Source organism: Ruegeria sp. CDSC025 (assembly GCF_059610805.1).
In genome coordinates, this window is the sequence record NZ_JBXWOJ010000005.1 from 165660 (window position 1) to 222623 (window position 56964).

Consider the following 56964-nt stretch of genomic DNA (forward strand, 5'->3'; position numbering starts at 1 on the left):
TCGAAGCAGGTCTGAACGCCTATGACATTCAGGCGCCAATCGCCGTGATTCATGCGGCTGGCGGTATCGTCACAGACTGGCAAGGCGGCCCCGCCCATAATGGCGGTCGGGCTCTGGCGGCGGCAAACCCGGATATTCACGCAGCTGCGCTGGAAATTCTGCGCAACTTCTGAAAATTGTTGCGGCGACCCGGCGAGCGGATTAACCTTGAGCCGGCTGGTTCTTGTGCCCGTTTTCCGCCAGCTTTTGCACTCCATGCATGAAACGGGCGATGCAAGGAGAGCAAGATGACTGGTATCCTCATCAAAAATGCAGACACGATCCTGACCATGGATGACCAGCGCCGAGAGCTTTCGGGCGCGGATATTCTGATCCGAGATGGACAGATCGAACAGATCGGCCACGGGTTGCAGGCAACCGCAGAGATCCATAATGCAAGCGGATGTGTGGTTACGCCCGGCCTCGTGAACACGCACCACCATCTGTACCAGACCCTGACCCGCGCCGTGCCTGGCGGGCAGGATGCGCTTTTGTTCGGATGGCTGAAAACGCTCTATCCGATCTGGTCGCGATTTGGCCCCGAAGAGATGTTCGTATCCGCCCAGATCGGTTTAGCCGAGCTGGCTCTGTCGGGATGTACGCTCAGTTCTGATCACCTGTATCTATACCCCAACGGCGCGCGTCTGGATGACACCATTGCTGCGGCGGCTGAGGTCGGCCTGCGGTTCCACCCAACGCGCGGCGCGATGAGTATTGGCGAAAGCGATGGCGGCCTGCCACCGGATGCTCTGGTCGAAGCCGAAGCAGCTATTCTCGAAGACATGATGCGTGTGGTCGACGCCTTTCATGACCCGTCAGAGGGTGCAATGTGTCGGGTCGGGCTGGCACCTTGCTCGCCGTTCTCTGTCAGTCGCGACTTGATGCGAGACACGGCCAATCTGGCCCGTGACAAAGGCGTAATGCTCCACACCCATCTGGCCGAAAATGACGAGGATATCGCCTATTCTCAGGAACAATTCGGGTGCCGTCCTGGTCAATATGCCGAGGATTTGGGATGGACCGGATCAGATGTTTGGCACGCCCATTGCGTGAAACTGGACGGGGCAGAGATTGATCTGTTTGCCCGGTCCCGGACTGGCGTGGCCCACTGTCCCTGTTCGAACTGCCGGTTGGGCTCGGGGATAGCACCGGTAAGGTCGATGCGAGATAGTGGCGTGCCTGTGGGTCTTGGCGTCGATGGGTCGGCCAGCAATGACAGCGGCAATCTGATCCTCGAGGCGCGGCAGGCTATGTTGTTGCAGCGAGTCGCAAGCGGTGCCGATGCCATGTCCTCTCGCGAGGCGCTTGAAATTGCCACGCGGGGTGGGGCGGATGTCTTGAACCGACCTGATTGCGGCCGTCTGGCTATCGGTAAGCGTGCCGATATAGCCATTTGGGATACGCGCGGCATCGAAAGCGCGGGCAGTTGGGATCCGGCAGCCCTGTTGCTTGCCGGTCCGACGAGGGTAAAGCACCTGTTTGTCGAAGGCCGTCAGATCGTGCGGGACGGGCAGATCGCAACGCTGGATCTGCCCCGGGTGATTGAACGGCAGAACCGATTGGCCCTTGCCTTGCAATCCTAGGTCCTGACAGGTTGACCTGCGATCCAAACCTCGGCAATCGCCCTGTCATCGCCCATCATGATGGTGGGAAAGATGGCCTCCCACAAATCATCGGCGCAGGCCTCGCGTTGCGCGATGGCCGGGGTTGAGGCGAGATTGAGCACGATCAGGTCGGCCTCCATTCCCGGGGCGATATTGCCGATGCTGTCATCCAGCCTCAGCGTTCGGGCCGACCCTACGGTGCCAAGCCACAGCAGTTGCGCGGCGTGCAGCGGGGTTCCGCGCAGCTGTCCGATCTCATAGGCCGATGCCATCGTGCGCAGCATCGAGAAACTTGAACCGCCACCAGTATCCGTTGCCAGACCAACCCGGTGTCCGTCGCGCATCAACCCTGCCATGTCGAACAGTCCTGACCCGATAAAGGTGTTTGAGGTCGGACAATGGATCAACGCAGCGTCGACCTCACGCAGTCGGTCGCGTTCACGTGCCTCAAGGTGGATGACGTGGCCATACAGGCCGTTGGGGCCCAGCAGGCCGAACTTTTCATAGGTGTCCAGATAATCGCGGGCGTCGGGAAACAGCTCGCGTACCCAGGCAATTTCATCAGTCTGTTCGCTGAGATGGGTTTGCATCAGGCAATGGGGATGCTCTGCCCATAATGCGCCCATGGCCTCTAGCTGTTCGGGTGTGGAGGTGGGTGAGAAACGCGGCGTAATCGCATAGGACAGGCGGTCGATCCCGTGCCATTTCTCAAGCAAGGCCTGGGACTGGTCATAGGCGGTTTGGGCCGTATCCCTCAGACCATCGGGCGCGTTACGGTCCATGCAGGTTTTGCCCGCAACCACCCGTTGACCGCGTTGTTTGGCCGCAAGGAAAAAGGCATCAACACTCTCGGGATGGATGGTGCAATAGCTGCACATCGTGGTGGTGCCATGTGCCGCTGTCAGGTCCAGATACCGGTTGGCAATCTCAGAGGCATAGGCTGCATCGCCGAATTTCATCTCTTCGGGGAAGGTATAGGTGTTCAGCCAGTCGATCAGGCGTTTGCCCCAACTGGCGATCATGGCGGTCTGCGGATAATGCACATGCGCATCAACAAATCCTGCAAGGATCACGTGCTGACCATGATCCACGACTTTTGCCTCGGGGTGGGCGTTGTTCAGACTGTCGGCATCCGATACGCTGGAAATCCGACCGTTTTCGATCAGAACCGCTTCGCTGATTTTGACAGCCTCGGTCGGTTCGCCCTCGAACGGGGTGCCAGTGAAACTCAGGACACGCCCTTTCAGCAGCGTTTTTTGCGCCATACTCATTCATCTCCGCCTGTCTGGGACTGCGAAACAGCATAGGGGCAGGAAAGTTGTCGGTAAATCGGCGCATTGTCATTGTTTTCCGGTAGCTGCTTCTTCTATTTAGGGGCCAATGGGCGAACAGAGCGGGGGCAGATATGACAACAGGTATTAACGAACCCGTAAGTGAGCCGACTTCTGATGATGACGCTTATGCACTGGATCGTCGAACGGTAGCATCCATTCTGTATGCAGTTGATGTTGATGACCGCGATAAGCTGGTCGAATTGATGGACCCGCTGCACGCTGCCGACATCGCCGACCTTCTGGAACAGATCAACCCCTATGACCGCACCCGGTTGATCCGTCTGTATGACAAAGAGTTCGACGGCGATATTCTGTCTGAACTGGACGAAGGTGTCAGGGAAGAAGTTATTGAAGTCCTGCGTCCCGATGTTCTGGCGGATGCCGTACGCGACATGGAAAGCGACGATGTCGTCGATCTGCTGGAAGACCTTGAAGAGCCGCAGCAAGAAGCCATCCTGGGTGCGCTGGAGGATTCCGAACGGATCGCGGCCGAACAGGCGTTATCCTACCCGGAAAACTCGGCCGGACGGCTTATGCAACGCGAAGTCGTCATGGCGCCCGAGCATTGGACAGTTGGGCAGGCCATTGACTTTATGCGTGCCAATGACGGACTGCCAGAACAATTCTACCATTTGGTTCTTGTTGATCCGCGGTTGAAGCCAACAGCACAGGTAACACTGGGCAAACTCATGGCCACCCGGCGCGAGGTGCCTCTGCACGAAATTGCCGAAGAAGAGTTCTATACCATTCCCGTCGATCAGGATGAAGAGGACGTGGCCTATGCGTTCAATCAGTACCACCTGATCTCGGCCCCAGTGGTGGATGGTGACGGACGGCTTGTTGGTGTGATCACCATTGATGACGCGATGGTGGTGCTGGATGAGGAATACGAAGAGGATATGTTGCGCCTAGCCGGTGTCAGCAACGAAAGCTCGCTGTCCGACAGTGTGGCCGCGACCAGCAGGCGACGCCTGCCGTGGTTGGCGGTCAACCTGTGTACTTCGATCTGCGCCTCGCTGGTGATTTCCCAATTCGAGGCGGCGATTGATCAGTTGGTGGCATTGGCCATTCTGATGCCGATTGTGGCCTCGATGGGGGGCAATGCGGGGACACAATCGCTGACCGTCGCAGTGCGAGCCCTGGCAACGCGCGACCTGACAGGTGCGAACGTGATGCGGGTGATCCGACGGGAACTGCTGGTGGGCATGTTGAACGGGCTGTGTTTTGCCACCGTTCTGGGCGTGGTGGGAATGTATTGGTTCGGCTCGCCGTTGCTGGGTGTCGTGATTGGCTCCGCTCTGGTCGTGAACATGGTGATCGCAGGCTTTGCAGGTACGGTAGTACCGGTCGTGCTAGACCGGATGGGTATTGACCCGGCGCTGGCGTCAGGAACCTTTGTGACGACAACGACGGATGTCATGGGATTCTTTATCTTTCTTGGGCTTGCCAGCGTGGTGCTATTGTGACCGATCTGACCGAAATCAAAGCTGCCGCGCGCAAGGCGGCCTTTGCCCGGCGCAAATCTGCGTTTGATGCAAATCCGCCCGGTGCCGCCGGGCGACTGTCTGAAATTCTGGCCGGGCACCGCGGAGTACCCCTGTCGGGTTATATGCCCATCCGGACCGAGAGTGACCCGCTGCCCGCCATGGCCGAGGCGTCCGCTTACGGCCCGGTGGGCGTACCGGTTATTCAGGCGGCCGGACAGCCGCTGAAATTCTCTCGTTGGACGCCCGAAGGCAGGCTGAAGGATGGCCCGTTTGGCGCCAAAGTGCCCGAGGTCGATGACTATTTCGATCCCGAAATTCTGATCGTTCCGCTGGTGGCATTCGATGCAAATGGGGGGCGTCTGGGTTATGGGGGCGGGTTCTATGACCGGACATTGGAAGGGCTGCGCGTGAAACGCCCGACTCTGGCCATCGGTTTTGCCTTCGATGCGCAAGAAGCAGACGGGCTGCCGCTGGAATCGACGGATCAGCCGCTTGATATGGTAGTAACCGAAAGCCGAGTGTTGACCTTTTAACGAAGGTATCAGCCCTGGTTTTTAGCGCGAAAATATTCCCAGGCATTTTTTTCGGTGCCATCAGGCAATATGCACACGCCGGTCTGGCCATTCTCTCCGTCCCGAATTTCATACCTCCCACCGCTGTCGATGCAATAGATGGCCGAGGGATTTGGCAGCTGTGGGTTTGAGTTGACTGCTTGCCCTTCCGAGCAGGCAGCAAGCGTGGCACAGACACCAAAGGTCAGACCGATCCGAAACATAAAGAATCTCCTAAATAAAGAGTTTTGCCGTTCATTGGGTCAGCTTAACGGCTTGTACTTGCGAATTGCCACACTTAGACGGTTTCTATGAGGATACTTTTTCTGGGTGACGTTATGGGCCGCGCTGGACGCGCGGCTGTTCAGCAACATCTGCCACGTCTGCGCGACGAATGGCGGCTGGATTTCGTGGTGATCAATGGTGAGAACGCCTCGAACGGAATGGGTTTGACCGGGGATCATGCCAAGCTGCTGTTAGATGCAGGGGCGGATTGCCTGACGCTGGGCGACCACGCTTTCGACCAGAAGGACATGTTGCAATTCATCGAGAGCGAACCGCGCATTGTGCGCCCCGTTAACTTTGCTAAGGGTGCTCCGGGACGCGGGCACCGTCTGTATACCGCGCCGGGCGGGCGCAAGGTTCTGGTTGTACAGGTGCTGGGGCAGGTCTTTATGAAGCGGCCCTTCGATGATCCGTTTTCGGCGATCGAGCCAATTCTGAAGTCGCACCCGCGCGGCGGTCAGGCCCAGGCGATCATCGTTGACATGCATTGCGAAGCCACATCCGAGAAGATGGCGATGGGGCATTATTGCGACAAGCGCGCCAGCCTCGTGGTTGGAACCCATACGCATGTTCCAACCGCGGATGCTCAGATACTTCCGGGGGGAACAGCCTATCTGACCGATGCCGGGATGTGTGGGGATTACGATTCTGTCATTGGTATGGAAAAGCTAGAACCGATGCGTCGGTTCATCACCGGGATGCCCAAGGCGCGGTTCACGCCTGCAAATGGCGAAGCAACGCTAAGCGGTGTGTTCGTGGAAACCGATGATCGCAATGGTCAGGCAAAATCCGTGCAAATGGTGCGCGTTGGGGGTCGCTTGCAACAAGCCGGGCCGCAATAGCGCGACGTTGGGCTTGCCCTGCTGCCCGCAATACGGGAAACTGCCCGACGGGCGCGCAAGCTGGGCCAGGGTTCGGACTAAATACCACGAATGCAATTTCTTCAACTGACAGAAACGGGCAGCGCGATCGTGGCGCTATTGGTTGTCGCAGGCATGTTTGTCATGTTCCTGCGCGAGGCTTACCCGACCGAAGTTGTCGCCATCGCGGGCGTTGCCCTGATGCTGGTGACCGGTATCCTGCCCTATCAAAGCGCGTTGGCAGTTCTGTCCAATCCTGCGCCATGGACGATTGCGGCGATGTTCATCGTCATGGGGGCTCTGGTCAGAACCGGGGCATTGGATTCCTTTACCGCAACTGCGCAGAAACAGGCACAAGTTAACCCGCGTATCGCGATTGCCATGCTGATGGGGTTTGTGGTTCTGGCCTCGGCGGTGGTGTCAAACACACCCGTGGTCGTCGTGATGATCCCGGTTTTTGTACAGATTGCCCGCACGTTGAACGTGCCGGCCTCGAAACTGCTGATCCCGCTCAGCTATGCTGCCATCATGGGGGGGACGCTGACACTGATCGGCACCTCGACCAACCTGCTTGTGGATGGTGTCGCGCGATCTCAGGGTCTGGCTGCATTCACGATTTTCGAAGTCACGCCCTTGGGCATCGCAGTGGTGATCTACGGCATGATCTATCTGCGCTTTGTTGCGCCGCGCCTGCTGCCTGAACGCGATAGCATGGCCTCGCTTCTCAGTGACCGGTCCAAGATGAAATTCTTCACCGAGGCCGTCATCCCGCCTGACAGCAACCTGATCGGGCGCGAAGTGACAGGAGTGCAACTGTTCAAGCGTCCCGGCGTACGCCTGATTGACGTAGTCCGCGGGGACGAGTCTTTGCGGCGCAACCTCAAAGGGGTGACGCTTGAGGTTGGGGATCGCGTGGTCCTGCGGACCGAGATGACCGAGTTGCTGAGCCTGCAAAGCAACAAAGAGTTAAAGCGTGTTGATCAGGTTTCTGCGGTCGAGACCAAAACGGTCGAAGTGCTGATCACACCGGGGTGCCGTATGGTTGGGCGAACGCTGGGCGTGATGCGCCTGCGCCGCCGCTATGGTGTCTACGTTCTGGCGGTACATCGGCGGAACCAGAATATCGGTCGTCAACTAGACGACCTCGTGGTGCGGGTCGGGGATACTCTGCTGTTGGAGGGATCGCCTGCCGATATCCAGAAGCTTGCCGCTGATATGGATATGGTCGACGTGACACAGCCCTCGGCGCGTGCGTTCCGCCGCAATCACGCTCCGGTGGCGATTGGCGCACTTATCGGGATCGTCGTATTGGCTGCATTGGGTGTGGCGCCAATTCTGTTGCTCTCCATTCTTGCGGTCGCTCTGGTTCTGGTCACCCGCTGCATAGACGCGGATGAGGCGTTTTCCTTTATCGAGGGGCGGCTTCTGGCGCTGATATTCTCGATGCTGGCCATCGGGGCCGCGCTTGATAAGTCTGGGGCGGTTTCCCTGATCGTCGATGCAATCGCACCTGGGCTAAGTGCGCTGCCACCGTTCCTGATCGTTTGGGCCATCTATGTTTTGACCTCGGTGCTTACCGAACTCGTCTCCAACAACGCCGTTGCGGTAGTGGTCACGCCGATCGCAATCGGGTTGGCACAGGCCGTCGGCGTAGACCCAAGGCCGCTGGTAGTTGCGGTGATGTTGGCGGCATCTGCATCCTTTGCGACACCAATCGGATATCAGACCAACATGATGGTCTATGGTCCGGGGGGATATCGGTTTGTCGATTTCATGAAGGTTGGCATCCCCTTGAACCTGACGGTAGGGCTGCTTGCTTCGTTGCTTATTCCGATCATCTGGCCGTTGTAACACCGGCGCGAACCCGCCGGTTTTGCGCTGACGGTCTTGTAAAGGCTGATCCAGACACAATCTTTTCCTCTAGAACTTGGACGAAAGGACGGGATTATGCCTTTTCCAAAATTTGGTCAGTTGATCGTAATGGGTGCGATTATGGTGGCGCTGATTGGCAGCGATGTATCGGCTGGTTCGGTGACCGGTACCGCCTCCTACCGCGAACGGATTGCCGTGCCTGAAGACGCGACGCTTTATATCGAGCTGCAGGATATATCGCTTGCGGATGCGCCAGCGGTAACGCTGGCTGCGCAGCGCTACGTGCTGAGCGGGGTGCCTGCCGAGTTTGAACTGACCTATGATGATGCTCTGATCCGTGACGGGATGACCTATGCGGTGCGGGGGGCAATATATCGTGGGTCACAACTGCTGTTTACGACCGACACGGTGTATCCGGTCCTGACCAATGGTGCGCCGGATACGGCCGACATTTTGTTGGTCAAGACGGACGGCCCCACGTCGGCGGGGCTGGAAAACACAAGCTGGACGGCGATTGGTGTGGAGGGGGCCGTGCTGAACAGCGAACGCGCCCCGCAGCTTGAGTTTGCGCAAGGCGGTGCCTTTAGCGGCTCAGGCGGTTGCAACCGGTTCACCGGGCAGGCCGAGATTTCGGGCACTTCGCTGACGTTTCCAGACAATATTGCGGCCACTTTGATGGCCTGCCCACCCGAGATGGAGCAGGTCGAGGATCAGTTCTTTGCCGCGCTGCAAAACGTGGTGTCCTATGCGGTGGCGGGCGATAGCCTTGCGCTGCTGGACAGCGCAGGCGACCCGGTTCTGAAATTCATACGCACGCATTAATCAGGCCACAGCGCGCGACCGTCCTGCGTTGCGCCCGGAAAAGATGCAGCCGCCCAGAAATGTGCCTTCCAGTGCGTTGTATCCGTGATAGCCGCCGCCGCCGAAACCGGCGACCTCTCCTGCGGCGAACAACCCGGGAACGACCTGACCGTTTGCACCGATCATCTGACTGTCGAGGTTGGTCTGCAAACCGCCCAGCGTTTTGCGCGTCAGCATGTGAAGTTTGACCGCGATTAGCGGCCCATTCGCAGGATCAAGGAACTTGTGTGGTTTGGCGGTGCGGATCAACCTGTCACCCCGATAGTTGCGGGCCGCCAGAATCGCCGCCATCTGCGCGTCCTTGGTAAAAGGGTTGTCGACCTGTGAGTCCCGCGCTTCGATCTGGGCGCGCAAATGCGCCTCTTTGATCAGATCGCCACCCAGTTGGTTCATGCCGCTGACCAGTTCGGTCAGAGTGTTGGCAACGATGAAATCTTCCCCGTGTTGTTTGAAGGCCTCGACCGGCGCGGTGGCTTGCGATCCTGACAAAATGCGCTGACGGATAACCTCTTTCCAGCTGCCCGAGGTGAAATCCGGGTTCTGTTCCGACCCGGAGAGCGCAAATTCCTTTTTGATCACCTTTTGGGTCAGCACAAACCAGCTGTATTCATAACCGGTTTTCAGGATCTCTTTCAACGTGCCCAACGTGTCGAACCCCGGCAAACAAGGGGGCAACAGACGATTGCCGCGCGCGTCAAACCACATAGAGCTTGGGCCGGGCAGGATACGAATTCCGTGCGATGGCCAGATCGGGTTCCAGTTTTTGACGCCCTCGGTGTAATGCCACATCCGGTCGCCGTTGATCACATGCCCACCGGCCTTTTCGCTGATAGGGATCATCCGACCGTCAACGTGGAACGGCACGCCCGCGATCATGTCTTTGGGTGGTTCGCCCAGGCGGTCGCGCGGCCAGTTCTTGCGCACCATTTCGAAATTGCCACCAATACCGCCCGAACTGACGATGACCGAAGGAGCATAGACCTCGAATTCCCCGACCTCTTCCCGGTTGGTCTTGGCGCCATGCGCGGCTGCGTCCTCAGCCAAGACCTCTCCCGAGACGCCTTTGGCACAGCCGTTTTGCATAATGATATGGCTGACTTGGTGGCGGAACTTCAGCTGGATCAGGCCTGTGCAGACATGTTCGCGCACGCGACGGATGAAATGTTCCAGAATACCAGGGCCGGTGCCCCATGTGATGTGGAACCGAGGTACCGAATTGCCATGTCCATCGGCATAAGAACCGCCACGTTCGGCCCATCCAACCACAGGAAACCATCGCAGCCCCATATCGTGCAGCCAGGGCCGCATTTCACCGGCGGCGAATTCGACATAAGCCTCGGCCCATTTGCGGGGCCAAGCGTCTTCTTCGCGGTCAAACTGCGCGCTGCCCTGCCAGTCACGCAAGGCCAGTTCGTGGCTGTCCCTGATGCCCATCCGGCGCTGTTCCGGCGTGTCGACCATGAACAATCCACCGAGGCTCCAGAACGCCTGACCGCCGAGGAAATGACCGGGTTCCTGATCCAGTATGATCACCTTTTTTCCGCGGTCGCCTAGCTCGGCCGCGGCCGCAAGCCCAGCCAGCCCAGCCCCAACGACAATGGCATCTGCGGTGTTATTGGACATGTTTTTTCCTCTCAGCTGCGGCGCAGCCAGGCGATAAATGGCAGGGCGACGACATACATCAAGATACCATAGACGGCCGATGGCAGAGCAAGAGGGCTTAGCCCGTTTTCCGTGCTGGTAATCAGCGCTGCCAATGTGATGCCAAGAGTCGAGTTTTGAATGCCAGTTTCGATCGAGATTGTCTTGCTCTCGTTCCATGACAGGTTCACGGCGCGGGCCAGTCCCAGCCCGATCAGCAGCAGCGCAATGTTCAGGGTGATCAGCGCCGACCCCATCAGCCCCAAATTTTCGACGAACATTTCCCAGTTCCCGGCCAGCGCGGCGAGAACGATCAGGACGAAAAGAATCGAAGCCAGTTTGGACAATGGGGCATCGACACGTTCTGCGAATCCTTTTGCGAAATGCCGTATACTGACGCCGATGGCAACGGGCAGGGTGGTGATCAGGAACATCGCTATGGCCAGCCCGGTGATCGAAACCTCGGGTGCGTCCTCGCCCATGAAGTGATTGATCGACCATGCGGCCAATACGGGTACCGTCACCATCGACAGCAAGCTGATGATGGCTGTCAGGCTGACGGAAAGAGCGACATCACCCTTGGCCAGTTTAGTCAGGATATTGCTGGTAACACCGCCGGGGCAAAAGCTGAGGAGCATAACACCGACTGCTATTTCCGGTGGCAGTGCAAAGAGTTTGACCATCGTAAATGCCGCAATGGGAAGCAAGATCACCTGGCAGAACGCCCCTATCGCAAAAGGGTATCTTCTGCTGACAACCCGGCGGAAATCGGCGATCTCAAGCCCGACACCCAAGGACAGCATGATTATGGCCAACGATAGTGGCAGGCCGACATTAATAAGCAGATCCAACTACAACTCCTCCCAAAGCCGTTCGGACCAGCGTAAGCGAGGGTCAAAGCCGCAGGCAACCGCGCCGTAGGGTCAGCCGTAGCGTTGGGCGAACCTGCGCAGGATTTCACCGGGCAGAGTGACATTGGCGGCGTGGCAAATGTCGATCAGACGCTGCGCATCTTCGGGCGGGAAATAGCCGTGGTGTTTGTAGATTGTGATACGTTCTTCAAAGTCGCGGGCATCAGCCTCGGGGTGGAACTGTGTGGCATAGACATTCTGGCCCCAGCGGATCATCTGGAACGGGCAAGGGTCCGAGGCAAGCAGATGCACGCACCCTTCTGGCAGGGATTGCACAGCCTCTTTATGGCCCACAAAAGCATCAAAACTCTGACCCAGCCCCGAGATCAGTGGATCGGTCGCACCGTCCTCTGTCACGTGGCAGGTTGAGGGGCCGACGGGCTCTCCGAACTGGTCCTTGCTGACATCGCCACCCAGATGCGCGGTAAGAATACCCAGCCCATAGCAGCACCCCATGAACGGATGATCGCGCGCGGTGATCTGCGGCATCAGACCCATGATGGCGGCTTCGGTGCGGGCATCCGTCGGCGATTTTGTCGCCGGATCGTCGCTGACACAGCCGGGGCCGCCGCCGACGATCACTCCGGCATAGTCGGTCACGTCCAAGCCGTCGGGCAGGTCTTCACAATCCAACCGGATGCGATGGGTCTGTTCAGAACTCAGGCCGGTCTTGTCCAAAATCGAGGCATATTCGGCATCGGACGCATCGGTTTCCGGGCGTAACTGCAGGATCAGAAATTGTTTCATGGAACGGCTCTTACCCGTCACAGCGGCCAGAACACAAGGATGGCGGGTATCGAAACCGCAATGATCAGGATTTCCAGCGGCAGGCCCATGCGCCAGTAGTCTCCGAACCGATAGCCACCCGGACCCAGAACCAGCGTGTTGTTCTTATGCCCGATAGGCGTCAGGAACGCAGCCGAGGCTGCAACGGCGACCGTCATCAGAAACGGGTCGGGGGAAACCTCAAGCGTGCGGGCCATCTGAATGCCGACCGGGGCCGCCACAATCGCCGTGGCGGTGTTGTTCAACACGTCCGACAGGGTCATGGTGACCACCATCAGAACGGTCAGAATAGCCCATGCAGGCAGGCCGTCAGTTAACTGGATCAGCGCATTGGCGATCAGTTCGGTGCCGCCCGAGGTTTCCAGTGCGCTGCCCAGGGGGATCATCGAGCCCAGCAAAACGACCACCGGCCATTCGATGTGAGTATAGAGATCTGCGATTGGCATGATCTTGGTCAGCACATAGGCAACCACAACCAGCCCCAATGCGACCGGCAGGTAGATCAGCCCAACACTGGCTGCCAGTACCGCGGTGGCAAACAGGCCAATCGCAAGCCAGGCCTTTTCATTGGCGGTGACGTTCAGACCGCGTTGGGCCAGCGGTAGGCATCCCAGCCATTCAGTCAGATCGGCGCTGCGATCACGCGGGCACAGCAACAACAGGATGTCGCCAGCCTCAACCTCGGTTTTGCGGACCTGTTCGGTGATGCTGCGGCCCTGGCGCGAAATGCCCATCAAAACGGTGCTCTGCCGCCATGCCAACCCCAACCCCTGAGCCGTACGCCCGGTGATGCGGGCGTTTTCGGTCACGACAACCTCGACGACTTCCAGCCCGTCGCCTTCAGCGGTCAGAAGCTCCTGTCGACGTGTGTCCGAAAAATCCAGCTTCAGCGCCGCGCGGAATTCATCCAGCGCCTCGGGGCGGGCTTCAAGCACCAGCGCGTCACCCTGATTCAGGGTTGCATGGGCCGACCGGCCATAGCGGCGCTTGCCGTCACGGATCATGCCGATGATGGCGACGTCGGATTTCTCGGCATCTTCATAAAGCTCGCTGACCCGTTTGCCGATCAACGGCGATTCCGGTGGGACGGTCAGTTCTGCGATATATTCGGCCAGCGCCTCAGAGGTTTCGGTTTGCGGTCCCCGGTTCGGGATCAATCGCCAGCCCACCAGTGAGACAAAGGCTAGCCCGGTAATCGCAGCAATGCCACCCACAGGGGCGAAATCGAACATACGAAAGGGCTCGCCCAGAGTTTCTGCGCGGATTGAGGCGATGATGATGTTCGGTGGCGTGCCAATCAGGGTCGCCATCCCTCCCAGAATTGTTGCAAAGCTGAGCGGCATTAGGGTCAGGCCGACGGCTCGTCCGGCTTTTCGTGCGGTCTGAATGTCGACCGGCATCAACAGGGCCAAGGCAGCGACGTTATTCATGAAGGCGGACAGAACCGCCCCGATACCGCCCATCAAGGCGATATGGGCCCCAAGGCCGCGTGACGCGTCAACCAAGGATCGCGTGATCAGGAATACCGCACCGGACCGGACCAGTCCGGCCGAAACGACCAGAACCAGCGCGACGATGATGGTCGCCGAGTGACCAAAACCGGCAAAAGCGTCATCGACGGGTACTACACCCAACACCACTCCGATCAGAAGCGCGGAAAACGCGACAAGATCATAGCGAAACCGCCCCCAAAGCAGCATTCCGAATACAGTGGCAAAGAGAGCGAAAAGTATGATCTGATCTGTCGTCATACCGCCAACATACTCGCAGAAGAAGTCGTCGCAAGCCGGTCTCTTGATCCCATGGCCCGCAAACGTCTATATGGGCGCCAAATACGCAATCACTATCACGAGGACGCACCATGGCAGGCCACTCCAAATGGGCCAATATCCAGCACCGCAAGGGACGTCAGGACGCCGCGCGGTCCAAACTGTTTTCCAAGCTGTCAAAAGAGATCACTGTTGCCGCTAAGATGGGCGACCCCGACCCCGACAAGAACCCGCGTCTGCGTTTGGCGGTGAAAGAGGCCAAGTCAAACTCGGTCCCCAAAGACGTGATCGACCGGGCGATCAAGAAATCGCAGGCAGGCGACGGCGACGAATACGAAGAAATCCGGTATGAAGGCTATGGCCCCAACGGCGTGGCCGTCATCGTCGAGACGATGACCGACAACCGGAACCGGACCGCATCGACCGTGCGCTCGACCTTTTCCAAGAATGGCGGCAATCTTGGCGAGACCGGTTCCGTCGGCTTTATGTTCGAACGCAAGGGTGAAGTGGTCTATCCGGAAACGGTTGGTGATGCCGACACCGTGTTCGAAGCGGCCATTGAGGCAGGCGCGGAAGATGTTGAAAGCTCGGACGAAGGTCATATCATCTGGTGCGCCGACACCGATCTGAACGACGTCTCGAACGCGCTCGAGGCCGCGCTGGGTGAAACGGAATCCACCAAACTGGTTTGGAAGCCAAGCACCACGACCGAGCTGGGGCTTGAGGATATGCAAAAGCTGATGAAGCTGGTCGATGCGCTGGAAGATGATGATGATGTTCAGCGCGTCACAACCAATTTCGAAGCCTCGGATGAGGTGATGGCGCAGCTTTGATCTGCCCCGCATCTTGAGATTTGGAAACCCGGCCGTCAGGCCGGGTTTTTTGTTGGTTGGAGGATAGGGCTATTGGCCGATCAGGTTCGAACCCATAGGCTGGGTCGAATAGCTGAAGCAGTGAGTCAAAGAGCAGATGACCGAACCTCAATTTGATTTGGCCAAACGCAATGTGCCTGTTTTGACCGGGCAGAGTATTCTGTCCCAGGTCGCCTGGACCCTTGGCAGCCCGTCCATTGTCTTGCCATTTCTTGCGGTTTCGCTGGAACTCCCGATGTTCATCGCCGGCGCGCTGGTTTCAATCCGCATGGTCGGCAGCATGATCGCCGACGTGTTTCTGGCCCAAGTCATTGCGCTGCGCGAACAGAAGAAACGCAGCATCGCGATGACCGAAGTATTGATCGGGGCCTGCCTTGTCATGGCTCTGGCGGCGGCCGCGACGGGCAGTCTCGTGTTCACGGCTACAGCCTTTATCGCCGCATTTTTTTTGATCGGTCTCGTGGGTGAGATCCAGACATTGCTGCTTACTGACCTGCTGGGCGCGCACGTTCAGTCCAGGTCACGGATGATCATGCGATATCTGCAGTTAGGCGCCGGCGGATTGGGCGCAATCGGTCTTGTTCTGTTGGTCCATCAAATCACGCTGGGCAACCCTCCGTTTGCGCGCCATTCGGTTGTGATCGGAGTTGCAGTGGTGTTTTTTCTGTTGTCTGGCCTATCAATCCTGGCGATGTCCGAAGTTCCGCATCAGAAAATTTCCACAGCGCCTGAGGACGAAAGCAAAAGACATTGGTCCGAGTATTTCACCGATATTCTGGCGATGTTCAACCAGACCTGGTTCCGGCGCTATATGGTCATGCGCCTTCCGATTGTGGTTGTCAGTCTATCGGTTCCGTTCTTTGCCCTGATGGCGGCCGAGGCACATCACAGTTCGGCCAAAGGTCTTACCGCAATGATCATTTCGTCGGCCTCTGGATATCTGGTCTCTGCGCCTTTGTGGCAGTTTGTTAACCTGAAATCCCACCGGGCGGTCATGGTATCCGGAACTCTGATGGTGGCCTTGACCGGAGCAGGGCTGCTGACGGTCCATTACCTCCATATCGGTCATCAGGTGCACACTCATGCGGTTGCCCTGTTTGTGGTGACCGTGGCGGTAACAGGCATCAGCAGTGCCCGAAAGTTGTATTTTCTGGATATCGCCCCGTTTGATCAGCGGGTCAAAGGGGCGGCAGCGGTGAAAAGCATCTCGCGGATTGTTGCGGTCATCGTGTCGGCGGCGCTGGCTGGGCTGGCGCATATGCACGAGGTCTCTGCGGCGGTTTTGATCGTTGTCTTGGTCAGCCTGATCGCAGCTTTTGCCTGTTACCGGGTGGTGACGCCAATTCCTAAAGCGCCCGAGCCATCCTGATCGGCCAATCCTGTCTATCGTTGAATAAGCGCGTCGACAGCCGCGCGCTTTACAGCGGCGGTCAGCGGCGAAAGGGCCGAGGATAAGACACGCCCGACCTGCCAGGTCAGCGGAACATCAAGGGGCGTGTCTGGTATCAAGGGGCACAACAGGCCATCTGCCAAAGGCTTTTGTACCAACTCAATCGGGTTCATTCCCCACCCGATGCCGGCGATCGCTGCATCCACAAACCCGTGTGAGGATGGCAGGAAATGCGATGGCGGGGAAATGTGGTGCCCGAACTCTCTGGCAAACCAGGCTTTCTGAAGACCGTCCTTTTGATTGAAGGTCAGGCACGGTGCCATGGCAAGGCTGCTTTTGGTTACACCGTCCCGGAACCATTTATGCATAAAACCTGGGCTGGCCGTTGGAATATACCTGAAATCCCCAAGTGGATGGGCATCGCAGCCAGAGACCGGTTGCCCTCCGGTGGTAACAGCCGCGCTGACCTCACCGCGGCGCAACCAATCGGCCGAATGGTCCTGATCATCAATTACCAGATCGAACAGCAACTCATCTGTTTGGGCCATCGCAGCGATGAACCATGTGGCCAAACTGTCTGCAGGAATTGCAATGCGCACCTGGGTGGGGCCAGAGGTTCCCTCCAACGCAAGTTCACGGGCCAGCTGTGCCTCAAGCAGCCCGATATCCTCGGCGTATCTGGCAATGCGCAAGCCGGCGGGTGTCGCTGTGCAGGGCGCACCACGAGTGATCAGAGCGGCGCCTATCCGATCCTCTAATGACTTGATCCGCTGCGATATCGCCGAAGGCGTCACCGACAGCTCTGTGGCGGCGGCGTCAAAGCTTCCGTGGCGTAGAATGGCCGAAAGTGCGGCAAGGTGATTGGGATCCAGCAACATTAGCAGAGCTTAACCAGGTGTAACTTCTTTAATTTGATAAATCGACTGACTGGCTCTAGTCAATCAAATCGAACACAGGAGGTTTCATGTCCGCATCTCTGATTTCCGGATTCGCTCTAGGCTTTAGTCTGATTTTGGCCATTGGTGCGCAGAACGCCTTTGTCCTGCGTCAAGGGCTGCGCCGCGAACATGTTTTTGCCCTATGCCTGACCTGCGCCGTATCGGATGCCATTCTGATTGCGGCAGGGGTTGCCGGGTTCGGAACGCTTGCTCAGACTGCTCCTTGGTTCGAGCCGGTCATGCGCTATGGCGGGGCTGTGTTTCTGACCTGGTACGGGTTGCGCAGCCTGCTATCGGCCTGGCACGGCGGGTCTTCCATGGATGTCAGTGAAGGGACACGTTCAAGTCTGAGGTCTGTCCTGCTGACCGTGCTGGCATTCACCTGGTTGAATCCGCATGTCTATCTGGACACGGTGGTTCTGATCGGGTCGATATCTGCACAATATGATGACCGGTTGGCCTTTGCTATTGGAGCGATGCTGTCCAGCTTTGTCTTCTTCTTCTCGTTGGGCTACGGGGCAAGGATTCTGTCGCCGGTCTTTGCCCGCCCAAGGGCATGGCAGGTGCTGGATGTTGTTATCGGTTTTGTCATGCTGGCGATTGCGGCCAAGCTGGTGGCGATCTGAGGTCTTGTTCCCACCTGTGTTTCGGTGTTGAACCGTTAACATGACAACTCAACCTAACACCTATCGGCCATTGGCGGGAATGTTCTGGATGTTTTCCGCCGGTCTGTCCTTTGTTGTCATGACTGCGCTCGTCAAATCTCTGGGCACCTCCATGGACCCGATACAGGCCGCATTTCTGCGCTTTGTCTTTGGGTTGGTGTTCCTACTGCCAGCGTTACGGCTGATCGTTACGACACCTCTGACACGTAGGCATCTGACACTGTTCGGCATCCGCGGGGTGGTTCACGCCATTGCCGTGATGCTGTGGTTCTTTTCCATGACCCGAATTCCGTTGGCCGAAGTCACGGCCATGAACTACATGACGCCGGTCTATGTCACATTGGGTGCTGTGCTGTTTCTAGGCGAGAAGCTAGCCTTCCGCCGGATTGCCGCCATTGGTGTCGCATTGATCGGTGTAGCAATTATTCTCCGACCTGGGTTTCGGGATATCTCGGTTGGTCACGTGACCATGTTGGGCACTTCGTTGACGCTTGGTGCATCCTACCTGCTGGCCAAGATGCTGGTGCGAGATCTGCCGCCCTCGGTCGTGGTTGCACATATGTCCATATGGGTGACGATGGCGCTGATACCTTTCGCCATTGCCGTGTGGTCCCCTCCAAGTCTCCATGATTTGGGTGTGCTGTTTCTGGTTGCCTGTTTTGCCACACTTGGACACTATCTGATGACCTTGGCCCTGCAGGCTGCCCCCGTTGCAGTGACGCAGCCCGTCACATTCTTACAGCTGATCTGGGCCACGCTGGTTGGGGCGTTGGTTTTCCACGAAAGCGTAGATTTGTGGGTGGTCGCGGGGGGCACGCTGATTCTGTTGGCAGTCAGTTTTATTGCCTGGCGCGAGGCCGTGTTGAACCGCAGCAGCCTGACGACCCCCAGTATTGCACCTAAACTTTAGCCGGTTTCTGCCGAAAAAACGTTATTAATTGACGAGTCAATAAAAATCTCCTAGCGTTTTTCTATCAAAAGCAGTTGAGGGGTACGGATGCCGAAACTCGGAATGGAGCCAATCCGCCGTGATGCGATCGTTAAGGCAACGATTGCTGAGCTCGGGTCGAAAAAATCCCTCGATGTAACCGTCAGCCAGATCGCTAAGCGGGCTGGCATGTCCAGCGCGCTGGCACATCACTATTTCGGCGGTAAAGATCAGATTTTTCTGGCAGCGATGCGCCGCATCCTGTCGGATTTCGGGGCAGAGGTCCGGTCAGAACTGAAAGCAGCCACGCCAAGTGGACGCGCGCAGGCGATCATCCGGGCATGCTTTGCCCCATCCTGTTTCACGCCGGATGTGACGGCAGCGTGGATGACATTCTACGTTCTTGCGCAGACCAATGACGACGCCCTGCGATTGTGGCAGATTTATCAGGCCCGTATCCGGTCGAACCTAGTTTATGCGCTGCGCCCGCATTTGGCCGATCCGGTTGAGGCGGCCGGGAACATGATCGCCTTGATCGACGGACTTTATATCCACGCCGCGCTGAGCGCCCCGGAAGAACCGCAACTGGCTGTAAACCACGCGATGCGCGTGCTCAGCACCTTGCTCGAGGCCGAGAAATGACAAAACCTAATATTCTGATCCTGATGGTGGATCAGTTGAACGGGACCCTTTTTCCTGACGGTCCTGTCGACTGGCTGCATGCGCCAAACCTGAAAAAGCTGGCCGAACGATCCACGCGATTTGCGAATGCCTATACGGCGTCGCCCCTGTGTGCGCCGGGTCGGGCCAGTTTTATGTCCGGTCAGTTGCCGTCGCGCACTGGTGTCTATGACAATGCCGCCGAGTTTGGCAGTGATATTCCGACATATGCCCACCATCTGCGCCGTGCAGGGTACTATACCTGTCTGTCGGGCAAGATGCATTTCGTCGGGCCTGATCAGTTGCACGGGTTTGAAGATCGCCTAACCACCGACATCTACCCCGCCGATTTCGGCTGGACCCCGGACTACCGTAAACCAGGAGAGCGGATTGACTGGTGGTATCACAATATGGGTTCGGTCACGGGCGCAGGTGTAGCCGAGATTTCCAACCAAATGGAATATGATGACGAGGTGGCCTATAACGCCAAGTCCAAGCTATACGATCTGGCCCGTGGCAAGGACGACCGTCCATGGTGCCTGACTGTAAGCTTTACCCACCCGCATGATCCCTATGTTGCACGTCGCAAATACTGGGACCTTTACGAAGATTGCGAGCACCTTCTGCCCGAGATTGCCGACCTTGGTTATGATAATCAGGACCCGCATTCGAAACGGATTTTTGACGCCAATGACTGGCGCAGCTTTGACATCACTCAAGAAGATACCCGCAAATCACGCCGCGCCTATTTCGCCAATATCTCTTATCTGGACGACAAGGTCGGAGAAATCCTCGAGGTGTTAGAGACCACGCGGCAAGAGGCGATCATCCTGTTCGTTTCGGATCATGGCGATATGCTTGGTGAACGCGGATTGTGGTTCAAGATGACCTTCTATGAAGGGTCATCCCGCGTCCCGCTGATGATCTGTGCGCCCGATCTGCCAGCGGGCCGGATCGACGCTCCGGTTTCGACCATAGATGTGACGCCGACCTTGGGTGCTCTTGCCGGTGTCGATATGGCAGAGATCGCGCCGTGGACAGATGGCGAAAACCTAGTGCCGCTGGCCATGGGTCACGAGCGCAGTGCGCCGGTCGCGATGGAATATGCAGCCGAGGCCTCTTATGCGCCACTGGTGTCCTTGCGCTATGGCAAATGGAAATACAACCGATGCGCGCTGGACCCTGATCAACTGTTCGACCTCGAGACGGACCCTTCCGAGTTGGAGAACCTCGCAGACAGGCCAGAGCATGCAGGAACGTTGCAGACCTTGCGTGCCAAGTCCGATGCCCGTTGGGATCTGGATCGGTTCGACGCCGAAGTTCGCGCCAGCCAGGCGCGTCGCTGGGTCGTGTACGAGGCGTTGCGCCAGGGCGGGTATTATCCTTGGGACTACCAGCCCCTGCAGAAAGCATCTGAGCGGTACATGCGTAACCACATGGATCTGAATATCGTCGAGGAAAGCCAACGCTTTCCACGCGGAGAGTAACAACCCGAATTAACAAGACCCTCTCCGGTCAGGCAGAGATTTTTCGATGAAAAATCTTGGCTCCGGTTGAGAATGGAGACCCGAAAATGGAAGCAGATTTCGTCATCGTCGGCGCAGGTTCCGCAGGCTGCGCGATGGCATATCGTTTGAGTGAGGCCGGTGCCTCGGTTCTGGTGATCGAGCATGGCGGTACCGACATGGGCCCGTTTATCCAGATGCCCGCCGCGCTAAGCTATCCGATGAACATGTCGCGCTATGACTGGGGCTATCAATCCGAGCCTGAGCCGCATCTGAATAACCGTCGTCTGGCCTGCCCGCGAGGGAAGGTGATTGGTGGGTCCTCTTCGATCAACGGAATGGTTTATGTGCGCGGCCACGCCCGGGACTTCGATACCTGGGCCGAGATGGGCGCGGATGGCTGGTCTTATGCGGATGTGCTGCCGTATTACAAACGGATGGAGACCTGGCATGACGGCGGTCATGGTGGTGATTCCGCGTGGCGGGGCACTGACGGGCCGCTGCATGTGTCGCGGGGCCCGCGTGCGAACCCGCTGTTCCAGGCCTTTGTCGATGCGGGCCAGCAAGCCGGGTATGAAGTCACGGGCGACTATAACGGTGAAAAGCAAGAAGGCTTCGGCCCGATGGAGCAGACCGTCTGGAAAGGGCGGCGCTGGTCGGCGGCAAATGCCTATCTGCGGCCTGCGCTCAAGCGCGAGAACTGTGATATCGTGCGCGGTCTGGCGACCCGGATTGTTCTGGAAAACGGAAGTGCTGTTGGTGTTGAACTGATCCGTGGCGGCAAGACAGAGGTCATCCGCGCCCGCCGCGAAGTGGTCATCGCAGCCTCGTCCATCAATTCGCCGAAACTTTTGATGCTGTCTGGAATCGGCCCGGCTGCGCATTTGGCTGAGCAGGGGATCGGAGTTGTTGCAGACCGTCCGGGAGTTGGCGCAAATCTACAGGACCATTTGGAGCTGTATATCCAGCAGGCCTCGCTTCAGCCGATCACACTCTACAAACACTGGAACCTGGTCAGCAAAGGCCTGATCGGGGCGCAATGGCTGTTCACCAAGACCGGCCTTGGTGCCTCGAACCAGTTCGAAAGCGCGGCCTTTATCCGATCAAGGCCGGGTGTCGAATACCCCGACATCCAGTACCACTTCCTGCCGATGGCGGTGCGCTATGACGGGCAGGCTGCGGCCGAGGGGCACGGGTTCCAAGCACATGTGGGTCCGATGCGATCGGAATCACGGGGTGCTGTGACATTGCGCTCGGATCGACCCGAGGACGCACCTGTCATCCGGTTCAATTACATGAGCCAGGAAAAAGATTGGGAGGAGTTCCGCACCTGTATCCGCCTGACGCGAGAGATTTTCGGGCAAGAGGCGTTCAGACCCTTTGCCGGGAAAGAGATTCAGCCCGGTGCTGCGGTACAAACAGATGAAGAGTTGAACGCCTTTATCGCTGAGCATGCCGAAAGTGCCTATCATCCCTGCGGCACCTGCAGGATGGGACGGGCGGATGACCAGAACGCGGTTGTCGACTCCGAAGGCCGGGTGATCGGCGTGGATCGGCTGCGTGTGGCGGACAGTTCGATCTTTCCGCAAATCACCAACGGCAACCTTAATGCGCCGTCGATCATGGTGGGCGAGAAAGTCTCGGATCATCTGCTGGGCAAAGATCCGTTGCCCAAAGCCAATGATCAGCCTTGGATTCATCCGCAATGGGCCTCGGCGCAGCGCTGATTTGATCCGCGTCAAAGCGGGGGGAGTGGGACCAATATAGACCTGAATCGCAACGCATTTTCTAAGGAGCGAACAGGAATGTCCCACACCCCGCACGAATTGGCCGAAGAGTTTCCCGACAAGGTCGAATTGATCAGTCAGCTTAAACAGTCCGATGCGCATTTTTCTCGGCTGGCCGAAGAGTATCACGAGGTCAATCGTATCGTGCACCGCGCGGAAACTAACGTCGAGCCGATGGAGGACCTTGCCGAAGGCGAGCTGCGCAAGAAACGCGCCGCATTGAAGGATGAGATCTGGGCGATTTTGTCGAACGCTTAAGGGTTGGGCGGGGGCATTGCCCCCGTTTCGGCTGGCCGTGGTTTTAGGCCGGGTAAAGCTCAGGTGACTTCATAGGGTAAGGTTCCGCGGGTATGAGTGTCGATGGACAGGCGACGTTCCAGCGGAGGAACTGACCGTTGGTGGCAGTTCTGGCGTTCGCAGATCCGGCACGAGATACCTATGGGCTCGTAGGCACTGGCGTTTGAGATATCCAGATTGTCGGCATAAACCAACGCTTCGGCGTGGCGGACCTCGCATCCAAGCGCAATCGCATAGCGCCGGACAGGCGCTCCGTACGAACCGCCCGATTTCGAAACATCCCGCGCCAGCGAGATATAGCGGACCCCGTCCGGGGTTTCGGCAAGCTGCCGCAGGAAGTGACCCGGAGTTTCAAAGGCACGGTGCACATTCCACAACGGGCAGGCACCGCCAAAGCGCGCAAATTGCAGGCGCGTGGCGGAGTGGCGTTTTGTGATCGTTCCGGCCTGATCCACCCGAACAAAGAAGAATGGTATCCCCTTTGCACCGGGGCGCTGCAGCGTCGAAAGCCTGTGGGCCACCTGTTCGATGGATGCTCCAAAACGATTGCTGAGCAATTCCAAATCATGGCGGTAAAGCTGGGCTGCACTGAGAAATTCGCCATAGGGCATCAGAGAGGCGCCAGCGAAATAATTCGCCAAGCCGATCTTCGCAATCGCGCGCGCCTCATCACTGTGAAATTTGGCGAAATCCAGTGTCGCTTCAAGCAGCTTGTCCTGATTGATTAGGGATACCTGCAAGAGCAGCTGAAACACTTGTGTTTGCGGTGCAATCCGTGATGACAGCAGCAATGTTTTACTATCCGCATCGTATTTCCGGGTTTCTTCGATATCCGGGAACTGAACGCGAATACCATTTTCACCCAAGCTTTCGATTGCGGCGGCGCGAATTCCGCCTTTGTCCTGGGCGCGGCCTGCAAATCGTTCCGCAGCCCGGTCAACCGCGTCAATGTAGTTGTCGCAATAATGGAAAAAGTCTCGCACTTCTTCCCAGGGGCTGGCCTGAATCTGTGCGTCTTCACGTCCCAGGGCCTCGTCCAGCGAGGCCAGCCTTTCATGCGTCTGGCGATACGTGCGGTGCAGGGCGATAAACGCTCGGGCCATTGCGGGGGCGTTTGAAGCTGTCAGGCGCAGATCAGCGAGCGGTGGCATGGCGTCATCAAACACGGGGTCCGCCAGCGCCTCGCGCAGGTCTGAGACCAGACGTTCGCTGTCACCAGTGCTAAGTTCGGTCACGTCCATGCCGAATTCCTGCGCCAGAGCCAGAACAACCGTGGTCGAGATCGGGCGGTTGTTATTCTCCATCTGGTTCAGATAGGGAAGCGAAACCCCCAGTTTGGCTGCGAATTCCTTTTGTGTCAGCGTCAGGCGCGTGCGCATTTCACGCAGTTTTGCACCAGCATAGAGCTTTTGGGTCGCCATGGCGTGCCTTTGCAACTTTTCTAATCTTGAACGCTAGCTTTGCAAACCGTCCTGCGCAAGGCGTGTTACAGGCCCAAATACCGTTCGCGCCGGATCACGATGGCAATAGCAACGATGGCAAATGTTGCTGAGGCCAACATCAGCCACAGCAGCGGCATCGCGCCTGTTTCATGGGTTAGTATTGCGCCCGTGAGCGCGCTCAGGCCAGCTCCGCCGCCCAGCATGATGGCCCCGCTCAGCCCAGATGCTGTCGCGGCCAGGTGCGGGCGGACGGACAGTGCGCCTGATGTTGCGTTTGGAATGGTCATACCATTGCCCACACCAACAATGGTCATGAACCCAAAGAAGCTGAGAACTGAGCCGAAGCCCGTAAGGAACACGATCGTCGACAGTGCAACGCCGGTTGCGTTCATCCAGCACCCCCAAAGAACCATCCGGTTCACGCCAAAGCGGACAGAGAACCTGCCGCTGAAGAAGTTGCCGAAGAAATAACCCACCGCGGGGGCGCCGAAGTAAATGCCCAGTTCTGACGCTGTTAGGCCGAACAGTTCAGTCCCGACGAAAGGCGCGCCGCCCAGATAGGCGAAAAAAGCGCCCGACGACAGGGCTGAGGCCATGGAATAGCCCCAGAACCGAGGGGATCTGAGCAATTCCGGGTATTCACGAAACTGCTGCAGCAAGGTCAGCCCGCTTTTGCGGGATGTTTCTCCGAAGTCGGAATAGGTCAGCATTAGCGCCAGTAGACCCAGCCCGAAAGGAAGCCAGAAATTTGCCTTCCAGCCAAAGCTCTCTTCCAGAAAGCCGCCGATGGCAGGGCCAATCATTGGAACAATGGCCATTCCCATGGTGACATAGCCGATCATCGAAGCGGCCTGATCTGCTTCGTAAAGGTCTCGCACCGCTGCACGGCTAAGGACCATTCCTACTGCGACGACCGCTTGAAACATCCTGAAGGCCAGAAATACTTCGGCGTTCGGGGAGTAGATGCAACCCAGTGTCGCAATCAGAAACAGAACCAATCCCCAGAGAATAACTGGCCTGCGGCCAACCTTATCTGCGATGGGGCCGATCAGAATTTGGATTACTGCGCTGATCATCAGATACAGAGCGATCGACAGCTGCATGACTTTGTAGTCTGCGTCAAAATACGCGGCCATATTGGGCAGGCTGGGAAGGAAAAGATTCAAGCTCAGCGCTGACAGCCCGGATAGCATCACAAGTGTGGCAATGGTTGGGGGCGAACGACGCGCTGGCGAAGAAGTAAACTGCATGGTTCACATGTATAGTGACGGTTTTTGGGATTGCCATCCGTGACCGTGTCTCAGTGCGAAACTTTGCATGTTTACAATTACCCGAAACTGTATTTTCAAAGATTTGCAAATTTGCCGAATGAGGCTTTGGTCTGAACGAAACTAAGTATAGTGTCGCGCCAAATTTCAAAGGGGATCATCGTTATGAAAGACATCCTTTCCGAGCTTGAAGGCCGCCGCAACGATGCACGGCTGGGAGGTGGGCAAAAACGTATTGATGCGCAGCATGCGCGGGGCAAGCTCACCGCACGCGAACGCATAGAGCTGTTGGTGGATGAAGGCAGTTTCGAAGAATTCGACATGTTTGTCAGCCATCGTTGCACGGATTTCGGGATGGAAAATCAAAAGCCTGCAGGCGATGGTGTCGTCACCGGATGGGGCACAATCAATGGTCGTATGGTCTATGTCTTCAGCCAGGACTTCACCGTTTTCGGCGGGTCTCTGTCGGAAACCCACGCGCAGAAAATCTGCAAGATCATGGACATGGCAATCCAGAATGGTGCTCCGGTGATCGGCATCAACGATTCGGGTGGTGCGCGAATCCAGGAAGGTGTGGCCTCGCTTGCGGGTTATGCCGAGGTGTTCCAGCGTAACATCATGGCCTCGGGCGTGGTTCCGCAGATCAGTGTGATCATGGGGCCCTGCGCCGGTGGCGCCGTCTACAGTCCGGCGATGACCGACTTTATCTTTATGGTCAAAGACACCTCGTACATGTTTGTGACGGGCCCCGATGTCGTCAAGACAGTCACCAATGAGGTTGTAACCGCCGAAGAGCTGGGTGGTGCATCGACCCATACCAAGAAATCTTCGGTTGCCGACGGTGCATTCGAAAATGATGTCGAAGCACTGGCCGAAGTGCGCCGTCTTGTCGATTTCCTACCGTTGAACAACAAGGAAAAACCGCCCGTTCGTCCCTTCTTTGACGAACCGGGCCGGATTGAGGCTTCGCTGGATACGTTGATCCCGGACAACCCGAACACGCCTTATGACATGAAAGAACTCATTGCCAAAGTGGCGGACGAGGGTGATTTTTACGAAATTCAAGAAGATTACGCCAAGAACATCATCACGGGCTTTATCCGTCTGGAAGGTCAGACCGTAGGTGTTGTAGCCAACCAGCCGATGGTGCTGGCCGGCTGTCTGGATATCGACAGCAGCCGCAAAGCCGCGCGCTTCGTCCGGTTCTGTGATTGCTTTGAAATTCCGATTTTGACACTGGTTGATGTGCCGGGCTTTTTGCCGGGAACCTCGCAGGAATATGGCGGCGTGATCAAACATGGCGCAAAACTGCTGTTTGCCTATGGCGAGGCGACCGTTCCGAAGGTCACAGTGATCACCCGAAAGGCCTATGGCGGTGCCTATGACGTGATGGCATCCAAACATCTGCGTGGCGATTTCAACTATGCTTGGCCAACCGCCGAGATCGCGGTGATGGGGGCCAAGGGCGCGACCGAAATCATCCACCGTGCGGATCTGGGCGATGCCGAGAAAATCGCACAGCACGCTCAGGACTATGAGGACCGGTTTGCCAACCCGTTTGTGGCTGCGGAACGTGGATTCATTGATGAGGTGATCATGCCGCATTCGACCCGCCGCCGCGTATCGCGAGCTTTTGCCAGCTTGCGTAACAAGCAACTGAAAAACCCCTGGAAAAAGCACGATAACATTCCGCTGTAAGCTGACGGTCGCGGGGCAGGCGCTCTGGTTTGCCTGCCTCTGGGCACGTTGGTGAAAGACCCCCAAACGGCGAATTTGACTTTGAGAGCAAAGCTGCTAAATGAAATGCCTTATTGGACATAGAAAAGCGCGGGCCAGTAGGCATGCGCGCGCGATCCCGGAGAGAGGAGCTCGCCTTTGGTGGGTCTGGGATCGCGCCTTATGTCTGGCAATTCTCTGTCTTGGTTCGCCTACATTCGCAGAAGCATTGGTGCCGGTGCCCTCTGGGCAGCCTGTACATCTGAACGATGTCCTGCTGGACAACAATCCGGGCGAGTTATGGCTGCGCTTTCGCTTCATCGCGCCAAAGATAGGCTCGGATGTGGGACGCATTGGATATGATGTCGCCACGATCGACATGGAGCACCTGTGTCAGACGCTGGCCGTGGCCTATGTCGCGCACCACAAGCTGGAACCAGCCAGGGTTGTGATTTCCCTTTCGAACAAGCCGATAGATTTTGGCCATACCGCGCCGGATGCCACGCAGTTCTTCGAAGCGTATCTTCTGCAGGATTCCCAATGTATCTGGGACGGAGGGATTTGAGAATGGTTGTCAATTACCACAATTTCTGTGCATTCCCCTTCGCCTCAAAGGACCTTAGCGAAGAGGCGCTGAAATGTTGAAACATCGCGGATTTCCCGGCCGTCTGAGCGGGACGGATTATCAATTCACTATCAGACGGGCCAACCCAAAGGGTGTTACCCCACTGACAACGCGTGAACGGTTCCGGGATCGTAAACCTGCTGATCGTCGCGCGGATGCAGCCTTTATCGAGGCCCTGTGGGAGCATTTCGGCGACCAGCCATTCGAACGTGGCAATCTGGATGCCGGTCGCCTGAGCTGGTTTTTCGGGCGTGAGGTCATTCCGGCGGAGGATCCGTTTGACCCCGCCAGCTATGATGCCTTGCTGGTCATTGATCCGAGCGTGGCCAGAGCCTCGTTTCCGGACATTTTCGGCGGGGATAGCTGAAGGTGATCGACGTCGTCGCACATAAACGCCTTGGAAATTCCAACAGGGTTTCTTTGCCCCGGTTGGGTCAAGAAGGATATGTGCGCTGTGCAGATCGGGCGCGTGACAATCGCGCAAAATACCTGAGGGAAAGGGCGCAAACCACTGATTCTATGGCCTGTATAACCCGTGGCTTGGTGGCGGGAAAACCATCAAGGCTTGGGCAGGAAAAAGGCCGGTCGGCGGGGGTTGGCCGCGGCGACTTAGGATCGAATTCTTCAGGTCATGTGATCTCAGGTAGTGTTGATAAAACAAAGGTTTGCGTGACTTTCGGGGTGCGAATTTCGCCCTGCCCAACCAAAGTTCACGCAAGCGGAATCGGCGCGTTTCTGCGCGATATTTCGCTGAATGGGCAGATTCTGGCCGGAAATTTCACCACTGGCCAATCCCGGTTTGCAGGTGCAACCGGGCCGTGCATGGTGAGCGGGTCGTGCGGCTCTACTTTGCCTGCGTCGCACGCGCACCTACTATTCCGTACCCCTTCCTTCCGCGGGCAGGCTTGTGGTTTTCACAATGTCCTGCCCGCGTTTTTCTTTGTGCAAACTTCAGTCATTGGATGGCATAAAACTGCGCAAATGGGCATTTCGGTACGCTCGTTATTGAATAACAGTGGCGATTTCCCGCATCTGGCTCTGAAATTGTTAAAAAACCAAAAAGGGCAGACATCATGCGAATCTCGAAAGTCATTCTTGCAATGGCGACCTGTGCAGGGCTCGCGGCGTGCGGAGACTCGACCGGCGAGCAGGCGTTGCTTGGCGGTGGAGCCGGCGCCGTTGGCGCGGCAGTCGTCAGTGCCGACCCGCTGTTGGGTGCCGTGGTCGGCGCGGCAGGCAACGTGCTTTACTGCAAGACCCAGAACAACTGTAGATAACGAAATCTTCGGGGCCCCCGTCGCCCCGACCGTCATCGCGCGACACGCCGTCGTGGGGCCATTGCCCCGCGGCGGCGTTTTGCGTTTCCAGAACTTCAAGACAGAGGACGTTCCATGTTCAACAAGATCCTGATCGCCAACCGGGGCGAGATCGCCTGCCGGGTTATCAAAACCGCCCGCAAGATGGGTATCGGCACGGTCGCCATCTATTCGGACGCGGACAAGAACGCCCTGCATGTGTCGATGGCAGATGAGGCCGTGCATATCGGCCCGCCACCTGCGAACCAGTCCTATATCGTGATCGACAAGGTCATGGATGCGATCCGCCAAAGCGGCGCGCAGGCGGTTCATCCGGGATATGGCTTTCTGTCTGAAAACTCGAAATTCGCCGAGGCGTTGAATGCCGAGGGCGTGGCTTTTGTCGGTCCGCCGGTGGGCGCGATTGAAAGCATGGGCGACAAGATCACCTCGAAAAAGATCGCGCAAGAGGCCGGAGTTTCCACGGTTCCGGGCTATATGGGCCTGATTGAAGACGCGGAAGACGCGGTGAAGATCTCGAATGAGGTTGGCTATCCGGTCATGATCAAAGCCAGCGCCGGTGGCGGTGGTAAAGGCATGCGGATCGCGTGGAATGACGACGAGGCGCGCGAAGGGTTCCAGTCGTCCAAGAACGAGGCCGCGAATTCCTTTGGCGATGACCGGATTTTCATCGAGAAATTCGTGACCCAGCCCCGCCACATCGAGATTCAGGTTCTGTGCGACAGCCACGGCAACGGGGTTTATCTGGGCGAACGCGAATGCTCGATCCAGCGTCGGAACCAGAAGGTGGTCGAAGAGGCACCATCGCCTTTCCTGGATGAGGCGACCCGCAAGGCGATGGGCGAGCAGGCGGTGGCCCTGGCCAAGGCTGTGGATTATGCCAGCGCTGGCACGGTCGAGTTTATCGTTGATGGTGACAAGAACTTCTACTTTCTAGAAATGAACACACGCCTGCAGGTGGAACACCCGGTGACCGAACTGATCACCGGTGTCGATCTGGTCGAACAGATGATCCGCGTCGCGGCTGGTGAGAAACTGTCGATCTCCCAGGACGATGTCACATTGACCGGCTGGGCGATTGAAAACCGTTTGTATGCCGAAGATCCGTATCGTGGCTTCTTGCCGTCCATTGGTCGTTTGACGCGCTACCGCCCGCCTCAGGAAACTGCCGCTGGTCCGCTGTTGGTAAATGACAAATGGCAGGGTGAAGCCCCCAGCGGAGAGGCCGCCGTTCGCAACGATACCGGCGTCTATGAAGGCGGTGAGATCAGTATGTATTACGATCCGATGATCGCCAAATTGTGCACCTGGGCCCCGACCCGTGATCAAGCGATTGAGGCGATGCGGGTGGCGCTGGACAGTTTCGAGGTCGAAGGCATCGGGCACAATCTGCCGTTCCTGTCGGCAGTGATGGATCATCCGATCTTCATCAAGGGCGAGATGACTACCGCGTTCATCGAAGAACAGTACCCCGATGGGTTCCAGGGCGTAGAGCTGCCCGAGGCTGACCTGCGCCAGATCGCAGCCTCCTGCGCCGCCATGCACCGGGTGGCCGAGATTCGCCGCACCCGTGTATCGGGCCGGATGGACAACCATGAACGCAAGGTCGGCAAACGCTGGGTCGTGACCCTGCAGGGCCAGGAATACGCAGTTCAGGTGAATGCCGACAAAGAGGGCGCGACGGTCAAATTCGAAGACGGCGCGACATTGCGCGTGGCCTCGGAGTGGACGCCGGGCGACCAACTGGCGGTGCTGGACGTAGACGGTAGCCCGCTGGTTCTGAAGGCCGACAAAATCTCGGGCGGATTCCGGATCCGCAACCGGGGCGCGGATATGAAGGTGCATGTGCGCCGTCCGCGTCAGGCGGAACTGGCCAAGCTGATGCCCGAGAAACTGCCGCCTGATACCTCGAAGCTGCTGCTCTGCCCGATGCCTGGCCTGATCGTAAAGGTCGATGTCGAAGTGGGCCAAGAAGTGCAGGAAGGTCAGGCGCTGTGCACCATCGAGGCGATGAAGATGGAAAACATCCTGCGCGCCGAGAAAAAAGGCACCGTTGCCAAGATCAACGCAGGCCCCGGCGACAGCCTCGCCGTGGATGATGTGATCATCGAGTTTGAATGATCATGACCGTGCGTTTGTCATATCCTGCAAGGGAACCGGCGGTCGCCGCCGGGGCCGTCGGGTATGGGAAACGCGTTCAGCCGCCCTCGCGCCGTTCACGGATTTCGCGTTGGCGCAGGGGGGTCTTGTCGATGGAGCGACCGATTTCACGCACGCTCCAAGGGGAGGGTTTGCGCAGTTTGACCACGCCGTCCTTGTCGACAAACACCATCTGGAACCCACGCGGGCGCAGTTTTGACCGGATGGGCGAGCGGGCGTCAGGGTCAGTGTCGATCAGAACGACCACATCGCGGTCGCGCATGACGTCCTCCCCTTCCAAAAGCATGTCGACCTGCTGCTGGAATCGCGGGTCAGCAGGTGTATCGGCAAAGACAACAATGGGCCGCTTGATCCACAGATATTCGCTGAGCTCGCTATCCCCCACAGGGCGGACAAATTCATCGTCAACCGGGGCTACCCCGTCAGCTGCAAGGGCCGCCAGTGGAAATAGCGCCGAAAAAACAAAGGCTAGCGTTCGTGTCATTGGGCCTCCTGTTGGATTGAATATAGTCCCTGTGCGCACGAATGCGACCAGCGAAATGCACGCAGCCCATAAAATATTGCGTCCCATCCAATTCGAATGGGCGCAACCACGGATGATAACGCGCGGGCCACGCCCTTGCGCGACCCGAATTGAGAAAAGGATATCGCAATGACCAATAGGAAAGACTGGCAGGCGCTGGCCGAGAAAGAGCTGCGCGGTCGCCCGTTGGACGACCTGACTAGAGAGACGCTCGAAGGCATCGCCGTCAAGCCACTCTATACGCAGGAAGATACGGCTGAACTGCCGCATATGGGCTCCATGCCCGGGTTTGGGCCGTTCACGCGCGGGGTAAAGGCGACAATGTATGCCGGTCGTCCCTGGACGATCCGCCAATATGCGGGGTTTTCCACCGCCGAGGAATCGAATGCCTTCTACCGTCGCAATCTGGCGGCGGGTCAGCAGGGGGTCTCGGTTGCTTTCGATCTGGCCACGCACCGCGGATATGACAGCGACCACCCACGCGTTGTCGGCGATGTGGGCAAGGCCGGTGTGGCCATCGACAGCGTAGAGGACATGAAGATTCTGTTCGACGGCATCCCGTTGGACAAGGTCTCGGTCTCGATGACCATGAACGGTGCCGTGGTTCCTATCCTGGCAAGTTTCATTGTAGCGGGTGAGGAACAGGGCCACGACAAATCCGTCCTGTCCGGCACTATTCAGAATGACATTCTGAAAGAATTCATGGTGCGTAACACCTATATCTACCCGCCTGAGCCTTCGATGAAGATCATCTCGGACATCATCGAATATACGTCGAATGATATGCCCAAATTCAACTCGATCTCAATCTCGGGCTATCACATGCAAGAGGCCGGGGCGAACCTGGTGCAGGAGCTGGCCTATACGCTGGCTGACGGGCGCGAATACGTTCGTGCAGCGACACAGGCCGGAATGGATGTCGACAAATTCGCTGGTCGCTTGTCGTTCTTTTTTGCCATTGGCATGAATTTCTTCATGGAAATTGCCAAGCTGCGTGCGGCCCGTACCCTTTGGCATCGGGTAATGACCGATTTCGGCGCGAAATCCGAGCGCTCTAAGATGCTGCGGACCCATTGCCAGACCTCAGGCGTGTCGCTGCAAGAACAAGACCCCTATAACAACGTGATCCGCACGGCCTATGAGGCGATGAGCGCGGTTCTGGGCGGCACCCAATCGCTGCATACTAACGCCTTGGACGAGGCGATTGCGCTGCCCACCGATTTCTCTGCTCGCATTGCACGGAACACTCAGTTGGTGCTGCAAGAGGAAACCGGGGTGACCGATGTGGTCGATCCGCTGGCCGGGTCTTACTACGTCGAAAGCCTGACTAATGAGCTGGTCGAAAAAGCCTGGGCTCTTATGGAAGAGGTCGAGGAAATGGGCGGCATGACCAAGGCCGTTGCATCCGGCATGCCAAAGCTTCGGATAGAAGAAAGCGCCGCCCGACGGCAGGCGATGATCGACCGGGGTGACGAGGTAATCGTCGGCGTCAACAAGTACCGCAAGGAACGGGAAGACCCGATAGACATTCTGGATGTCGACAATGTGGCTGTCCGCGAGGCGCAGGTGGCACGTCTGGAACGCATCCGTGCCACGCGCGATGAGGCTGCCTGCCAAAAGGCGCTGGACACCCTGACGACTACCGCCCGCGATGGCGGCAACCTGCTGGCCGCTGCTGTCGAAGCCGCCCGTGCCCGCGCATCCGTAGGAGAGATCAGCATGGCAATGGAAAAGGAATTTGGTCGCCACCGCGCCGAGGTTAAAACGCTGGCCGGTGTTTATGGGGCCGCCTATGAGGGCGACGAAGGCTTTGCCGCCATCCAGAAGTCCATTGAGGATTTTGCTGAGGCCGAAGGCCGTCGCCCGCGCCTGCTGGTCGTCAAGATGGGGCAGGACGGGCATGACCGGGGAGCCAAGGTGATCGCCACAGCCTTTGCCGATATCGGCTTTGACGTGGACGTTGGCCCGCTGTTCCAAACGCCAGCCGAAGCAGCACAAGACGCGGTGGACAATGACGTCCATGTCGTCGGCATTTCGTCTCAGGCAGCCGGGCACAAGACGCTGGCCCCGCAGCTGGTCGAAGAACTGAAAAAGGCCGGGGCTGAGGATATCATCGTCATCTGCGGAGGTGTCATCCCACAACAGGATTATAAGTTCCTCTATGATCACGGGGTTAAGGCGATCTTTGGTCCGGGTACGAACATCCCAGAGGCGGCACAAGATATCCTGAGTTTGATCGGCGAAGCCAAAGATTGACCCGGCGCCAAGTTTTTCGTCGAAAAATCTTGTGATCCAGCGCCTTTGAGGAAAACATACGGCCAGACCCTTGCGGTCTGGCCGTATGTCATCTGGGGGGCTCATCCGTGTTACTTGATCACTTGGCGGTTGCTGGCGAAACGCTTGAACAGGCTTCGGCTCATGTCGAACAGGCGCTGGGCGTACCCTTGCAGGACGGCGGCAAGCACGAGAAATTCGGAACTCATAACCGGTTGTTGGGCCTTCGGGACGGTTTGTATCTGGAAGCCATCGCGATTGACCCCGATGCACCCAATCCGCAAATAACCCGCTGGTTCGATCTAGATCGGTTTCAGGGCGCTCCCCGCCTGACCAACTGGATTTGCCAGGTTCCGGATATCGAGACCTCACTGATGGTCTTTCCTGACGGAGTCGGCCAACCGATCGACCTAAACCGTGGCGCGCTGCGTTGGCGCATGGCGGTGCCTCCCAATGGGCGCCTGCCGTTTGATAATCTTTTCCCGGCGCTCATCCAGTGGCAGGGTGACCTTCACCCGGCAAACATGCTGAACGACAGTGGCTGCCAGCTGCGCCGCCTAGTCGTCTATCACCCTGATGCGCTGGATCTCGCCAAAGCGGTTGGGCCGTTGGGGCAAGTTGAGTTCGACAGCGGTCCGGCGGCGTTGCGCGCGGAAATTGACACGCCGCACGGGGTGCGGGTGCTGGAATGAATATCCGGCAAGCCAGTTCAGACGACGCGCCCGCCGTTGCGGCGATCTGGAATGCGATCATCCGCGACACGCTGGTGACCTTCACCACCGAATTGCGCAGCGATGACGCCGTTGCATTGGATATCAAATCCAGAGGGGCGGCGTTTCTGGTGGCCAAGCGTGACGGCGTTGTTCTGGGCTTCGCAACCTATGGTGCGTTTCGGTCAGGGCCGGGCTATGCCCATACGCGTGAACACTCGATCCTGTTGGCACCGCAGGCGCGGGGCCAGGGGATAGGCCGCGCATTGTTGCAGGCCTTGGAAGCCCGCGCACAGATGGACAATGTTCATGTTCTGATTGCGGGCATTTCCTCGGCCAACCCTGCGGCCATCGCTTTCCATACGGCTGCCGGATTTACACAAGTGGGCCTGATGCCCGAGGTGGGGTTTAAATGCGGTCAGTGGTTAGATCTTGTGCTGATGCAGAAAATTCTTGCCCCGCAGTGATCTGTCGCACCTGACAGTCGCGACAGAGCGGGTTAGGGTGCGCTCATGTCGATTTGGACCCGTATATCCGATGCGCTAAGCGCGCTTGCACAGGGCGAAAGCCTGACGGCCGTGTTCGAGAAACTGCGCACGCCGCCGGAACGCTCGGTCGCCTTTGCGATTGCGGTCATCGCCCTGGGGGCTAAGATGGCCAAGGCCGACGGGCAGGTCACGCGAGACGAGGTTACTGCCTTTCGGGATGTATTCCAGATCGCGCGCGAAGATGAGGCCGGTGCAGCCCGTGTCTTTGACATGGCGCGCACCGATGTCGCCGGGTATCAGGAATATGCCAGCAAAATTGCCTATATGTTCGCAGAAGACAGCACCACCTTGTGCGACCTGATGGAGGGGTTGTTTCATATCGCAATGGCCGACGGGTTTTATCATCCCAACGAAAATAAGTTTCTGGAAGATGTCAGCCGGATATTCGGTCAGACCGATGCTCAGTTTCTGGCCTTACGCGCACGGTTTGTACCGGATGCACCAAAGGATCCCTATACGGTGCTGGGTGTGCCGCGGAATATGCCTCTGCCCGACATTCGTAAGGTCTGGCGACAACTTGTACGCGACACTCATCCCGACGCCATGATGTCACGAGGCGTTCCGGAAGAGGCCATTCGTCTGGCCGAAAAAAAGATGATCGACATCAATCGCGCCTGGGATGAAATCAAAGGCGCGCAGGCCTGAACCGATGCGATTGGCAACCTACAATATTGAATGGTTCGCCAATCTCTTCGACCGGCAAGACCGTTTGATCGTAGATGACAGCTGGTCCGGCAGATACAATGTCACCAAAGCTGAACAGATCGAGGCCATCGCAAAAGTGCTGACGGCGATTGATGCGGATGCCGTGCTGATTGTTGAAGCTCCGAATACTGGTAAGACGCAGAACACGGTGCGTGCGTTGCAAGGGTTTGCCGAAGCGTTCGATCTCCGCATAGGAAACGCGATCATGGGGTTTCCGAACGATACCCATCAGGAACTTGCGTTTCTTTTCGATCCTCAGATCCTGTCATTGCGCCATGATCCCAAAGGAAACAAGGAAGGAAAAGGGGCTGCCCCTCGTTTTGATGGCGTGTTCAAGATCGACCTGGATATTGATGCAACCGAGGATCATGTGCGCTTTTCCAAGCCGCCAATGGAGTTGTCAGCGCAGACGTCAGGCGGGGCGACGTTCCGCCTGATCGGAGCGCATCTGAAATCCAAAGCCCCGCATGGGGCAGAAAGCCGCGATGAGGCGATCCGGATATCCATCGCCAATCGACGCAAACAGCTTGCACAGGCTGTCTGGTTGGGGCGGCGAGTACAGGCGCATATTGCGGCTGACGAGCATGTCATCCTTTTGGGCGATCTCAACGACGGGCCGGGCTTGGATGAGTTTGAAAACCTGTTCGGGCGCTCATCTGTTGAAATCCTGTTGCAGACCGGTCTGTTCGATCCGCATGCGGTGATGGCAAATGAGGCTGAACCCGAAATCTTACCCTCGTCCGCGCGCTTTGTGCGCCGCGACAGGGCTGATCATCTTGAGGCGTTGTTGGATTATGTCATGATCAGCGAAGGGCTGCGCGCAAAGCGTCCGAAATGGCGCATCTGGCACCCCTTTCAGGACCCGGCTTGTTTGGCCGCGCCGGATCTGCACAAGGCGTTGCTGACTGCCTCGGATCACTTCCCTGTCACGCTGGATATTGATCTGTGACCTTTCATCGCCGGCGTGGGCGACTTATATCTGAAGCATGAAAAAGTTCATTTCAATATGTGTGGTCACAGCGGCCATGGGCGTTCCGGCACAGGCAGAGGACGACACAGGCAAATCCTTGATGGAACAAGGGGCTGAGTTGTTCTTTGAAGGGCTGCGTCAGGAAATGGAACCCGCGCTTGAGGATTTGTTGGGGCTGGCAGATCAATTCGGCCCCGCGATGCAGTCGTTTTTTGAGGAAATGGGACCGGCCCTGGCGGAACTGGCCGCCGAAGTACAGGACTGGAGTGTTTACGAGGCTCCGGAAATCCTGCCGAACGGGGATATCATTATCCGCAAAAAGCCGCCCGAGCCCGAGGTTGAGCCGGAAAAACCCGAAAATGAGCCCGAAGGCGAGATTGATATCTGAGGGTCAGCCTTTGATGATCAAGCGGGGTTCGGATTTCAGCGTGCTTGCCAATGAGTTCAGTCGTGCTTCGGCCACTTCGCTAAAGAGAGGGGCTGCGGCTTCGGGCAAAATCAGCTCTAGCTGACGTTTTTTAGGGTACAGCCGAAGCGTGCCCATCGTGGCTTCGTTCTGCATCCACAGCATTGCACCAAAGCGCATGGCTTTGCCCAGAATCTCGGCCTGTTCCTGATCTTTTTCGCCCAACAAGTCATAGAGAGGGGTAAACCGGTTGCCCTCACGCTTGTTGCGATACCTGTGCTGCAGGGCCAGCCCGATATAGACCCGTTCGGAATGCTTTAAACCGCCCAAGTTGGCGCGAGTTACGTAATCAAAGCAGGTTTCAGCTCGGTAATCCGGATGGGCGCGCCAACTGACATCGTGCAAAAGACACGCAGCCTTGATCAGCCTGACCCGCGCGGCCGGCGCGGATTTGAACAGAGGCATGACGAATTCGAACAGATGTTTGCCAAACCCGGGCAGGCGGGCATCTTTGGCTTCGGAAAAATAGCTGGCTTCGATCAGAGGGTCACGATCGCGCAGGATTTGTGGCATCTGTTCGTAAAGCAGGCCTTCGCGGATACCATAGCTGGAAACGGCAATGTCCTTGGGTTTGAACGTTCGCACCAGTCGCGCAAGCACATCCATCGCATAAGGGATCAGCGCCATCCGAGAACCCGAGACGCCTGCCAGACTGCGCAGTTTTTCCGGGTCACCCTTTTCGATGAATTTTATGGTCTGATGCACCTGCTTTGTCGTCATCCGATATTCATGCAGCACGTTCAGGGGATATCCCCGGCGCAGCATGTCGAGCCTTGCAAAGGCCCGCCAGCTTCCGCCCACCAGAAACAGACGATCGCGCTGAGGGCCCATCTGGTCGCGCAGGTTTTCCATCGTCTCCTTGATTTGCGCCTTGCGCGCGCGACGACCGCCCTTGATATCCCGCAGCTTCAGCGGACCCAGGGCCGATGACAGGCGACGACCAACGTCTCCGCCACCGATCTCGGCCAGCTCCATCGAGGACCCGCCGATATCACAGATCAGACCATATGCACCGGGCCAGCCCAGTAAAACGCCCTGAGCGGACAGGCGTGCCTCTTCCCCGCCGTCGATGACCGAGACCGTCAACCCGGTTAGCGCGTGAACTTCGGCGCAGAAATCCGGGCCATCCTTGGCCTCTCGCACGGCGGCGGTGGCCACGACGTGCAGCCCCGGCAGACCCAGATCGTCTGACAGCCGGGAAAAACGCTTCAACGCAGCCAGGGCACGTATCCTGCCAAGCGGGTTCAGGCGGCCGGTCTCGGACAGGCCCGCGCCAAGCTCGCACATGACTTTTTCATTGTAGAAATAGGCAGGCGATCGCGCCGCACCATCAAAGATCACCATCCTGACCGAGTTCGACCCTACATCAACAACGCCGACGCGCGACAGGGCGCGGGCCTCGGGGTTGTCAAACAACGGCTTTCCGAAAGGTCCCCAGTCGGGAATGTTGGTATCTACGGCTTGATCCATATCTCGTCCAGATATTCCAGGCTTAAGATGCGAAATCACCGGGGACGGGTCAATCGCTGGTTTCGGCATCTTCCAGTTCCGCACTCAGTACCCGTACGGCCAGAGCCCGCGTGATGTCTCGTTTCTCAGACAGCGCCAGTTGATCCAGCAGCGCCACAGTGCTGGCGGCGGTTTCGAAACGGCGATCCATATGTTTGACGAGGTAAGCGATGACCTCGGGTCCGGGGTTCAGCTGTCGGTCTACGAACAGTTTGGCCAGCACGGCGCCCAGTAGCGCGTCATCGGGCGGGTCCAGCGCAACGTGATGTGCGCCTTCGATCCTGCTTTGCAGGTCAGGCAAGGGCAACTGCCAGAAATTTGACGCCAGGCGCCCGGTCATCAACAGGGCGTGGCCTTCTGCCAACACAAGATTGTGCAAATGGAATAGGGTTTTCTGCTGGTCGATATCGCCAGCAATCATGGGGACATCTTCCACTGCGATCGGTGTTTGGGCGAGGTCAGGAACCTCGTCGTGCTTAATCTGCGAGGCTTGCACAATGCGACCACCGGTCTCGGCCGCCCACACATGGGCCAGATGTGTCTTGCCCGCGCCTGCAGGACCGCTGAGCACCAGTTTATTCCCCGGCCATGAGGTAGCCGAGATCATGGCCACGGCCAGCGCATTTGCGGGCGAGACGAAAAAATCCTCGCGCCCCAGCGCAGTCTTGGCCGGTAGATCAAAGCTCAGCTGTAGGGCCATTCAATCGTCTTCCTGGTCCAAACCCACAAGGCCAGTATACAGACGGCTATCCAAATAGATCGACGTGGCAAAGCGCGCCAGAACGCCAAGTGCTGCGGCGACCGGGACGGCGATCAGCATCCCGACAAATCCGAACAGGGCGCCAAAGACCGACAATGCCAGCAACAGCCAGACCGGGTGCAACCCGACCGAGCTGCCGACGAGCTTTGGCGTCAGAAAATTGCCCTCGGCCACCTGACCCAATGCAAAGACCGCTGCGACCAGCCCAATTTGCGTCCAGTCTCCCCAGAACTGGAAAAGTGCCAAACCAATGGCCAGTGAGCCCCCGATCAGGGCGCCCAGATAAGGGATAAACGTGACCAAGCCGGCGATGAACCCAACGACCAGCCCGAACTGCAGTCCGACGGCCATCAGCGCGACGGCGTAATAGGTGCCCAGGATCAGGCAGACCGTGCCCATTCCACGTACAAATGAGGCCAGAACGCTGTCAATCTCACCAGCCAGCCGCTTGATGGTGGGGGCGTGGTCGCGGGGCAAAAGCTCTGCGATACGAGCAATCATGCGGTCCCAGTCCAACAGCATGTAGACGGTGACCACTGGGACAATCACCAGCAGAACCACCACGTTGATGGCTGATCCAAGCGACGCAGCGACAGATTGCAGGACATCACCAGTTTTGGACTGAAGCGTCTCTCCCAAGGACACCAGAAACTGGTGCGTGTTGGATTCGCGGTCCAAAAGCGACGGGAATTGCTGTTCGATAAACCCTCTTAGCTGCTTGAGAAGGCTGGGCATAACCTCGACCAGGTCGATCAACTGGGTGATCAGCGCCGGAACGACCATCAGGATAAGCAGTACGAAACCCAAAACGCCGACAACCGTGATTACCCCGGTAGCGGCCATGCGGGACAGGCCCAGCTTTTCAAGCCTATCCGCAACAGGATCAAGGAAATAGGCAATCGCGCCACCGATTACAAAGGGCAGCAATACATCGCCAAGTGCCCACAACAGCAGTACAATAACCACTGCGGCGATGCCCCAGTACCTGAGTTGATCTCTTACCGGCAAAGCCATGGCTGTCCCCTTGTTTCGGCACGTCCAAATGTTCTTGGCGTATGCGGCCCTACGATGCAAGCGCTTCATGACCCGCCAGAATCGCGCGGGGCTAGTCGCTTAACGTGCCCAGTTCAGGGGTGGCGTCATGCGCTGTTTCATCGGGCCAGTTGGTGCGCCAGATTTCAGCCGACCAATGGCCGCAATGCACGGATGGCCTGTCAAAGCCGGGCAGGGGCGGTAAAAGCGGTTCGACAACCACATCATGACGCGGCACCGCGAAATACGGGAAGGAATAGCGTTCTTTTCCCGACCGGTTGACCACCCGGTGCGGCGTGGATTTCAAGCGCCCACCTGACCAAAGCTCCAGCATGTCACCGATATTGACGACGAACCCACCCGGCGGGCAGTCGGGGGTTATCCAGCCTCCGTCACGGGTCTGAACCTCAAGCCCGCCGACCGGGTCCGGGGCGATGATGGTCAGCGCATCCGTGTCTTTATGCGGGTGGATGCCGTACCCGGCCTCGTCCGGGGCCTGAGGGGGGTAGTGCAACAAGGTCATATTGGTCATGGGGTCGCGGAACGCAGCGCGCAGCTGGTTCGCAGGTAGCTTCAATCCCATCTCCAGCGCGCCCAGCAGCATATGCGCGACACCGTCCAGCTTTGACCAGTAATCCAGAATCACTGCCTGTGCCCGTGGAACATGGCGGGGCCAGATATTGGGGCCATAGAGGGCACAATCTCGGCGGATGGGCGCATCCAGGTCCACCTGATAATGCAGCTTGTAGCCTTCGTATTTATCCGCTTTGCCCGACCCGTCATTCGGGGTGAAAAACCCCATCGGGATAAAACCGCGATAATTCTCGCGTGTGATCGCCTGATCCCATTTCGCATCATCGTCGATGTCGAAAATCTCCCGGACGCAAGTGCGCATGTTGTTGACGGTGTCCCGCGAAACGCCGGTGCCGGTAATCGACAGGAACCCAATCCGTGTGCAGGCATCCATGACTGCCTGAACGGTTGCGTTGAAATCGGTGTGGCTGGCGTCACCCAGCGGAGCAATGTCGATTGTTGGAATGTGGTCCATCAGCGTATCCTCACGCCTTGCCGTGCCAGTTCTTTATGCACCGGGGCAAGGTTCAATTTATCGAGGTCTTGGTTGCTTTTGAGTGAAAGCGCCGCAGCAATCCCCGCGCCCTGACCCATGACCGCACAGCAAGCCATGTTGCGCGTCGCCGCATGGGCAACCCGGTCCGCCCCATGTGACCGGCCCGCGACCAGCAAGCTTCTGATCCCTTTGGGCAGCATCGACCGATAGGGGATATGCATGTACCGACCAGTCGTGGGCAGGATCAAAATGCCATAGCCGTCGATGAATTCGGGATAGATGCCGATGGTGTCTTCGAACCGGCCCTGATGGCGGGCGTCATCCTCGGTCATGTTGTACACCGCGTCGATTTTGCGGGTGTCGCGGATGCCGATGGTCATCCCGAAATTCCGCAGCCGGGCGTTCTCACACCCGGGCATGAACCGGCGCAGCGCCTCGATGGCGAGCATTGACTGACGTCGCCCTTCGATCTCACCGCGGGTCATGCTGTCGGGATCGGTGCCATCGATCTCGGCCAGATGAATAAGGTTCATATAGGTCAGCTCACCGGTGTCATGCATCGCGCCCCAAGTGCCCGCGATGGTGTTCAGATGTGCTGGGATCAGCCCCTGATCAATCGCCTGCTGGAACGGTTTGTGCACAAAGGGCGAGTACATGTCGTCCTCTTTACCGCTGGTCTCAATGTTCCATTCGCCACCACCGCCCCAGTCCTTATAGGTCTGGGGGTCGGCCTTTACGCCTTCGATAAAGGCGCGCTTGTCGACGCCCGCCAGATGGAACATGACCGAGGCCGCCATCATGTCTTCTCGTGCGGTCTTGTGCGTGGGCGCACCGGCGCGATGGGCGACATCTGCGTCCCCGGTAGCGTCAATGACAACCTTCGCCAGTATCGCCTCGCGCCCGGCTTTGGATTCGGTGATGATGCCGGTGATCCGGTCGCCGTCCATGATCGGAGCCACGAATTGCCGATGCAGCATCGGATGCACACCGGCCTCTTCAATCAGTTTGTCGGCGACCAATTTGAACCCTTCGCTGTCCAGCTCATAACTCAGCGACTGGCTTTCTGGCACCGCCGCACCCATTTCTTTGGCGCGGGTTTCGAACTCCATGCCGATGCCGCCAGCCTCGACCGTTTGCTCGTGGCGATACCAGGCAAAGCCTTCAACGCCGACAGCAGTGATATTGCCGCCCATGCAGCCGAAGCGGTCGACCAGAGACACTTCGGCTCCGGCCCGTGCGGCCGCCAGCGCTGCGGCCAGACCTGCAGGCCCGGAGCCAACAACCAGAACGTCCGTGGAATGGACAACGGGGATCTGACGGGCGGGTTCTTGAATGGTCTGCATGGGCGCCTCGGTGACTTTACATTGCCGCCACATTTGACACAGCTAACTGGCGGGTCAATCAAAAAACCGACAGGCCCGTGGTCGTAAAACCCCAATGCGTGATTGCCCCCGGCGGGGCTTTGGCATAATCACCTTTGAAGTCGAATTTTACCTCTAAAGGTCAAGCCATGCGCCTCAGCCGTTACTTTCTGCCCGTTCTCAAGGAAAACCCCTCCGAGGCTCAGATCGTCAGCCACCGGCTGATGCTGCGCGCGGGCATGATCAAGCAGGCCGCTGCTGGGATCTATTCCTGGCTCCCGCTGGGGTTCAAAGTTCTGCGCAAGCTGGAAAACATCGTGCACGAAGAACAGGCGCGGGCGGGTCACATCGCCATTCAGATGCCTGTCATGCAATCGGCAGATCTGTGGCGCGAATCCGGACGTTATGACGACTACGGCCAGGAAATGTTGCGCATGAAAGACCGGCATGACCGGGACATGCTTTTTACCCCGACTGCCGAGGAACTGGTGACCGACATTTTTCGGGGTCATGTCAGTAGCTACAAGGACCTGCCGCTGACGCTCTATCAGATCCAGTGGAAATTCCGCGATGAAATCCGTCCGCGTTTCGGCGTGATGCGGGGCCGCGAGTTCTATATGAAGGACGGTTATAATTTCGACTTGACCAAAGAGGATGCGCTGCACGCCTATAACCGCCACCTGGTTACATATCTGCGCACCTATGAGCGCATGGGCTTGCAGGCGATCCCGATGCGCGCCGATTCCGGCCCAATCGGTGGCGACGATACGCATGAATTCCTGGTTTTGGCTGAAACCGGCGAGTCTGAGGTATTCTATGACAGCGCCGTCACCGACCTGACTTTTGGCGACCGTCAGATTGACTATGACGACCGTGGTCAATGTCAGTCCATTCTGGAAGAGTTCACTTCAAAATACGCCCGCACCGACGAGACGCATGACGAGGCGCTGTTCAATCAGGTGCCGGAAGATCGGCGCCGTGTGGCGCGCGGGATCGAAGTTGGCCAGATCTTCTATTTCGGCACAAAATATTCCGAACCCCTTGGGGCAACCGTTCAAGGCCCCGATGGCAAACCGGTTCCGGTCCATATGGGTAGCCACGGCATCGGTGTCAGCCGCTTGGTTGGCGCGATCATTGAAGCCAGCCATGACGACAAGGGCATCATCTGGCCAGAGGGCGTGACCCCGTTCCATTGCGGTATCGTGAACCTGAAACAAGGCGATGACGAAGCGGACGCAGCCTGTGAAAAACTCTATGCCGCGCTGACCGTGCTGGGGTTGGAGCCACTTTATGATGACCGTAACGAACGGGCAGGCGGTAAATTCGCCACGATGGATTTGATCGGCCTGCCTTGGCGGATCACGGTCGGCCCGCGCGGCCTGAAGAACGGTGTGGTGGAACTGACTTGCCGCCGCACAGGCGAAAGCGAAGAGTTGAGCCCCGAAGCCGCCGTCACCAAGATCGCCGAGATCTATGAGCGCATTGCCTGAAACCGACACGCCGCTGATCTCGGTCATCACGGCGACATATAACCTACTGTCCCAAGGGCGGCAGGACAGTTTCCGCGAAGTCATAGCCTGTATGGCCCGGCAGAGTTGCGACCGGGCCGAACATATCATTCAGGATGGCGCATCGGATGACGGCACGGTGGCGTTTCTGGAAGAGCTGACGGCAGGTGCACCACGAACGCGCGTGATCAGCGCGCCTGATACTGGCCTGTATGATGCCATGAACAAAGGCGCCGAGGCTGCACAGGGTGAATATCTGCTGTTCCTGAACTCGGATGACTCGTTGGCATCGGATGGCATTTTGAACACCCTTGCCGACCGGCTTGCGGAATCTCGACCGGATTTCCTGTATGGCTCGACCCTGCGCAAATACGAGGACGGTTCGGAAAGTCGGGAAAAGCGCATGTCGCTCAAAGCGATCCTGCAGCGGATGCCGTTCTGCCATAATTCGGTGTTGCTGCGGCGGGATGTGTTTCAGGCGCTTGGCGGGCATGACACGCAGTTTCGGGTGGCTGCGGATTATGACCTGATGCTGAGGCTTGTCGCTGCCGGATATCAGGGAGAGCGCACGGTTGAGCCTGTTTCCATGTTCTGGGGCAGGGGCGTAACCAGCGACATTGTCAAAACCGCCGAGGATTATGCCTGCGTCTGGGTTCAATTCTATTCAGGTTTCAATGCAGCGCGGACCCTGACCCAACAGGATTTCTTCCGGTTCTACCGCCGCGGACACATGCCTGCCAATCTGATGATCGAATTACTGCGGCGCCCAGATACCCCGGTCGGGATCAAACTGGCGGCACGCCATAGCCTATGGAAAACGGCCCGCCGATCCGTACAGTTTTGGCGGCGCTATTAGTGGCCTGCCGCAGTCGGTCGGACGGATAGCAGATCGCCATCAGCCTCGGATCCGCGTGGAACAACGATCGGACGGCCCAAGCGATTGACCAGGTCCTTAAATTCGAACCCCAGAAAGCGTATTCCGCAAACACGGTCGCCAGTCATGCGATCGGTGATACATAACCGCCCCTGTCGAAACGCCAAATGGTACCCTTTATCTTTCAGGATATCCGTCAGATTGCCCCAGCTTGCGGCACCGGAAAATATCGGGCGTATCGCCGCGCGCAGCAGTGCTGCGGTCTCGCAATCAATTTCTGTAGATAGTTTCCGGGCCGAAATTGCGCCCGGTTGTTCTGTTTCAGTACGAATATTCATGAGCGACCCCCGCTCTGGAAATGAATTCCCCCACAAAGTAGGGTGACAAAGTTTCTTTAAATAATCAAAAAGCGAAATAATATTGCGCCTAAAATGTTGCATTTTGAGTGCAGTTTCACCCTGAATGCTCACATTGACTTCATAGCTGAAACAATGCGGTGCTGTCTGTGAAGGGCTTCACAACCAAGGGTATAATGCCGCATGTGGAAATCATCCGTATTTTGAAAAACCCCGACCTGATTCGCCGATGGTTGAATTTCTTGCGGAATTGGATCACCTGGAATTTGCTGATACACGGGCCGAAAATCACAAAAGGATCCACGGTTTGCTGAGCTTCACAACCGTCGTCTATTCCAAAGACTTCCCCTTGCTTGAATTGCAGGCATTGTCTTTTGCCCGATTTGTTGACCCTGATCAGGTCGGCTCGATCCGGGTGATCATGAACGATGTGGGCGAACCGGCACTGCGCGCGATGGTGGAACCGATTTTGGCTTCTTACGGTCCGTTGCGACCCAAAGTTGAAGTCCTGAGCGGCGATGACGTTTTGCTGGCTCCTGGGCAATGCGCGCGCCGGTCGATCTCGGACAGGATATTGGTCGAAAACCGATACCGCATTCCGGGCGCGCGCAAGGGTGGATGGCGTGGCAACAACGGATACCGGACACAGCAAGTTTTGAAATTGGGATCTGCTCGGGCTGCCTTGACAGAAAACATTGTAATACTGGACACCAAGAACCTGTTTCTGCGCCCCTTTCAGGAGGCCGAGTTTTTCTCGGACAGTGGTGCGGCGCGGATTCCGTTTATCGGTGTGAACAGCGATTATCATAGACGCTGGCTGGAACAGAGCTTTGATGCGCTGGGCGCGTCGATCCCGGAAACGGACGGTATACAGACAACAAATTTCGCAACGCCTTATCCTGTGCGCCGGTCGCTGATCCTGGATCTGCTGCAAGAGATAAATGCGCGCCACGGATCGGTTCAGTCGCTATTTGCCTCTCGCAGGCGCCCGTCTGAGTTTATGTTGTTGAATGCATTTTGTCTGAAATCCGAAGCCGGTTTTGCGCCTTGGTTCGAACCCTCGGGAAACACCAGCATAGGGCTGTGGCCATCCTTCTCGGCGCAGAAACTGACCGATGAGCTTTCCCGCCTCGACGATCCGGAAACTTTGACCCTAGGCTTGCATAACAGAGCGCTTTACAAGCTGCCCGCCGACATTCGAAACCGGGTGTTTCACGAGCTGGAAAGCCGCGGTATCTGCGATCGTTCCATCGCCGAGGCCGCCTTGAACAGAACCGCTGCTTTGACGGGGCAAGTCGAAGTGGGCGGATAACCGGCTTGACCCCCGGTCGAATTGCCGAGAGGGTCGCCACAAAACAAAACCAGCGGAGCAGACATGGCCAAGACACCACCGCCATTTGCGCTTTTTGAGTGGAAAATCGCTTGGCGATACCTGCGTGCGCGCCGTGCTGAAGGTGGCGTCAGCGTGATGACATGGATTTCGCTGATCGGGATTACCCTGGCAGTGTTTGCGCTGATCGCCACATTGGCCGTCAGGTCCGGTTTCCGGTCCGAATTTGTCGGAACCATTCTGGGGGCTAACGCCCATGTGACCGTGTATTCATCGGGTGAGTTCACTGCGCAGGGGCAGGTCGATCGCACTATTGCGGATTATACGGACATGGCCGACCGGATCGCTCAGGTTCCGGGCGTTCAGCGTGCAGCACCTTTGGTGAAAGGTCAGGTTCTGATCACCAATCGCGACCGCAGCAGCGGGGTTGAGGTATTTGGCATCCAGCCCGAAGATTTGCTGGAACTGCCCGGTGTCGCCGAAAGCGAACAGGCGGTTGGTGATCTGTCGATGTTTCAGAACGGCCAGGACGTCATTGCCATAGGTTCAGGCGTCGCGCGCAGCATCGGGGCGACGGTGGGCGATACCATCAAGCTGACCTCGCCCAATGGGGTGAAGACCGCGTTTGGCACCTCTCCCCGAGTGAATGCCTACCAGGTGGTTTATGTGTTTTCTGCTGGGCGTTATGACATCGACCGGACGCGGGTCTATATGCCCTTCGAACAGGCGCAGGGTTTTTTCAACCGCGAGGGTGTGGCTGATGAGATCGAAGTTATGGTTGACCGCCCCGAAGAACTGACGCCGATCCTGATCCCCATCCTTGAGGCCGCAGGTGAGCGCAGTCAGATCTGGACATGGCAGGATGCCTCGGGCGGGTTCCTGCGTGCGCTTGAGGTGGAAGACAACGTCATGTTCATCATCCTGTCGATCCTGGTTCTGATCGCGGCGATGAACATCGTCTCGGGTCTGATCATGCTGGTGAAAAACAAGGGCCGAGACATCGGCATCCTACGCACCATCGGGCTGAGCGAAGGCTCGATCCTGCGCGTGTTCTTTATCTGCGGCGCGTTTACCGGGATCATCGGCACTGCGTTGGGCGTGGTGCTGGGCTGTCTCTTTGCAATCTATATCGACCCAATCTTCAGTTTTGTGAACTTTGTGATGGGGGGCGGGGTTTGGGATCCGTCCATCCGCGGCATCTATGCGCTGCCTGCCGAGCTGCATCTTTCGGATGTGCTCAAGGCCGTTGGCCTATCTCTGGGCTTGTCCTTCCTGGTCACCTATTTCCCCGCCCGTCGCGCGGCGCGGCTGAACCCTGTTGAGGCGCTGCGCTATGAGTGATGTAATGATGCGATTGGCCGGTCTGACCAAGACTTACCTCAAAGGCACGCCGGGCGAAGTTCAGGTGTTGCGCGGTGTCGATTTGGACCTGCGAGCGGGCGAGGCCGTGGCTCTTGTGGCGCCCTCTGGTGCCGGTAAGTCGACGCTGTTGCATATTGCCGGATTGTTGGACACACCCGACACAGGATCGGTTGAGATTGCAGGCCAGAACGTGACCGGGAAAGGTGATCGCACGCGAACTGCGTTGCGGCGGCAGGATGTCGGCTTTGTCTACCAGTTTCACCATCTGTTGCCAGAATTCACCGCGTTGGAGAATATTACCCTCCCGCAGCTGGCCAATGGCGTGTCCGAAAGGGCAGCCCAGGAACGGGCGATGTCCCTTCTGGATCATGTCGGCGTCGCCGCGCGCGCCGATCACCGGCCGGCCGCCCTGTCTGGTGGTGAGCAGCAACGCGTGGCCTTCTGCCGCGCATTGGCCAACAAACCTCGGGTTCTTCTTGCGGATGAGCCGACAGGTAATTTGGACCCTGAAACCTCGGATCAGGTTTTTGACGCATTGATGGCTTTGGTGCGGGACGAGGGGCTCTCGGCTCTGATCGCCACACATAACATGCAGCTTGCCGCCCGGATGGACCGAACACTGAGGCTGGACGGAGGCGCGCTTAGGCCAGTTGAGTGATGGCAACGCCTGCAGCCATCACTGCGATACCGCTTGCGCGAATCCATGTCAGCGGGGTGACCTGCGCGCCAAACAAGCCGAAGTGGTCGATGGCTGCAGTGCTGACGAGTTGCCCAAGAAGGACAAAGAACACCGCGTTGCCGACCCCAAAATGTGGCGCAACATGGGTGATCGACAGAACGTAAAAGGCGACAAGCACACCGGCCAGAAGCAGGTGCTTGGGGGCATCGGCAATTTTTGAAAGGGCTCCAAAGCCGGGAAAAACCACCATCAACGCTGCACTTGATGCAAAGGCTATCGCAAACAGGACCACAGCCGCTGTTGTTGGCGACCCGATCAATTTGCCCAATGCGGCATTCAACGCGGCAAGGATCGGGACCCCAATTCCAGCCACAAGCATAATAGCAGCATATTGTGTCATGCGGTTTTCCTATTGCCTCGTTGATCTGGATCATTGCGCCAAGCCCAGGCACGGGCAAGCCTGAAAATGTCAAATCTGACAGGAGGATGTGATGATCAGACAGGCAATGGGGGCGCTATCGATAGCGGCGTTTGTGACGGCGTCTCAGGTCAGCGCGCAGGATACAGATACCGGCGCCGAGCTGTACCAGCATTATTGTGCAACCTGCCACGGGATCGACGCGACGGGATATGGTCCAATGGCAGGCGTCCTTGTTATTCAGCCAACTGACCTGACGCGGCTTGCAAGCAGCGAAGGGGTATTCCCGACCGCTCGTGTTGTGGCGCGCATAGATGGACGAGACCCGCTGGTCAGCCATGGCAGCCCGATGCCAGTCTATGGACCGTATTTCGAAGGGCAGGATACGGCGATGAAAACACCAGATGGGCAGCCGATCCTGACCAGCCAGCCGATCGTGGATCTGGTGGCTTATCTGCAGACGCTGCAGGCCAACTGAACGTTACCGACAGATTCCTTTGATCTCGGCATCGGCCCAGGGGATGACCACTGCGCTTTCACGCTTGTCACCACGTAGCGGAGCCAGATCGAAATGTGCGCCCAGCATCTCGTGCAGACGTCTGGTGCGGGGTGCCGAAGGATCCAGCGCCCGGCAACAAATGTATTCCTCGACAATGGCGCCCTGCTGTTCGAACCCGTAGGAAAGGAAATCTGGTGAGTTCTCCAGATCGAATTGATAGGGGTCGTTATTCCCGCCATGCTCGGCTGCGGCGCGCAGCGGATGATAGCCGGTCTTCTTGCGGTTTTGCCATTGCCACACATGGGTCAGTTCATGACCCAGCAACATCGCCGCGATCAGGTTCATCCGATCCGGGAATTCGGACATGTAATCGTCCAGATACCAGTCACGCGTGAAATAGACCTTGTTGAACAGGGCCACTGCCGCGGGTTTTGCGGTGACGACACCTTCTTTCGGGGCGGGAAAAATGCGCTCGCGGCAGGCAAGGCGTGACCGATCTTTACGATAGAAAGTTATTGGCGCAACTGGTGCGCCTTCGACCAACCGCACTTTGTTGAGTTTCAGCGTATCACCCTGAAGTGTGCGGGTAAAAGCAGCCTCCTGATCAGTCAGGGGGCGACCGCAAGCGGTGAGTACCAAAAGGGACGTCATCAAAATGAGGCGCAACATGACAAAAAATCTATTCTGGCAGCACTCGTGTGCAAATGGTTTTTTACAGGCTCATTGCTAGGACGCGGCTGATTTCCGTCAGAGATCGCCCGGACTGTTCCATCCATGTGTTGAATGCCGCTTGAACCGAGGCCATCGCCTTTTTCGATGTCGGCGGCTTATCGACCACGCCCTCGGCCACCAGCCGTGCGGTCACATCCTGCGACAGGATGAAACTGTCACGCCCCGCAAATCGCATCGCATATTGCGCCGATGCGCCACCCAGGCGCGACCCTCGCTTGCTCAGCATGTTCAGCAAACCGACATAGTCATCCGAAGGCCACCCTCCCAGAATCATTCCGACGCCACCTTCTTGGCGCAGTTCCAGCAAAAAAGCAGCATTGTCGCGGACCGTGGCGATCTTGGTGCCATTGCGCACGACCCGAGTGTCCTGCAGCAGAGCATCGAATTTTTCGTCGTCCATAAAGGCGCAGCGTCCAATGTCGAACCCGTCAAAAGCGGTTTCGAACCCGTCCCATTTGTTTTCGATGACCTTCCAGTTAAACCCGGCCTGAAAGATGCATTTCGTGATAATCGACAGCCAGCGATCTTCGGGCATTTCAGCCAGTTCCGCAGGGCTTTTGGGTTTGGAAAGCTTGTTGCTCAGGGCATCTGTCCCGCCGTGACGGCTGGCGGCTATGGCGAAAATCTCGTCGAAATGGCGCATCTGCAGAATCCTCCAAACCTAGCGTCGCGTTTTGCGGTCGGTGTTGCAAGGTGGCCCGGGACACATGCCTGCCAAGGTAAAAAAACATCCCAAGCCCAAAAGAAATGCTCGACAAAGTGGGTGATTCTGGTTTGTGATTGACTCGTCAATCAATATCCGCACCGCAATGCTGGGGAAATGCAGTGGGCGCGGGCGCCTAGCATGATGCTGAAAGAGGGGAAACACTGGGGCAAAGGGGCGAGTTATTCCGTGCCGCGCCGAACTGTCTGCTTCCCTTCTTCGCCAGTTTTTGTGCATGTTGCGACATGGATTTGTCACATGACAAGCCGACTGGCGCGTAACAGCGCGCCGGACCGGGCAAAACGAATATTGCAGGGAGAAAATCAATGAAAAAACTGAGTGTAAGCCTGATGGCGCTGACCGTTGCAGGCTCTGCCTATGCCGCCGAGATGGGGGCCGTGGATCAGCCGATCAAACTGGCGATCAACGAATGGACTGGCCAGCACGTGACCACCCATGTCGCGGGTGAGATGCTGAAAGCTGCCGGGTACAATGTGGAATATGTGACCGCAGGCATGATGAATCAGTTCCAGGCGCTGGCCGATGGTGACATCGACGCGACCCTGGAAATCTGGTCGTCCAACGTATCGGATGAATATGCCAAGAAGATCGACGAAGGCACCGTCGTTGAAATCGGCGATCTGGGCCTCGACGCCAAAGAAGGCATCGCCTATCCCGCGCATGTGGCTGATCTGTGTCCCGGCCTGCCCGCATGGGAAGCGCTGAAGGACTGCGCACAGGTATTTGCGACGGCCGAAACACTGCCCGGGGGCCGTCTGGTCGATTACCCGGCTGATTGGGGTACGCCCGGCGCTGACCGTATGGTGGGCCTGGATCTGCCGTTCAAAGCGGTTCCCGCAGGTTCCGAGGGGGCTTTGATAGCCGAGCTTCGGGCTTCGACCGAGCGCAACTCGCCGCTGCTGATCACCTTCTGGCAGCCGCATTGGGCCATGTCGGCCTATGATGTGCAATTCGTCGAACTGCCAGCCGGGGAAGACGCCTGTTTCACCGATCCCGCTTGGGGCCCGAACCCGAACGCTGTGAATGATTGCGATTTCTCGCCGTCGCGCATCTTCAAGGCGGGTTGGAGCGGCATGGAAGACAAATGGCCCGCAGCCTATGAAATCCTGACCAACTATCAGCTGGCGGTCGAAGATCAGCAGCCGATGATGGGTGCGATCGACGTTGATGGTGGTTCCGTCGAAGTGGTCGTCGCCGCTTGGATGGCTGAAAACGAAGGCAAATGGCGCCCTGTTGTTGACGCGGCTACGCAGTGAGCTGACATCAGTGACTGACGTAAATTCGCCAGCCATCGCCTGCCAGAATCTCTGGCAGGTGTTTGGCCCCGGCGCTGACAAAGCCCTGACCGACGCGCTGTCTCGGTCAGGGAATGACGCTGACAAAGCCGCTGCCGATCTGCGGGAAAACGGGTTCATCCCCGCCGTTCAGGATGCCAATTTCGAGGTCAAGGAGGGCGAGCTGTTTGTGATCATGGGCCTGTCCGGTTCGGGCAAGTCCACTTTGATCCGCTGTATCTCGCAGCTTTTGCCGGGCACGGGTGGCGAAATCCGTGTGGATGGCGAGAACGTCATCGGCGCGTCAAAGAAAGCCATGACCGAGCTGCGCCGCAAAAAGCTGGGCATGGTATTTCAGCATTTCGGCCTGTTCCCGCATATGACCGTTGCTGAAAACGTCGCCTATCCGCTGCGTGTTCAGGGTGTTAGCCGCAAAGAGCGGATGGCCCGCGCGCAGGAGGTGATCTCGTTGGTCGGGCTGGAAGGGCGCGAAGACAGCTTCCCGCGTCAGCTCTCGGGTGGTCAGCGGCAGCGTGTCGGGATTGCCCGGTCTCTGGCCGTGAACCCCGATATCTGGTTTTTGGACGAACCGTTCTCGGCCCTCGATCCCTTGATCCGCCGTCAGTTGCAGGATGAATTCCTGCGCATTCAGGCGACGTTGCAGAAATCCATCGTCTTCATCACCCACGATATTCAAGAGGCGCTGAAACTGGCCGACCGGATTGCCATCATGCGCGACGGCAAGATAGTCCAGATCGGTACACCCACCGATATCGTACTGCGCCCGGTGGATGATTACGTGCGAGAGTTTTCAAAGGATGTCGCCAAGGGTCAGCATGCCAAGGTCGCATCGGTCATGCGCCAAGACGGAGAGCGGGGACCAGATGACCCTGGCCTGACAACCTCGATGACATTGGACGCTGCATTGGCGCATTGCATGGAGTTATATGAACCGGTGCCCGTCAGGGATGCCGATGGTAACATCGTCGGAACGGTTCATCCGTCCGATCTGGCCGCCGCCCTGCAGGTTGATGAAACATGACTGTAGCGACGGAAGTTTCTGTGCCGCAGGCGCGCCTGAGCATTGGCGCGCGCGCCGCACTGATCACAGTGATCGTCGGTGCGTTGTGTCTGGCGCTGGAAGGCGTCGCGCCCTGGCTGGTCAAATGGCCCGCAGGCTGGGAACTGCCTGCAACGCAATGGATCGGCACGTTTCTGGACTGGTTCCTGAACGGGATCAAACCGGTGGCGCGGCTGTTTTCCGATCTCATGGCCTATCCCATGAACTGGGCCAACTTTGTTCTCGGCAATACGCCATGGCCCATCCTGATCGGTCTGGTGACTGCGCTGGGTTGGTATCTGGGCGGCTTGCCGATGGCGGCGCTGGGCTTTGTGGGCCTTAGCTTTGTGTTGGCATCGGGCTATTGGGCCGAAAGTATGAACACCCTAGCGTTAGTGGCCGTTTCCGTGCCGGTTGCGCTGATCATGGGCGGAGCTATCGGTATCCTTGCCAACGAAGTTCCGCGCGTGAAGTCATTTGTGCAGGCCGTGCTGGACGTGATGCAGACCGTGCCGACATTCGCTTATCTGACGCCGCTGCTGCTGCTGTTTGGTTTCGGTCCTGTGGTTGGGCTGATCGCCTCGGCCATCTATGCGGCCCCTCCGATGGCGCGCAACGTGATGTTGGGGCTGGAGCGGGTCGAACCGGAAATCAAAGAGGCTGCCATCATGTCCGGCGGCACGCGGTTTCAACAGCTGTTTCAGGTCGAGATCCCGGCTGCAGCCACGCAGATCATGGTCGGTGTGAACCAGTGCCTAATGGCTGCGCTGTCGATGGTTATCATCGCAGCCGTCATTGGCGGCTTCAACGATATCGGTTGGGAGGTTCTTCTGACCATGCGCAAGGCACAGTTCGGCGAAGCCTTGATGGCCGGTCTGGTGATCGTGGTCTTTGCCGTCGTCATCGACCGGATGAGCGGGACGCTGGCGACCGAACGTAAACGCTATGACCAGCGTGTCGCCTGGGCAGTAATTGGCGTTGCCGTGCTGTTCACCGCTGCCTTTTGGACCAGGCTGCCGAACCCGTCCGAACTGACCATTCTCGACCCGCTGGCCGGGGTGATTGACGGCGGGCTGACGGCGTTTACCCAGGCTAATGGACCGTGGCTTGACGCGCTCAAGAACAACTCTTTGTTCTATGTGCTGCTGCCGCTTCGGATTGGTTTGGACCAGGCCGTGCTGCCGTTCACATGGGGTTTTCAGTGGACGCCCGTGATGAGCTATGGCCTGTTCGCCGCCGCCGCAGCGATTGCTGTGCTAATGGCATGGCGCGGACACCTGACCGGCGGGCTTGTGATGCTGATCCTGATCGGGATGCTGGAAACCGGCATTGCCAATCTGCCCTGGCCTTTCGTTCTGACTGCCGCCGCCGCGTTGGGGTGGGTGGCAGGGGGCTGGCGATTGGCGGCGCTTTCGGTCGGATTGCTCTGTACCATTCTTGTCTCGGGCCTGTGGGAACGCGCGCTGTTATCGCTGTATCTGAGCGGTGCTGCGGTGTTTTCTTGTGCCGTAGTCGGTGGTGTGATTGGTCTTGCCAGTGCGGTCTGGTTGCCTGTTTGGAAGGTGGTCCGCCCCGTCTGTGACATGTTGCAGACGATCCCACTGTTCGTGTTCCTGATTCCTGTGCTGATGGTGTTTCAGATCGGCGAGTTTTCGGCCTTTCTGGCAATCTGCGCCTATGCCGTTGTTCCGATGATCCGCTACACACGGCACGGGCTGGTCAACACACCGGATGAGATGATGGAGGCCGCCATCTCTAGTGGCGCGACCGAGTGGCAGATCATGCGTGACGTGCGCGCGCCTTATGCTGCGCCGACTATCTTACTGGGTCTGAACCAGACCATCCTTTACGCCTTTGCCATGCTGGTGATCGCTGCGCTGATCGGAACCACCGGTCTGGGCCAGTCGATCTACCTGGCGCTGGGCCAGGCGGATGTGGGGTTGGGGATTTCAGCAGGGGCGGCGATGGCTATCCTTGCGCTGATAGCTGACCGCATCGTGCAGGGCTTTGCCGAGGAACGTCGCAAGGCGCTGGGCCTGTAAACATCGGCAGAAAGGCGGAACAACCGCCTCTCTGCCTCATTTGATTTCGGGCAAGGACGTTCCGGCGCCGGTGATTAAACCTGGCGCAAATGATCGGAGACTACCATGGCAGGCTGGCCCCTATTCTTTGCTGCACTGATAGCGTTTCTGGCGACCCATGCGATACCAGCGCGCCCCGCTGTGCGCGATCGTCTGATCACTACGTTCGGACGGCGCGGGTATTTCGTGGCTTATTCCATCTTGTCTCTGCTGGTTCTGGGTTGGTTGATCATCGCTGCAGCGCAAGCCCCGTATGTCGAGGTGATCCCACCCATTTGGATATTCCGCTGGATTCCCGTTCTGATGATGCCCGTTGTGTGCTGGCTCGCGGTTGCGGGCTTGACGATCCAGAACCTGTTTTCATTTGGTGGCCTGGGCCAGCGCCCGTTCGATCCGGAAAAGCCCGGCATTCTGCGCACCACGCGCCACCCGGTTTTGGTGGCGCTGTTGGTGTGGGCTGTCGCTCATCTGCTGGCCAATGGTAGCCTGTCCCACGTGATTTTGTTCGGTTTGTTTGCGGTATTTGCTGCGATGGGGCTGCCGCTGATTGATCGACGCAAGTCCCGTCAGA

At 57.8% G+C, this 56964-nt stretch carries 55 protein-coding genes (2 of these 55 running past the window's edge); 36 read left to right on the top strand and 19 right to left on the bottom strand.

What is annotated here, in order from left to right:
- Together hisN and AC2FH8_RS09990 are read left to right on the top strand one after the other, a co-directional pair.
- Positions 1-173: the final stretch of a histidinol-phosphatase gene (gene hisN, locus AC2FH8_RS09985; protein ID WP_496689669.1), read on the top strand. The gene continues 619 nt to the left of window position 1, outside the view; only the last 173 of its 792 coding nucleotides appear in the window; its start codon lies off the left edge, out of view; the stop codon is at positions 171-173.
- A 114-nt stretch (positions 174-287) separates the two neighbouring features.
- Positions 288-1622 (top strand): 8-oxoguanine deaminase, encoded by a 1335-nt coding sequence (locus AC2FH8_RS09990; RefSeq protein WP_281994936.1) that lies wholly within the window; start codon positions 288-290, stop codon positions 1620-1622.
- On the opposite strand, the gene guaD is transcribed toward AC2FH8_RS09990, so the two are convergent.
- Entirely contained in the window at positions 1619-2908 is a 1290-nt protein-coding gene (guaD, locus tag AC2FH8_RS09995) for a guanine deaminase (RefSeq protein ID WP_496689705.1), read from the bottom strand. The two genes, AC2FH8_RS09990 and guaD, sit on opposite strands and share 4 nt — an antisense overlap.
- A 140-nt stretch (positions 2909-3048) precedes the next feature.
- On the opposite strand from guaD, the gene mgtE reads away from it, so the two are divergent.
- Together mgtE and AC2FH8_RS10005 are read left to right on the top strand one after the other, a co-directional pair.
- Positions 3049-4443, top strand: coding sequence for a magnesium transporter (gene mgtE, locus AC2FH8_RS10000; RefSeq protein WP_496689670.1), 1395 nt, complete (start codon positions 3049-3051; stop codon positions 4441-4443).
- Positions 4440-4997, top strand: a complete 558-nt coding sequence (locus tag AC2FH8_RS10005; protein ID WP_281994934.1) for a 5-formyltetrahydrofolate cyclo-ligase — start codon at positions 4440-4442, stop codon at positions 4995-4997. Before mgtE ends, AC2FH8_RS10005 begins: the two co-directional genes overlap by 4 nt.
- Positions 4998-5005: 8 nt before the next feature.
- Here AC2FH8_RS10005 and AC2FH8_RS10010 read toward each other — a convergent pair whose 3' ends face one another.
- Entirely contained in the window at positions 5006-5239 is a 234-nt protein-coding gene (locus AC2FH8_RS10010; RefSeq protein ID WP_496689671.1) for a putative hemolysin, read from the bottom strand.
- Between the two features lie 87 nt (positions 5240-5326).
- Between AC2FH8_RS10010 and AC2FH8_RS10015 the strand changes: the two genes are divergently transcribed.
- The 3 genes from AC2FH8_RS10015 (at position 5327) to AC2FH8_RS10025 (ending at position 8854) form a co-directional block, all read left to right on the top strand.
- On the top strand, positions 5327-6142 hold the full coding sequence (locus AC2FH8_RS10015; RefSeq protein ID WP_142636761.1) for a TIGR00282 family metallophosphoesterase: 816 nt from the start codon (positions 5327-5329) through the stop codon (positions 6140-6142).
- A 90-nt stretch (positions 6143-6232) separates the two neighbouring features.
- On the top strand, positions 6233-8011 hold the full coding sequence (locus AC2FH8_RS10020) for an SLC13 family permease (RefSeq protein ID WP_496689672.1): 1779 nt from the start codon (positions 6233-6235) through the stop codon (positions 8009-8011).
- A gap of 96 nt (positions 8012-8107) precedes the next feature.
- On the top strand, positions 8108-8854 hold the full coding sequence (locus AC2FH8_RS10025) for a YbaY family lipoprotein (RefSeq protein WP_496677719.1): 747 nt from the start codon (positions 8108-8110) through the stop codon (positions 8852-8854).
- Here the strand turns inward: AC2FH8_RS10025 and AC2FH8_RS10030 are convergent, their stop codons facing one another.
- From AC2FH8_RS10030 to AC2FH8_RS10045, 4 genes are all read right to left on the bottom strand, one after another.
- A complete protein-coding gene (locus tag AC2FH8_RS10030; protein WP_496689673.1) occupies positions 8855-10516 on the bottom strand; it encodes an FAD-binding dehydrogenase in 1662 nt (553 codons plus the stop codon).
- An 11-nt stretch (positions 10517-10527) separates the two neighbouring features.
- A complete protein-coding gene (locus tag AC2FH8_RS10035) occupies positions 10528-11385 on the bottom strand; it encodes a bile acid:sodium symporter family protein (RefSeq protein WP_496689674.1) in 858 nt (285 codons plus the stop codon).
- Between the two features lie 72 nt (positions 11386-11457).
- On the bottom strand, positions 11458-12192 hold the full coding sequence (locus AC2FH8_RS10040) for a glutamine amidotransferase (RefSeq protein WP_271949429.1): 735 nt from the start codon (positions 12190-12192) through the stop codon (positions 11458-11460).
- Positions 12193-12209: 17 nt separating this feature from the next.
- Positions 12210-13982 carry an SLC13 family permease gene (locus tag AC2FH8_RS10045; protein ID WP_496689675.1) on the bottom strand — a complete coding sequence of 591 codons (1773 nt, stop codon included), beginning with the start codon at positions 13980-13982 and terminating at the stop codon, positions 12210-12212.
- Positions 13983-14092: 110 nt separating this feature from the next.
- Between AC2FH8_RS10045 and AC2FH8_RS10050 the strand changes: the two genes are divergently transcribed.
- Together AC2FH8_RS10050 and AC2FH8_RS10055 are read left to right on the top strand one after the other, a co-directional pair.
- A complete protein-coding gene (locus AC2FH8_RS10050) occupies positions 14093-14833 on the top strand; it encodes a YebC/PmpR family DNA-binding transcriptional regulator (protein WP_271949434.1) in 741 nt (246 codons plus the stop codon).
- A 136-nt stretch (positions 14834-14969) separates the two neighbouring features.
- Positions 14970-16241 carry a permease gene (locus AC2FH8_RS10055; RefSeq protein ID WP_271949435.1) on the top strand — a complete coding sequence of 424 codons (1272 nt, stop codon included), beginning with the start codon at positions 14970-14972 and terminating at the stop codon, positions 16239-16241.
- A 14-nt stretch (positions 16242-16255) separates the two neighbouring features.
- On the opposite strand, the gene AC2FH8_RS10060 is transcribed toward AC2FH8_RS10055, so the two are convergent.
- Positions 16256-17140: a LysR family transcriptional regulator ArgP gene (locus AC2FH8_RS10060; protein WP_496677723.1), complete on the bottom strand. Its 885-nt coding sequence runs from the start codon at positions 17138-17140 to the stop codon at positions 16256-16258.
- A gap of 86 nt (positions 17141-17226) precedes the next feature.
- On the opposite strand from AC2FH8_RS10060, the gene AC2FH8_RS10065 reads away from it, so the two are divergent.
- From AC2FH8_RS10065 to AC2FH8_RS10090, 6 genes are all read left to right on the top strand, one after another.
- The gene (locus AC2FH8_RS10065; RefSeq protein WP_271949439.1) at positions 17227-17826 is read left to right on the top strand and encodes a LysE/ArgO family amino acid transporter; all 600 of its coding nucleotides are present in this window, start codon (positions 17227-17229) and stop codon (positions 17824-17826) included.
- Between the two features lie 40 nt (positions 17827-17866).
- Positions 17867-18775 carry a DMT family transporter gene (locus AC2FH8_RS10070; protein WP_496689676.1) on the top strand — a complete coding sequence of 303 codons (909 nt, stop codon included), beginning with the start codon at positions 17867-17869 and terminating at the stop codon, positions 18773-18775.
- An 87-nt stretch (positions 18776-18862) separates the two neighbouring features.
- On the top strand, positions 18863-19435 hold the full coding sequence (gene betI / locus AC2FH8_RS10075) for a choline-binding transcriptional repressor BetI (protein WP_271949443.1): 573 nt from the start codon (positions 18863-18865) through the stop codon (positions 19433-19435).
- Entirely contained in the window at positions 19432-20940 is a 1509-nt protein-coding gene (gene betC, locus AC2FH8_RS10080; RefSeq protein ID WP_281994927.1) for a choline-sulfatase, read from the top strand. Before betI ends, betC begins: the two co-directional genes overlap by 4 nt.
- 86 nt (positions 20941-21026) lie before the next feature.
- Complete coding sequence (betA, locus tag AC2FH8_RS10085; RefSeq protein WP_142636788.1) at positions 21027-22685, top strand: choline dehydrogenase; 1659 nt, start codon at positions 21027-21029, stop codon at positions 22683-22685.
- A gap of 78 nt (positions 22686-22763) precedes the next feature.
- Positions 22764-23003, top strand: a complete 240-nt coding sequence (locus AC2FH8_RS10090; RefSeq protein WP_142636790.1) for an HP1242/YdcH family protein — start codon at positions 22764-22766, stop codon at positions 23001-23003.
- 59 nt (positions 23004-23062) lie between these two features.
- On the opposite strand, the gene AC2FH8_RS10095 is transcribed toward AC2FH8_RS10090, so the two are convergent.
- Positions 23063-24463, bottom strand: a complete 1401-nt coding sequence (locus AC2FH8_RS10095) for a helix-turn-helix domain-containing protein (protein WP_271949447.1) — start codon at positions 24461-24463, stop codon at positions 23063-23065.
- Positions 24464-24528: 65 nt separating this feature from the next.
- On the bottom strand, positions 24529-25734 hold the full coding sequence (locus tag AC2FH8_RS10100) for a multidrug effflux MFS transporter (RefSeq protein ID WP_142636794.1): 1206 nt from the start codon (positions 25732-25734) through the stop codon (positions 24529-24531).
- Positions 25735-25917: 183 nt separating this feature from the next.
- On the opposite strand from AC2FH8_RS10100, the gene AC2FH8_RS10105 reads away from it, so the two are divergent.
- The 5 genes from AC2FH8_RS10105 to AC2FH8_RS10125 all read left to right on the top strand — a co-directional run bounded on the left by AC2FH8_RS10105 (position 25918) and on the right by AC2FH8_RS10125 (position 31530).
- Positions 25918-27450: an acyl-CoA carboxylase subunit beta gene (locus tag AC2FH8_RS10105; RefSeq protein WP_142636795.1), complete on the top strand. Its 1533-nt coding sequence runs from the start codon at positions 25918-25920 to the stop codon at positions 27448-27450.
- A gap of 256 nt (positions 27451-27706) precedes the next feature.
- Positions 27707-28033 (top strand): DUF6497 family protein, encoded by a 327-nt coding sequence (locus tag AC2FH8_RS10110; RefSeq protein WP_496689677.1) that lies wholly within the window; start codon positions 27707-27709, stop codon positions 28031-28033.
- A 73-nt stretch (positions 28034-28106) separates the two neighbouring features.
- Positions 28107-28460 carry a hypothetical protein gene (locus AC2FH8_RS10115; protein ID WP_496689678.1) on the top strand — a complete coding sequence of 118 codons (354 nt, stop codon included), beginning with the start codon at positions 28107-28109 and terminating at the stop codon, positions 28458-28460.
- 706 nt (positions 28461-29166) lie between these two features.
- Positions 29167-29370: a hypothetical protein gene (locus tag AC2FH8_RS10120; protein WP_142636801.1), complete on the top strand. Its 204-nt coding sequence runs from the start codon at positions 29167-29169 to the stop codon at positions 29368-29370.
- A gap of 114 nt (positions 29371-29484) precedes the next feature.
- Positions 29485-31530 (top strand): ATP-binding protein, encoded by a 2046-nt coding sequence (locus AC2FH8_RS10125; RefSeq protein WP_496689679.1) that lies wholly within the window; start codon positions 29485-29487, stop codon positions 31528-31530.
- Between the two features lie 76 nt (positions 31531-31606).
- Here the strand turns inward: AC2FH8_RS10125 and AC2FH8_RS10130 are convergent, their stop codons facing one another.
- On the bottom strand, positions 31607-32053 hold the full coding sequence (locus AC2FH8_RS10130; RefSeq protein WP_271949456.1) for a DUF4174 domain-containing protein: 447 nt from the start codon (positions 32051-32053) through the stop codon (positions 31607-31609).
- A gap of 168 nt (positions 32054-32221) precedes the next feature.
- On the opposite strand from AC2FH8_RS10130, the gene scpA reads away from it, so the two are divergent.
- From scpA to AC2FH8_RS10160, 6 genes are all read left to right on the top strand, one after another.
- Positions 32222-34348, top strand: a complete 2127-nt coding sequence (scpA, locus tag AC2FH8_RS10135) for a methylmalonyl-CoA mutase (RefSeq protein ID WP_281994925.1) — start codon at positions 32222-32224, stop codon at positions 34346-34348.
- 107 nt (positions 34349-34455) lie between these two features.
- The gene (locus AC2FH8_RS10140; RefSeq protein WP_281972738.1) at positions 34456-35058 is read left to right on the top strand and encodes a VOC family protein; all 603 of its coding nucleotides are present in this window, start codon (positions 34456-34458) and stop codon (positions 35056-35058) included.
- Positions 35055-35543, top strand: coding sequence for a GNAT family N-acetyltransferase (locus AC2FH8_RS10145; protein WP_142636811.1), 489 nt, complete (start codon positions 35055-35057; stop codon positions 35541-35543). Before AC2FH8_RS10140 ends, AC2FH8_RS10145 begins: the two co-directional genes overlap by 4 nt.
- 45 nt (positions 35544-35588) lie before the next feature.
- Complete coding sequence (locus AC2FH8_RS10150; RefSeq protein WP_142636813.1) at positions 35589-36269, top strand: molecular chaperone DjiA; 681 nt, start codon at positions 35589-35591, stop codon at positions 36267-36269.
- Between the two features lie 4 nt (positions 36270-36273).
- A complete protein-coding gene (locus AC2FH8_RS10155) occupies positions 36274-37278 on the top strand; it encodes an endonuclease/exonuclease/phosphatase family protein (RefSeq protein ID WP_496689680.1) in 1005 nt (334 codons plus the stop codon).
- Between the two features lie 37 nt (positions 37279-37315).
- The gene (locus tag AC2FH8_RS10160) at positions 37316-37687 is read left to right on the top strand and encodes a hypothetical protein (protein ID WP_496689681.1); all 372 of its coding nucleotides are present in this window, start codon (positions 37316-37318) and stop codon (positions 37685-37687) included.
- Positions 37688-37690: 3 nt separating this feature from the next.
- Here AC2FH8_RS10160 and AC2FH8_RS10165 read toward each other — a convergent pair whose 3' ends face one another.
- The 5 genes from AC2FH8_RS10165 to AC2FH8_RS10185 form a co-directional block, all read right to left on the bottom strand.
- On the bottom strand, positions 37691-39235 hold the full coding sequence (locus AC2FH8_RS10165) for a Ppx/GppA family phosphatase (protein WP_496689682.1): 1545 nt from the start codon (positions 39233-39235) through the stop codon (positions 37691-37693).
- A 49-nt stretch (positions 39236-39284) separates the two neighbouring features.
- The gene (locus tag AC2FH8_RS10170; RefSeq protein WP_496689683.1) at positions 39285-39974 is read right to left on the bottom strand and encodes a P-loop NTPase family protein; all 690 of its coding nucleotides are present in this window, start codon (positions 39972-39974) and stop codon (positions 39285-39287) included.
- Positions 39975-41048 (bottom strand): AI-2E family transporter, encoded by a 1074-nt coding sequence (locus tag AC2FH8_RS10175; RefSeq protein WP_142636822.1) that lies wholly within the window; start codon positions 41046-41048, stop codon positions 39975-39977.
- Between the two features lie 91 nt (positions 41049-41139).
- The gene (locus tag AC2FH8_RS10180; protein ID WP_496689684.1) at positions 41140-42114 is read right to left on the bottom strand and encodes an isopenicillin N synthase family dioxygenase; all 975 of its coding nucleotides are present in this window, start codon (positions 42112-42114) and stop codon (positions 41140-41142) included.
- Positions 42114-43478, bottom strand: coding sequence for an FAD-dependent oxidoreductase (locus AC2FH8_RS10185; protein WP_496689685.1), 1365 nt, complete (start codon positions 43476-43478; stop codon positions 42114-42116). Before AC2FH8_RS10185 ends, AC2FH8_RS10180 begins: the two co-directional genes overlap by 1 nt.
- 167 nt (positions 43479-43645) lie before the next feature.
- On the opposite strand from AC2FH8_RS10185, the gene proS reads away from it, so the two are divergent.
- Together proS and AC2FH8_RS10195 are read left to right on the top strand one after the other, a co-directional pair.
- A complete protein-coding gene (gene proS / locus AC2FH8_RS10190; RefSeq protein WP_271949474.1) occupies positions 43646-44986 on the top strand; it encodes a proline--tRNA ligase in 1341 nt (446 codons plus the stop codon).
- A complete protein-coding gene (locus tag AC2FH8_RS10195; RefSeq protein ID WP_496689686.1) occupies positions 44970-45860 on the top strand; it encodes a glycosyltransferase family 2 protein in 891 nt (296 codons plus the stop codon). The genes proS and AC2FH8_RS10195 overlap by 17 nt, the downstream gene beginning before the upstream one ends.
- Here AC2FH8_RS10195 and AC2FH8_RS10200 read toward each other — a convergent pair.
- The gene (locus tag AC2FH8_RS10200) at positions 45857-46216 is read right to left on the bottom strand and encodes a hypothetical protein (RefSeq protein ID WP_281972745.1); all 360 of its coding nucleotides are present in this window, start codon (positions 46214-46216) and stop codon (positions 45857-45859) included. The two genes, AC2FH8_RS10195 and AC2FH8_RS10200, sit on opposite strands and share 4 nt — an antisense overlap.
- Before the next feature lie 247 nt (positions 46217-46463).
- On the opposite strand from AC2FH8_RS10200, the gene AC2FH8_RS10205 reads away from it, so the two are divergent.
- The 3 genes from AC2FH8_RS10205 (at position 46464) to AC2FH8_RS10215 (ending at position 49584) form a co-directional block, all read left to right on the top strand.
- Positions 46464-47546: a hypothetical protein gene (locus tag AC2FH8_RS10205; protein WP_496689687.1), complete on the top strand. Its 1083-nt coding sequence runs from the start codon at positions 46464-46466 to the stop codon at positions 47544-47546.
- A 63-nt stretch (positions 47547-47609) separates the two neighbouring features.
- Entirely contained in the window at positions 47610-48905 is a 1296-nt protein-coding gene (locus AC2FH8_RS10210; RefSeq protein ID WP_271949481.1) for a lipoprotein-releasing ABC transporter permease subunit, read from the top strand.
- Positions 48898-49584, top strand: a complete 687-nt coding sequence (locus AC2FH8_RS10215) for an ABC transporter ATP-binding protein (RefSeq protein WP_496689688.1) — start codon at positions 48898-48900, stop codon at positions 49582-49584. The genes AC2FH8_RS10210 and AC2FH8_RS10215 overlap by 8 nt, the downstream gene beginning before the upstream one ends.
- On the opposite strand, the gene AC2FH8_RS10220 is transcribed toward AC2FH8_RS10215, so the two are convergent.
- Complete coding sequence (locus AC2FH8_RS10220) at positions 49568-50005, bottom strand: DMT family transporter (RefSeq protein ID WP_142636840.1); 438 nt, start codon at positions 50003-50005, stop codon at positions 49568-49570. The genes AC2FH8_RS10215 and AC2FH8_RS10220 overlap by 17 nt on opposite strands.
- 91 nt (positions 50006-50096) lie before the next feature.
- Between AC2FH8_RS10220 and AC2FH8_RS10225 the strand changes: the two genes are divergently transcribed.
- Positions 50097-50501, top strand: coding sequence for a c-type cytochrome (locus AC2FH8_RS10225; protein WP_281972748.1), 405 nt, complete (start codon positions 50097-50099; stop codon positions 50499-50501).
- A 3-nt stretch (positions 50502-50504) separates the two neighbouring features.
- Here the strand turns inward: AC2FH8_RS10225 and AC2FH8_RS10230 are convergent, their stop codons facing one another.
- A complete protein-coding gene (locus AC2FH8_RS10230) occupies positions 50505-51191 on the bottom strand; it encodes a hypothetical protein (RefSeq protein ID WP_496689689.1) in 687 nt (228 codons plus the stop codon).
- A 43-nt stretch (positions 51192-51234) separates the two neighbouring features.
- Entirely contained in the window at positions 51235-51897 is a 663-nt protein-coding gene (locus AC2FH8_RS10235) for a DNA-3-methyladenine glycosylase I (RefSeq protein WP_496689690.1), read from the bottom strand.
- A 386-nt stretch (positions 51898-52283) separates the two neighbouring features.
- Here AC2FH8_RS10235 and AC2FH8_RS10240 point away from each other — a divergent pair, with 386 nt between their 5' ends.
- The 4 genes from AC2FH8_RS10240 to AC2FH8_RS10255 all read left to right on the top strand — a co-directional run.
- Positions 52284-53234, top strand: a complete 951-nt coding sequence (locus AC2FH8_RS10240) for an ABC transporter substrate-binding protein (RefSeq protein ID WP_496689691.1) — start codon at positions 52284-52286, stop codon at positions 53232-53234.
- A gap of 10 nt (positions 53235-53244) precedes the next feature.
- The gene (locus AC2FH8_RS10245; protein ID WP_496689692.1) at positions 53245-54294 is read left to right on the top strand and encodes a quaternary amine ABC transporter ATP-binding protein; all 1050 of its coding nucleotides are present in this window, start codon (positions 53245-53247) and stop codon (positions 54292-54294) included.
- On the top strand, positions 54291-56354 hold the full coding sequence (locus tag AC2FH8_RS10250) for an ABC transporter permease (RefSeq protein WP_496689693.1): 2064 nt from the start codon (positions 54291-54293) through the stop codon (positions 56352-56354). The genes AC2FH8_RS10245 and AC2FH8_RS10250 overlap by 4 nt, the downstream gene beginning before the upstream one ends.
- Before the next feature lie 105 nt (positions 56355-56459).
- Positions 56460-56964, top strand: partial view of an NnrU family protein gene (locus AC2FH8_RS10255; protein ID WP_496689694.1) — the 5' portion only. 161 nt of this gene lie beyond the right edge of the window; the window shows 505 of its 666 coding nt (coding positions 1-505); the start codon lies at positions 56460-56462; its stop codon lies beyond the right edge, outside the window.

Coding starts and splice junctions, on each gene's coding strand:
- AC2FH8_RS09990 (WP_281994936.1), top strand. CDS start 288: ATGACTGGTATCCTCATCAAAAATGCAGACACGATCCTGACCATGGAT.
- guaD (WP_496689705.1), bottom strand. CDS start 2,908: ATGGCGCAAAAAACGCTGCTGAAAGGGCGTGTCCTGAGTTTCACTGGC.
- mgtE (WP_496689670.1), top strand. CDS start 3,049: ATGACAACAGGTATTAACGAACCCGTAAGTGAGCCGACTTCTGATGAT.
- AC2FH8_RS10010 (WP_496689671.1), bottom strand. CDS start 5,239: ATGTTTCGGATCGGTCTGACCTTTGGTGTCTGTGCCACGCTTGCTGCC.
- AC2FH8_RS10015 (WP_142636761.1), top strand. CDS start 5,327: ATGAGGATACTTTTTCTGGGTGACGTTATGGGCCGCGCTGGACGCGCG.
- AC2FH8_RS10020 (WP_496689672.1), top strand. CDS start 6,233: ATGCAATTTCTTCAACTGACAGAAACGGGCAGCGCGATCGTGGCGCTA.
- AC2FH8_RS10025 (WP_496677719.1), top strand. CDS start 8,108: ATGCCTTTTCCAAAATTTGGTCAGTTGATCGTAATGGGTGCGATTATG.
- AC2FH8_RS10030 (WP_496689673.1), bottom strand. CDS start 10,516: ATGTCCAATAACACCGCAGATGCCATTGTCGTTGGGGCTGGGCTGGCT.
- AC2FH8_RS10040 (WP_271949429.1), bottom strand. CDS start 12,192: ATGAAACAATTTCTGATCCTGCAGTTACGCCCGGAAACCGATGCGTCC.
- AC2FH8_RS10045 (WP_496689675.1), bottom strand. CDS start 13,982: ATGACGACAGATCAGATCATACTTTTCGCTCTCTTTGCCACTGTATTC.
- AC2FH8_RS10050 (WP_271949434.1), top strand. CDS start 14,093: ATGGCAGGCCACTCCAAATGGGCCAATATCCAGCACCGCAAGGGACGT.
- AC2FH8_RS10055 (WP_271949435.1), top strand. CDS start 14,970: ATGACCGAACCTCAATTTGATTTGGCCAAACGCAATGTGCCTGTTTTG.
- AC2FH8_RS10060 (WP_496677723.1), bottom strand. CDS start 17,140: ATGTTGCTGGATCCCAATCACCTTGCCGCACTTTCGGCCATTCTACGC.
- AC2FH8_RS10065 (WP_271949439.1), top strand. CDS start 17,227: ATGTCCGCATCTCTGATTTCCGGATTCGCTCTAGGCTTTAGTCTGATT.
- AC2FH8_RS10070 (WP_496689676.1), top strand. CDS start 17,867: ATGACAACTCAACCTAACACCTATCGGCCATTGGCGGGAATGTTCTGG.
- betI (WP_271949443.1), top strand. CDS start 18,863: ATGCCGAAACTCGGAATGGAGCCAATCCGCCGTGATGCGATCGTTAAG.
- betC (WP_281994927.1), top strand. CDS start 19,432: ATGACAAAACCTAATATTCTGATCCTGATGGTGGATCAGTTGAACGGG.
- betA (WP_142636788.1), top strand. CDS start 21,027: ATGGAAGCAGATTTCGTCATCGTCGGCGCAGGTTCCGCAGGCTGCGCG.
- AC2FH8_RS10090 (WP_142636790.1), top strand. CDS start 22,764: ATGTCCCACACCCCGCACGAATTGGCCGAAGAGTTTCCCGACAAGGTC.
- AC2FH8_RS10095 (WP_271949447.1), bottom strand. CDS start 24,463: ATGGCGACCCAAAAGCTCTATGCTGGTGCAAAACTGCGTGAAATGCGC.
- AC2FH8_RS10100 (WP_142636794.1), bottom strand. CDS start 25,734: ATGCAGTTTACTTCTTCGCCAGCGCGTCGTTCGCCCCCAACCATTGCC.
- AC2FH8_RS10105 (WP_142636795.1), top strand. CDS start 25,918: ATGAAAGACATCCTTTCCGAGCTTGAAGGCCGCCGCAACGATGCACGG.
- AC2FH8_RS10115 (WP_496689678.1), top strand. CDS start 28,107: ATGTTGAAACATCGCGGATTTCCCGGCCGTCTGAGCGGGACGGATTAT.
- AC2FH8_RS10120 (WP_142636801.1), top strand. CDS start 29,167: ATGCGAATCTCGAAAGTCATTCTTGCAATGGCGACCTGTGCAGGGCTC.
- AC2FH8_RS10125 (WP_496689679.1), top strand. CDS start 29,485: ATGTTCAACAAGATCCTGATCGCCAACCGGGGCGAGATCGCCTGCCGG.
- AC2FH8_RS10130 (WP_271949456.1), bottom strand. CDS start 32,053: ATGACACGAACGCTAGCCTTTGTTTTTTCGGCGCTATTTCCACTGGCG.
- scpA (WP_281994925.1), top strand. CDS start 32,222: ATGACCAATAGGAAAGACTGGCAGGCGCTGGCCGAGAAAGAGCTGCGC.
- AC2FH8_RS10145 (WP_142636811.1), top strand. CDS start 35,055: ATGAATATCCGGCAAGCCAGTTCAGACGACGCGCCCGCCGTTGCGGCG.
- AC2FH8_RS10150 (WP_142636813.1), top strand. CDS start 35,589: ATGTCGATTTGGACCCGTATATCCGATGCGCTAAGCGCGCTTGCACAG.
- AC2FH8_RS10155 (WP_496689680.1), top strand. CDS start 36,274: ATGCGATTGGCAACCTACAATATTGAATGGTTCGCCAATCTCTTCGAC.
- AC2FH8_RS10160 (WP_496689681.1), top strand. CDS start 37,316: ATGAAAAAGTTCATTTCAATATGTGTGGTCACAGCGGCCATGGGCGTT.
- AC2FH8_RS10165 (WP_496689682.1), bottom strand. CDS start 39,235: ATGGATCAAGCCGTAGATACCAACATTCCCGACTGGGGACCTTTCGGA.
- AC2FH8_RS10170 (WP_496689683.1), bottom strand. CDS start 39,974: ATGGCCCTACAGCTGAGCTTTGATCTACCGGCCAAGACTGCGCTGGGG.
- AC2FH8_RS10175 (WP_142636822.1), bottom strand. CDS start 41,048: ATGGCTTTGCCGGTAAGAGATCAACTCAGGTACTGGGGCATCGCCGCA.
- AC2FH8_RS10180 (WP_496689684.1), bottom strand. CDS start 42,114: ATGGACCACATTCCAACAATCGACATTGCTCCGCTGGGTGACGCCAGC.
- AC2FH8_RS10185 (WP_496689685.1), bottom strand. CDS start 43,478: ATGCAGACCATTCAAGAACCCGCCCGTCAGATCCCCGTTGTCCATTCC.
- proS (WP_271949474.1), top strand. CDS start 43,646: ATGCGCCTCAGCCGTTACTTTCTGCCCGTTCTCAAGGAAAACCCCTCC.
- AC2FH8_RS10195 (WP_496689686.1), top strand. CDS start 44,970: ATGAGCGCATTGCCTGAAACCGACACGCCGCTGATCTCGGTCATCACG.
- AC2FH8_RS10200 (WP_281972745.1), bottom strand. CDS start 46,216: ATGAATATTCGTACTGAAACAGAACAACCGGGCGCAATTTCGGCCCGG.
- AC2FH8_RS10205 (WP_496689687.1), top strand. CDS start 46,464: ATGGTTGAATTTCTTGCGGAATTGGATCACCTGGAATTTGCTGATACA.
- AC2FH8_RS10210 (WP_271949481.1), top strand. CDS start 47,610: ATGGCCAAGACACCACCGCCATTTGCGCTTTTTGAGTGGAAAATCGCT.
- AC2FH8_RS10215 (WP_496689688.1), top strand. CDS start 48,898: ATGAGTGATGTAATGATGCGATTGGCCGGTCTGACCAAGACTTACCTC.
- AC2FH8_RS10220 (WP_142636840.1), bottom strand. CDS start 50,005: ATGACACAATATGCTGCTATTATGCTTGTGGCTGGAATTGGGGTCCCG.
- AC2FH8_RS10225 (WP_281972748.1), top strand. CDS start 50,097: ATGATCAGACAGGCAATGGGGGCGCTATCGATAGCGGCGTTTGTGACG.
- AC2FH8_RS10230 (WP_496689689.1), bottom strand. CDS start 51,191: ATGTTGCGCCTCATTTTGATGACGTCCCTTTTGGTACTCACCGCTTGC.
- AC2FH8_RS10235 (WP_496689690.1), bottom strand. CDS start 51,897: ATGCGCCATTTCGACGAGATTTTCGCCATAGCCGCCAGCCGTCACGGC.
- AC2FH8_RS10240 (WP_496689691.1), top strand. CDS start 52,284: ATGAAAAAACTGAGTGTAAGCCTGATGGCGCTGACCGTTGCAGGCTCT.
- AC2FH8_RS10250 (WP_496689693.1), top strand. CDS start 54,291: ATGACTGTAGCGACGGAAGTTTCTGTGCCGCAGGCGCGCCTGAGCATT.